The organism is Streptomyces daliensis, from assembly GCF_054782395.1.
Genome location: NZ_BAAGSO010000078.1, coordinates 164,544 through 222,214 on the forward strand (window position 1 = coordinate 164,544; position 57,671 = coordinate 222,214).

Consider the following 57,671-nt stretch of genomic DNA (forward strand, 5'->3'; position numbering starts at 1 on the left):
ATGACGGATAACAGGTGACGGGTATCAGATAACAGATAACCAATATCCAATAACGGCTAACAGCCCACAGCCAACCGGCGTCAGATGACAGGCGGCCGTCCGAGCCGGGTCATGCGCCATACCGTCCGCCAGCGCATCGGCCTGCGCTCCCCGCACGGGGTCTGCACCCCCTCGGCGAAACCGCCCGCCCAGGCCCGCAGCCCCACGAGGGAGCGCGTGCGCAGCAGGGTCAGCAGCGTCCACGTGCCGAGGTAGACGGGGATGAGCGGGAGCGGGAGGTTCCGGCGGGCGAGCCAGACGCGGTTGCGCGCGGTCATCCGGTAGTAGATGGCGTGCCGCGCGGGCGAGGTGCGCGGGTGCTGGAGCAGCAGTTCGGGCGCGTAGCGGACCTTCCAGCCCGCGTCGAGCGCGCGCCAGGCGAGGTCCGTCTCCTCGTGGGCGAAGAAGAACTCGTCGGGCCAGTCGCCGGTCTCCTCCAGCATGCGCGTGCGCAGCGCGTGGCCGCCGCCGAGGAACGTCGTGGTCAGGCCGCCGCGCATCGGGTCGCGCGAGCGCAGGCGCGGGACGTGGCGGCGCTGCGTGTGCCCTGTCTCGTCGGCGATGCGGAAGCTGAGGACGCCGAGTCCCTGGTCGTGCGCCATCAGGTCCTGGATGCGGCCGAAGACGTCGCGGCCGACGAGCAGTCCGTCGTCGTCCAGGTCGATGACGACGTCGACGTCTCCGTGGGCGAGCAGCGCGTCGAGCGCCGCGTTGCGCCCGCCGGTGACGCCGAGGTTCTCGTCCAGCTCGACCTTGGTCACCGGGGGCAGGGTCGCGGGGAACTCGGGCAGGGGCGTGCCGTTGCCGACGACCACGACGCGCGTCGGCCGTACGTCCTGCTCGGCCACAGAGCGCAGCAGCGCCTCCAGCTCGCGGGGCCGGTTGCCCATGGTGATGACGGCGACCCCCAGCCGCGGCCTCCCCTGGGGCTCGGGGCGCTGGACGCGGCTGCGCTGCTCGGGCTGGGGCTGGGCGTACGCGGTCATGGACGGATGCTAGTTGTTCACCGTTCCCGCCACGGCACGGCATGCCGCGTTCAGGCGCGGGTGCCCGGGATGCCATGCGGACGGGCGGCGCGCGGGTACGGACCCGGGCGCGCGCGGGTGTCGCAAGGAGCGCGCGGGGAGCGAGAACGGTGGTGAGGGGGCGCGGGCGGGGCCGGGGGAACGGGCCGGGAAAACCGGATGAGCGTTGTCAGTGGCGGTCCGTACTCTCGTGAAATGTGACCGCCACAGCCGCCAGCAGCCCCTTACCGGACGGAGCGCCGCCCGGTGCGTCCGCGTCCTCGTCCGTGTCCCCGTCCCCGTCCGCGCCCGTCGTTGCCGAGGGGCGGCGCTCGGCCGTGCGTTCGCTGGTGCGGCTGTGGCCGTATGTGCGGCCGGTGCGGGTGCGGCTGATGTCCGCCGCGCTCGTGGGTGTCATCGCCTCGTGCATGGGGCTCGTGATCCCGCTGGTGCTCAAGTGGATCGTGGACGGGCCCGTCGCCGCGCGGGACGCGGGAGGGGTGTGGCTGGGCGGGGCCCTGCTCCTCGCGGTGGGTGTGGCGGAGGCGGTCCTGTTCGGGCTGCGCCGCTGGCTGGTGGCCAGGCCGCTCGCGGGGGTGGAGGCCACGATGCGGGCGGGGCTCTACGAACGGCTGCAACGCCTGCCCGTCTCCTTCCACGACCGCTGGGCCAGCGGGCAGCTCCTGTCGCGCGCGACGACGGATCTCCAGTTGCTGCGCATGTTCTTCGCCTTCCCCCTGACGTTCCTGCTGGTCAACGGCGCCACGATCCTCGTGGGCTGCGTGATTCTGCTGATGCAGCAGTGGGTGCTGGGGCTGGTGCTGCTCGCGCCCGTGATCCCGCTGGTGGTGCTGTGCTCCGTCTTCGAGACGCGGTACGCGGTGGCGGCACGTCGCGCGCAGGACCAGGTCGGGGATCTGACGACGGTGGTCGAGGAGGCCGTTCTCGGGATACGGATCATCAAGGGCTTCGGCCGCCACCGCAGCCAGGCCCGCGCCTTCCGCGTCCTCTCGGAGCGGCTGCTCGGCACGGAGCTGCGCAAGGCGAGGCTGCTGGCGGGCATCTGGGCGCTGGTCATGACGCTGCCAGAGATCGCCATCGGCGCCGCGCTGGTGCTGGGCACGCTCCAGGTGGCGGAGGGGGAGCTGTCGGCCGGGACCCTGGTGGCCTTCCTGTCCACGGCGCTGGCGCTGCGCTGGCCCGTGGAGTCGATCGGGTTCCTGCTGGCGATGAGCAACGAGGCGGCGACGGCCGCTGACCGCTTCTTCGAGGTCATGGACGCGCCCCTGCCGGCGGACGCGCCAGCGCCCGCGCACACGGGTGTGAGCGCGCGCAGGGACGAGGAGGCCGACGGCGGGCTGCGGTTCGACGGGGTGGGCTTCCGCTATCCCGACGCGGCGCCCGGCTCCCCCGCCACGCTCGAAGGCGTCGATCTGCACATACACCCGGGCGAGACCATGGCCCTGGTCGGCGGCACGGGCAGCGGCAAGACGACGCTCGCCGCGCTCGTGCCCCGGCTCCACGAAGCCACCGCCGGACGGATCACGCTCGACGGCGCCGACATCGCGGACATGCCACGGGACGCGCTGCGCGCACGAGTGGCCGTCGCCTTCGAGGAGCCGACCCTCTTCTCGGCCTCCGTGCGCGAGAACGTGCTGATGGGCGCCTCGGACGACGGGAGGAAGACGGACGAGGAACAGGCCGGGGAGAAGGAGGCGTTCGCGCGGGCGCTGCGGGTCACGCGGGCCGATGGTTTCGTCGGTGCGCTCCCCAAGGGCGCCGACACCCAGGTCGGCGAGCAGGGGCTGAGCCTCTCCGGCGGTCAGCGGCAACGGCTGGCGCTCGCGCGCGCCGTGGTCGGGCAGCCCCGGTTCCTCATCCTGGACGACCCGCTCTCCGCGCTGGACGTGCACACGGAGGCGGCGGTCGAGGCCGCGCTGCGCGAGGTGCTGACCGGCACCACCGCGCTCGTCATCGCGCACCGGCCCTCGACGGTCCAACTGGCCGACCGCGTGGCGCTGCTCTCTGGCGGACGCGTCACGGCCGTGGGCACCCACCACGAACTGCTGCGGAGCAACACGGAGTACCGCCATCTGATGTCCGGCGAGGACCACGACGGAGACGAGGACGACAGGGACGAGGGGGAGCGTTGACCAGCACCGTACGCGGCGCGAACGCGCACAGCGGCCAAGAGGACCCCCGCCCCGGCACGGGCACGGATAAGAACACGGGCACGGGCACGGGCACGGGCTCCGACACAGGCACGGGCACCGGCCACGTCACCGCCCGCCGCACCGGCACGGGAACCGGCAACAGCACCAGCACGGGCGCAGGGACCGGCACCGGGACCAGCACCGGGACCAGCATGGACACCGAAACCGGCACCGGCCACGTCAACGCCCGCCGCACCGACACGGGAAACAGCACCGGCACCGGCACGGGAACCGGCACCCGTGCGGGCGCAGGGACCGGCACGGAAACCGGCACTGGCACTGGCACTGGCCACATCACCGCCCGCCGGACTGGCAGGAGCACCAGCGCCTGCACGGGCACCAGCACCCGTGCAGGCGCAGGCTCCGGCACCGGCACCGGCACGGGCTCCCCCACGTCCAGCCCCGGCCCAAGCACAGGCACCGCGCACCCGCCCGAGCCCCACCCCGCCCCCAACCCCGCTCCCGCCGACGACCCCTTCACCCGGGACGTCCTCCCCGCGCCCCCGGGCGCCTCACGGAAGCTGCTCGGGTCGCTCCTGCGCCCGCGCCGCGGGCGCGTGGCCGTCGCGGCGCTGCTGCTGTTCCTCCAGCAGGCCGCCGTCCAGGCGGGCCCGCTGCTCGTCGCGCTCGCCATCGACCGCGCCGTCCCCGCCCTGCGCGAGCACGAGGACTCCGGCCCGCTGCTGGCCGTCGGAGCCGCCTATCTCCTCTGCGCGCTCGCGTCCGGCGCCTTCCAGCACGCCTTCATCCTCGCCGCGGCCCGCGTCAACCAGGGTGTGCTGCTGGAGCTGCGCGGGCGTATATACCGGCACGCGCAGGCCCTCAGCGTCGACTTCCACGACCGCTACACCTCCGGGCGCCTCATATCCCGCGCCACGACGGACGTCGAGTCGCTGCGCGAACTCCTCGACGAGGGGCTGCAGGAACTGCTCGCCGTGCTGCTGTCCACGGTCTACATCCTCGCGATGCTGCTCTACCTGGACGTCGGCCTCGGCGGTGCCGCGCTGTTCTCGTTCGTGCCGCTGTCCCTGCTCGTGCGGAACTTCCACCACCGTTCGCTGCGCGTGTACCGCACGAAGTCGACGGCCATCGCCTCCGTCATCGTGAAGTTCGCCGAGACGATGAACGGCATACACCCCGTGCAGTCCTTCCGCCGCGAGCGCGCGAACGACGCGGCGTTCGCGCGGCTCAACGGCGCGCACCGCGAGGTCAACGGCGCCGCCATCCTGGAGCTGGCGCGCTATGTGGTCTGCTCGCGCCTCGTCGCCAACGTCGCCCTCGCCGCGCTCGTCGTCTGGGGCGCCTACCGCGTCGCCTCGGGCGGTCTCGCGCTCGGCGTGCTCGCCGCGGCGGCGCTGTATCTGCGGCGGCTGTACGACCCCATCGACCGGCTGGGTGTCTTCCTCAACTCGTACCAGTCGGCCGCCGCCTCGCTAGAGAAGATCGCCGGGCTGCTGGCCCAGACGCCGTCCGTGCCCGAGCCCGCCGAGCCCAGGACGCTGCCCCCGCGCGACGCCGCACGCCCCGGCCGCGAGGTGGTCTTCGACGGCGTCCGCTTCGCCTACCGCACGGGCGGCGAGGTGCTGCCCCGCTTCGATCTGACGCTGCCCGCCGGGCAGACCGTCGCCGTCGTCGGCGCGACGGGAGCGGGCAAGTCCACCCTCGCCAAGCTGCTGGCCCGCTTCTACGACCCGTCGTCGGGCCGGGTCCTCCTCGACGGCACCGATCTGCGCGACCTGGACACGCCGACGCTGCGCTCCGGGGTCGTCATGGTCACCCAGGAGGCGTTCCTCTTCTCCGGGACGGTCGCCGAGAACATCGCCATCGGCCGCCCTGACGCCACCCGCGCCGAGATCGAGCACGCCGCGAAGTCCATCGGCGCCCACGACTTCATCGCCGCCCTCCCCGACGGGTACGACACGGACGTCCGCAAGCGTGGCGGGCGCATCTCGGCGGGGCAGCGGCAGCTCGTGGCCTTCGCGCGGGCGCTGCTGGCCGACCCGTCCGTGCTGATCCTCGACGAGGCGACGTCCTCGCTCGACGTCCCCGGCGAGCGCGCGGTGCAGCGCGCGATGGCGACGGTGCTGCGGGGCCGTACGGCCGTGGTCATCGCGCACCGGCTCTCCACCGTGCTGATAGCGGACCGGGTGCTGGTGATGGAGGACGGGCGGATCGTGGAGGACGGCGCGCCGGACGCGCTCATCGCGGGCGGCAAAGGCGGCACAGGCGGCACAGGCGGCGCGAACGGCACGGGCAGCGCGGACGGTTCAGACAGCGCGGGCGAGGGCCGCTTCGCGGGGCTGCACCGGGCCTGGCGGGACAGCTTGTCCAGGTCGTGACGTTCGCGCGACGGCCCGGCGCCACAGCAGCGGAACGGCCGCGGAGCCGTGGCCTCCGCCGCGTCGCAGGTCAGGGAACCGTTGATTCCGCCGCGCGGCGCCACCCGTGACCGTCAGGTTCGCTCAGCGGACACCGTTTTTTCGTCAACGGACGACTTCTGGCCAACTTTGCGTCACTCCCGTGCCACGGACAGCCTTTCGGTGCCACTCTTCCCTCGCTGTGCACGGCGCCTCAACTCCCCCCACGCGCCCCCGGCCCGCAGTGTCGCGCCCGGGGAGCTCCACCAGTTCTGCACCACCCCCCGCAGAAGGAGTTCAGCGTGAGACACAGACCCCGTCAGCGCCTTGCCGCGGCCGGAGCGGTCGTCGCCGCCTCGGCGATGCTCACCCTCGGCCTTCAGGCCCACGCCACAGCGGCGGGCGAAGGCCCGAAGGCCCCGGCCGCCAAGGCCGACCCCGGCGCCCTCCCCGTCAAGCTCTCCCCCTCCCAGCGCGCGGAGCTGATCCGCGAGGCGGACGCGGCCGAACCGGCCACCGCGAAGGCCATCGGCCTCGGCGGCAAGGAAGAGCTGAAGGTACGGGACGTCGTCAAGAACGCCGACGGCTCGACGCACACCCGCTACGAGCGCACGTACGACGGACTCCCCGTCCTCGGCGGCGACCTCGTCGTGCACGAGACGAAGTCCGGTGAGACCACCGGCGTCACCAAGGCCACGAAGGCGGAGATATCCGTCTCCAGCACCGAGGCGTCCGGCGCGCACAAGCCCGCCAAGTCCAAGGCCAAGGGCAGCACCGCGCCCCGCAAGGTCCTGTGGGCGGCCGAGGGGAAGCCCGTACTCGCCTGGGAGAAAGTCGTCGGCGGCACCCAGAAGGACGGCACCCCGAACGAGCTGCACGTCATCACCGACGCGAAGACGGGCGAGAAGCTCTTCGAGTACCAGGCCGTGCACAACGGCACGGGCAACAGCCAGTACAGCGGCCAGGTCACCCTGGGTACCGCGGGTTCCGGCAGCCAGTATTCGCTGACGGACACGGCGCGCGGCAGCCACAAGACGTACAACCTCAACCGGGGCACCTCCGGCACCGGCACCCTCTTCACCGACGCCGACGACGTCTGGGGCGACGGCACCCCGTCCAACACCCAGACCGCGGGCGTGGACGCACACTACGGCGCGGCCCTCACCTGGGACTACTACAAGAACGTGCACGGCCGCAGCGGCATCCGCGGCGACGGCGTGGGCGCCTACAGCCGCGTCCACTACGGCAACAACTACGTCAACGCCTTCTGGCAGGACTCCTGCTTCTGCATGACGTACGGCGACGGCTCGGGCAACAGCAAGCCGCTGACCTCCATCGACGTCGCGGCCCACGAGATGACGCACGGCGTCACCGCCGCCACGGCCAAGCTCGTCTACAGCGGTGAGTCCGGCGGCCTCAACGAGGCGACGTCCGACATCTTCGCGGCGGCGGTCGAGTTCGACGCCAACAACGCGAAGGACGTCGGCGACTACTTCGTCGGCGAGAAGATCGACATCAACGGCAACGGCACGCCGCTGCGCTACATGGACAAGCCGAGCAAGGACGGCGCGTCGAAGGACAACTGGTACTCGGGCATCGGCGGGGTCGACGTCCACTACTCGTCCGGCGTGGCCAACCACTTCTTCTACCTGCTGTCCGAGGGCAGCGGCCAGAAGGTCGTCAACGGGGTCTCGTACGACTCCCCCACGTACGACAACCTGCCGGTCACCGGCATCGGCCGCGCTGCGGCCGAGAAGATCTGGTACAAGGCGCTGACCGAGCGCTTCACCTCCACCACCAACTACGCGGCGGCCCGCACCGGAACCCTCCAGGCAGCGGCGGACCTGTACGGGCAGAGCAGCACCCAGTACAACGCCGTGGCCCACGCCTGGGCGGCCGTCAACGTCGGCAGCCGTCCCGGTGGCGAGGAGCCCCCGCCCGGCGGCAACGAGAACACCACCGACTACCAGATCCCGGACCCGGGCAGCGTCGAGTCCCCCGTCACCATCGACAAGGCGGGCAACGCCTCGGCGACGACCTCCGTGGCCGTCGACATCGTCCACACCTACCGCGGTGACCTGCGCATCGACCTCGTCGCGCCGGACGGCACGGCCTACCGCCTCAAGAACACCAGCGCCTCCGACTCGGCGGACAACGTGAAGACGACGTACACCGTCAACGCGTCCTCGGAGGTCGCGAAGGGCACCTGGAAGCTGAGGGTGACCGACATCTACACCTCCGACTCCGGTTACATCAACTCCTGGAAGCTCACCGCGTAACACAGCACCGAGCACCCCCGCCCGAACCGAAGGCCGCGTCCGCTATGTGGGCGCGGCCTTCGTGTCAACGAACGAAATCCGGTCATCGTCCAAGGAGTACCGACAGAAACCGGTGACATGTACATACCTGCGGTGGCAGTCTGCCCTCCGTGCCGTACACACGTACCACTCGGCACGCACATGTCCCACCCGCATCACCGTTCCACCGTTCTGCCCGGACGACGGCCGCTGACCGTGGTCGCGTCCGGCCCCCCACGGCAGAAGGAGCCACCGCGTGCGACACCTCAACAAGAAGCAGCGCGTCACCCGGCTTTCCGGGGCGCTCGTCGCCACCGCCGCGCTGGTCGCGGCGGGCGTCACGGCGGGCACGGCCAACGCCGGGCCCGGCCCCCAGGAGTCCGCCTTCCAGCAGGGCGCGCTGCCCGCGCAGCTCTCCGCCGGCCAGCACGCCGACCTCGTCAAGACGGCCGACGCACCCGCGGCGAAGGCCGCGGACGCCGAGGCGCTCGGGCTGGGCCCGAAGGAGAAGCTGCACGTCAAGGACGTCATCAAGAACAAGGACGGCGCCACGCACACCCGTTACGAGCGCACGTACGACGGACTCCCCGTCCTCGGCGGCGACCTCGTGGTCCACAAGGCGAAGTCCGGGAAGCGCACGGGCGTCACCAAGGCCACCAAGGCCGAGATCACCGTCGCGAGCACGACGGCCGCGGCCTCCAAGAAGCCCGCGACGCCGAAGGCGAAGGGCAGCGAGGCCCCCCGCAAGGTGGTCTGGGCGAGGGACGGCGAGCCCACCCTGGCGTGGGAGACGGTCGTCGGCGGCACCCAGAAGTCCGGCGCCCCGAACCGGATGCACGTCATCACCGACGCCTCCTCGGGCAAGAAGCTCTTCGAGTTCCAGGGCATCCAGGAGGGCACGGGTGAGAGCCAGTACAGCGGCTCGGTCGAGCTGGGTACCGAGGGTTCCGGCAGCTCCTACACGCTGACCGACACCGCACGCGGCGGCAACACCACCACGGACCTCGCGAACGGCGAGAGCGGCGACGGCGAGCCGCTGACCGACGACGACGACAAGTGGGGCGACGGCACCGCGGCCGACAAGCAGACGGCCGGGGTCGACGCGCACTACGGCGCGGGCGTGACCTGGGACTACTTCAAGGACGTGCACGGCCGCGAGGGCATAGCTGGCGACGGCAAGGGCGCGGCGAGCCGCGTCCACTACGGCGACAACTACGTCAACGCCTTCTGGGACGACTCCTGCTTCTGCATGACATACGGCGACGGCGAGGGCAACAAGAGCCCGCTGACCTCCGTCGACGTCGCGGCCCACGAGATGTCGCACGGCGTCACCTCGACCACGGCGGGACTGGTCTACGCGGGCGAGTCCGGCGGCCTCAACGAGGCGACCTCCGACATCTTCGCCGCCGGCGTCGAGTTCAAGGTCGACAACAAGACCGACGTGCCGGACTACCTCGTCGGCGAACGGATCGACATCAACGGCGACGGCACGCCGCTCCGCTACATGGACGAGCCCAGCAAGGACGGCAACTCCCTCGACTACTGGGACTCCAACGCCGGGGGCGTGGACGTCCACTACTCGTCGGGCATCGCCAACCACTTCTTCTACCTGCTGTCCGAGGGCAGCGGTGAGAAGGAGCTGAACGGGGTCAAGTACAACTCCCCGACGGCCGACGGCTCCAAGGTGGAGGGCATCGGCATCGAGAAGGCCGAGAAGATCTGGTTCAAGGCCCTCACGGAGTTCATGACGTCCAACACGGACTACAAGGGGGCGCGTGAGGCGACGGTGAAGGCCGCGAACGGGCTCTTCGGCGAGGGCAGCGCCGAAACGAAGGCCGTCGAGGCGGCCTGGACGGGCGTCAAGGTGAGCTGACGCCTGCCGCGGCGGGGAGACTTCCCCGCCGCGGCATACCCGCGCCGAGCGGGACGCTTGCCCACAGCAATGGGAGCGGACGTGCTGTCGGCCACGTTCCTGGGAGGGGACGCGGTGGGGTGTCCCCGCAAGTGGTGGCGACGAGTGACGGCGGAAACACGCAGACGAGACCCGCACTTGTCGCCGCCCGAGGAGACGCCCCGGCGCGGCGCCGACCCCACCCACCCACGCACCCCGCGCAGCGCCCGTGCAACGGTACAAAAACCAGCGCGGGACCCTACAGTGCCCACCTCACCGGCGAACCGTCCCGCGCAACACCCCCGACGAAGGGGCAACCCGAAACGCCAAACAGCCAAGCGCAGCGCTACCTCATCAGCACCCCCGCCGCCTCCCCCGAGACGGACGCCGCGTCGTCCTCCGGTGGTGCCGCGACCAGGCCGAGTTCGGCGGGTGAGGCCAGCAGCCGGTGTGCGGGCAGGATGCGGACCGTGTAGCCGAAGGGCCCCGTACGGTCGAGCGCGAGCGGCCCCTCGTACAGCCAGCGCCCCTCCAGATCCGGCCCCGACGTCGGCTTCAGCGGCACCCGTACCGCGTCCGCCCCGGTGATGCGGTCCGACTCGTCCACCCGGCCCGCGACCGCCTGGACCTCCACGTCCCCGGGCTCCAGCCCGCCGAGCGCGACCCGCACCCGCAGCGCGAGCGCCGTCCCCAGTTCCATGGCGTCGCCGGCCACTCCCGGCGTGCCGGTCGCGTCCACGGGCCCGGCAGGGCCCGTGGACTCCACGTGGTCCACCGCGACGTGCGGCCACACGTCGCGGACCCGCGCCTTCCACGCCGCCAGTTCGCGCGCGGCCCCCGCCTCCAGCTCGCGCTGAGCGCGCGCGGCGGGCGCGTAGAGCCGGTGTGTGTAGTCGCGCACCATGCGGTCGGCCTGGAGCTTGGGCCCGAGCCGGGAGAGCGTCTGGCGGACCATCTCGATCCAGCGTTCGGGCAGCCCCGTGCCGCTGGTGCCCCGGTCGTAGAAGGCGGGTGCGACGTGGTCCTCGACGAGTTCGTAGAGCGCGGCGGCCTCGATGTCGTCGCGCCGTTCCTCGTGGGAGGCCGCGGCCCCGTCCGCGCTGGGGACGGCCCAGCCGAAGTCCGGTTCGTACCACTCGTCCCACCAGCCGTCGAGCACGGAGAGGTTGAGGCAGCCGTTGAGCGCGGCCTTCATTCCGCTCGTGCCGCACGCCTCCAGCGGGCGGAGGGGGTTGTTCAGCCAGACGTCGCAGCCCGGGTAGAGCTTCTGGGCCATCGCCATGCCGTAGTCGGGGAGGAACACGATCCGGTGGCGTACGCGCGGATCGTCGGCGAAGCGCACCAGTTCCTGGATGAGGCGCTTGCCGCCGTCGTCGGCCGGGTGCGCCTTGCCCGCCACCACGATCTGGACGGGCCGGGTGGGGTGGAGCAGCAGTTCCATCAGCCGGTCGCGGTCGCGCAGCATGAGGGTGAGCCGCTTGTAGGAGGGGACGCGGCGCGCGAAGCCGATGGTGAGCACGTCGGGGTCGAGCACCCCGTCGACCCACCCCAACTCGGCCTGTGCCGCGCCGCGCTGGCGCCACGAGGCGTGCAGCCTGGCGCGCACCTCGTGGACGAGCTGTTCGCGCAGGGTGCGGCGCAGCTCCCACAGCTCCGCGTCGGGCAGCAGGTACGGCTCGCCGGGGACGTCGGGGGCCACCCAGGTGGCGGCGTGTACGCCGTTGGTGATGGAGGCGATGGGCACCTCCTCGGCGTCGAAGCCCGGCCAGAGCCCGGCGAACATGCCGCGGCTGACGGAGCCGTGCAGGGTGCTGACGCCGTTGGCGCGCTGGGCGAGGCGCAGGCCCATGACGGCCATGTTGAAGAGGTTGGCCTCGCCGCCCGCGTAGCTCTCCATGCCGAGCCGCAGGATGTCCTGGACGTCGAGTCCCGGCAGTTCGCCGTCCTCGCCGAAGTGGCGTGCGACGAGTTCGCGGTCGAAGCGGTCGATGCCCGCGGGGACGGGGGTGTGGGTGGTGAAGACGTTGCCCGCGCGTACGGCCTCGACGGCGGCGTCGAAGTCCAGTCCCCCGCTCCCGGAGCCCTCGGACCCCTCAGCACCCCCGGCACCCTCAGCGCCCTCGCCCAGCTCGCGGATGCGTTCCAGGCCGAGCAGCCCGGCGTGTCCCTCGTTCGTGTGGAAGACCTCCGGCTGCGGGTGGCCCGTCGCCGCGCAGTACGCGCGCACGGCGCGCACGCCGCCGATGCCGAGCAGCATCTCCTGGAGCAGCCGGTGTTCGCTGCCGCCGCCGTAGAGCCGGTCGGTCACATCGCGTTCGGTCGGCGCGTTCTCCTCCACGTCGGAGTCGAGGAGGAGCAGCGGGACGCGGCCGACGCGCGCGTGCCAGACGTGGGCGTGCAGCGAGCGCCCGCCGGGGAGCCGGAGCGCGACGCGCACGGGCCTGCCGTCGGCGTCGCGCAGCGTCTCCAGCGGCAGCTCGTCGGGGTCGAGGAGGGGGTAGTGCTCCTGCTGCCAGCCGTCGCGGGACAGGCTCTGCCGGAAGTAGCCGTGCCGGTAGAGGAGACCGACGCCGATGAGGGGGACGCCGAGGTCGCTGGCGGCCTTGAGGTGGTCCCCGGCGAGGATGCCGAGGCCGCCGCTGTACTGCGGGAGGGCCGCTGTGATGCCGAACTCGGGGGAGAAGTAGGCGACGGCGCGCGGCAGTTCGTTGCTCTCGCCCTGGTACCAGCGCGGCTCGGACAGATAGTCGTGGAGGTCTCCGCTGACGACGGCGAGCCGCCGCAGGAAGCCTTTGTCGGCGGCCAGGCTCTCCAGCCGCTCCGGGGGTACGGACCCCAGCATCCGTACCGGGTCACCGCCAGCGGACTCCCAGGCGGCCGGATCGACGGCCTGGAACAGCTCGCGGGTCTCGGAGTGCCAGGACCAGCGCAGATTGCGCGCCAGCTCGCTGAGCGGCCTCAGGGGTTCGGGAAGGACGGGGCGCACGGAGAATCGACGAATGGCCTTCACATCTCGACGGTAGCGGCGCGATGCCGACGATGCCGACGATTGGGCCCCTTCCTCGCGATTCTCTGGCGATTGTGTACAACTTCCACCCGGTCATCTCCGCCGGTCAGACCGGTCGGTCCCCCGTACGGGGGTGCGCCGGGGCACCCGGATGACGCCCGTGCCCGCCCCCCGCACCGCCCGCGCCCGCCCCGCGCGCACCCCCTCCCCGGCAACCGGCAACCTTTCCCGCACCGGCGGCGACAGCGGTGCGAAACATCCCCGTCCCCGCACCGTCCCCAGGAGGCAACCGTGGACTCCCCCCGCACCGGACCCCCTACCGGCCGCCGTACCGGCCACGCAGGACAGCGCGGGCGAAGAGCCCGCCGCCGCGCCGTGGCGGCGGCCGTAGCGGCGGGCGCCGTCATCGCCGCCGGGCTGACCGCCTTCTCGCACGCGGCCACGACCGGCGCCGAGGACGCCGCCGGAGGCGCCGCCCCACGGGCGGCGGCCGCCGTGCAGGCGGAGGCGCTGGACCGAGGCGTGGTCAGCGTGCGCAGCGGGGACGGCAACCTCGTGAGCTGGCGCTGGCTGGGCACCGACCCCGACAACGTGGCCTTCAACGTCTACCGGGGCAGCACGAAGGTGAACTCCTCGCCCGTCACGGGCAGCACCAACCTGCTCGACAAGGGCGCCGCCGCGGGCTCGGACTACACCGTCGCCGCCGTCGTGAACGGTACGGAGCAGAGCAGGTCGGCCGTCGGGAAGAAGTTCACCAGCGGCTATCTGGACGTGCCGCTCCAGACCCCGGCGGGCGGCAGCGGCTACACGTACGAGGCCAATGACGCCTCCGTGGGCGACCTCGACGGCGACGGCGATCTCGATCTCGTCCTCAAGTGGCAGCCGACGAACGCCAAGGACAACTCCCAGTCGGGCACCACGGCCAACACCCTCGTCGACGGCTACACGCTGGAGGGCCAGCGGCTGTGGCGCATCGACCTGGGGCGCAACATCCGCTCGGGGGCGCACTACACGCAGTTCCAGGTGTACGACTACGACGGGAACGGGCGCGCCGAGGTCGCCATGAAGACGGCGGACGGCACGAAGGACGGCCGGGGCACGGTCATCGGCAGCTCCAGCGCCGACTACCGCAACAGCGGCGGCTATGTGCTGTCGGGCCCCGAGTTCCTGACGGTCTTCGACGGCGCGAACGGCGCGGCGCTGGACACCGTCGACTATGTGACGGCGCGCGGCGACGTCTGCGCGTGGGGCGACTGCTACGGCAACCGCGTGGACCGCTTCCTCGCGGGCACCGCCTATCTGGACGGGCAGACCCCCTCGCTGGTGACGGCGCGCGGCTACTACACACGGTCCACGCTCTCCGCCTGGAAGTTCTCCGGCGGGCAGCTCACCCGCCAGTGGACGTTCGACTCGAACAGCTCCACCAACGTGGGCAAGGGCTACGACGGCCAGGGCAACCACAGCCTGTCGGTCGGCGACGTGGACCAGGACGGCAAGGACGAGATCGTCTACGGCGCGATGGCGGTGAACGACAACGGCGCGGGCCTGTGGACGACGAAGCTCGGGCACGGCGACGCGGGGCACCTGGGCGACCTGGACCCGTCCCGCCCGGGGCTCGAATACTTCAAGGTCTCCGAGGACTCCTCGAAGCCCAGCTCCTGGTTCGCCGACGCGCGCAGCGGCCAGGTGCTGTGGCAGACCTCGCCGGGCGGCGACAACGGCCGGGGTGTGGCGGGCGACATCTGGTCGGGCAGCGACGGCGCCGAGATGTGGTCGGCGGCCGACGGTTCCATCCGCGACGAGGGCGGCGGCGCGAAGGGCCGCAAGCCGTCCAGCATCAACTTCCTGTCCTGGTGGGACGGTGACCCGGTGCGGGAGCTGCTGGACGGCACGCACATCGACAAGTACGGGACCAGCTCGGACACCCGGCTGCTGACGGGCTCCGGTGTGCACTCCAACAACGGCACCAAGGCGACTCCTTCGCTCTCCGGCGACCTCCTCGGCGACTGGCGCGAAGAGGTCGTGTGGCCGACGTCGGACAACTCGGCGCTGCGGATCTACTCGACGCCGCACGAGACCAGCCAGCGGGTGACGACGCTGCTGCACGACCGCATGTACCGGACGGGCCTGGCCTGGCAGAACACCGCCTACAACCAGCCGCCGCACCCCAGTTTCTTCCTCGGCGCGGGCATGCCCACGCCGCCCCGCCCCACGCTGACCACGCCCAAGGGGTGAGACGCGGACCGTATACGGCCCTTGCGGCCGCCGCGCAAGAGGAACCCGCCCCGCTGCCGCACCTGGTCGCGGGGCGGGTTCGCGCCATGCTGTTTCTCCGTACGACCAGGTACTTCCGCCGCCCTCGGCTACGTACTAGTAGTTCATGTTGAGGCGGATTGCCCTCCCATGTCCCTTGGGCAGGATCTCGATAGGTTTCTCCGGCTCCCCCGGCGCCACGCCCCCACCCGAGTGAACGCGTACAGGAGCGGCCATGCCCGCAGCCCGAAAGCCGCCGGCGGAGCAGATAGAAAGAGCGGATACCACCACATCCTCCGCAAGGCACCCAGGTGAGCCCATGATTGGTCGCATTCCCGTTCTCGACGTCCAGCCGTCCGTCGACTGCGGACGCCGCCCCGCGAAGGCCGTGGCCGGTGAGACCTTCCAGGTCTCGGCCACGGTCTTCCGCGAGGGGCACGACGCGGTGGGCGCCAACGTCGTCCTCCGCGATCCGGCGGGCCGCAGCGGCCCGTGGACCCCGCTGCGCGAACTCGCGCCCGGCACCGACCGCTGGGGCGCCGAGGTCACGCCGGACGCGGAGGGCCGGTGGACGTACACCGTCGAGGCGTGGAGCGACCCTGTCGGCACCTGGCGGCACCACGCGAAGATCAAGATCCCGGCGGGGATCGACACGGAGCTGACCCTGGAGGAGGGCGCCGCGCTGCACGAGCGCGCGGCGGCCGGGGTGCCCAAGAACGCGGGCAGGCCCGTCGTCCTGGAGGCCGTGGACGCGCTGCGCGACACCTCGCGGCCGGTCGCCACCCGCCTGGCTGGCGCACTCACGCCCGAGGTCACGGCGGTGCTGGACCGGTACCCGCTGCGCGAGCTGGTCTCGGCGTCGCGCGCGATGGGGCTCCAGGTGGAGCGCCCGAGGGCGCTGTTCGGCTCCTGGTACGAGCTGTTCCCGCGCTCGGAGGGCGCCGTCGTGCGCGAGGGCGAGCCGCCCGTCTCCGGCACGCTGCGGACCGCCGCTCAGCGGCTGGACGCGGTGGCCGCGATGGGCTTCGACGTGGTCTATCTGCCGCCCGTCCACCCCATCGGGGACTCCTACCGCAAGGGCCCGAACAACGCGCTCACCGCGGGCCCGTACGACGTCGGCTGCCCGTGGGCCATCGGCTCGTCCGCTGGCGGGCACGACGCGGTCCACCCGGACCTGGGCACGCTGGAGGACTTCGACCACTTCGTCGCGAAGGCCCGCTCCCTGCGTCTGGAGGTGGCCCTCGACTTCGCGCTCCAGTGCTCGCCGGACCACCCGTGGGTCAAGGAGCACCCCGACTGGTTCCACCACAGGGCCGACGGGAGCATCGCGTACGCCGAGAACCCGCCGAAGAAGTACCAGGACATCTATCCGCTGGCCTTCGACGCGGAGGGCGCCTACCGGGGCATCGTGCGCGAGACGCTGCGGGTGCTGCGGTTCTGGATGGACCACGGGGTGCGGATCTTCCGCGTCGACAACCCGCACACCAAGCCGGTGGTCTTCTGGGAGAAGGTCATCGCCGACATCAACCGCGCCGACCCCGACGTGATCTTCCTGGCCGAGGCGTTCACCAGGCCCGCGATGATGCACACGCTGGCAAAGGTCGGCTTCCAGCAGTCGTACACGTACTTCACATGGCGCAACAGCAAGGAGGAGCTGACCGGCTATCTGAACGAGCTGGCGGGGGAATCCGCCGCGTACATGCGGCCGAACTTCTTCGTGAACACACCCGACATCCTCCACGCCTACCTCCAGGAGGGCGGCCGTCCCGCCTTCGCCGCGCGGGCCGTGCTGGCGGCGACGCTGTCGCCGTCCTGGGGGGTCTACTCCGGTTACGAGCTGTGCGAGAACACCCCGCTGCGGCCGGGCAGCGAGGAGTACCTGGACTCGGAGAAGTACGCGCTGCGCCCGCGCGACTGGGCGGCGGCTGAGCACGCAGGGACCACCCTGACCCCGCTGATCACCGCGCTGAACCGGCTGCGCCGCCGCCATCCGGCCCTCCAGCGGCTGCGTCCGCTGCGCTTCCACCACACGGACAACGACCACGTCATCGCGTACTCCAAGCACTGCGACACGCCCTACGCCGACACGGTGCTCGTGGTGGTCAACCTGGACCCCCACCACACCCACGAAGCGACGGTGTCGTTGGACATCGCGGCACTTGGTCTTACTGCCGCTCAGATGAGCGGGGCCGAGTCCTTCCCGGTGCGCGACGAGCTCACCGGCGAGACCTACCACTGGGGCAGGGTCAACTATGTGCGCCTGGCACCGGGGGGTGACTCCCTGGCAGCGGCGCACATCTTCACCCTGCGACCGTCCTCACAGACCGGAGGGTCACCCGATCATGACCGTCAATGAGCCCGTCCCCGACACCTTCGAGGACACCCCCGCCAGGGACCGCGACCCCGAGTGGTTCAAGCGGGCGGTCTTCTACGAGGTACTCGTCCGCTCCTTCCAGGACAGCAACGGCGACGGCATCGGCGATCTCAAGGGCCTCACCGCGAAGCTCGACTACCTGCAATGGCTGGGCGTCGACTGCCTCTGGCTCCCGCCGTTCTTCAAGTCGCCGCTGCGGGACGGGGGGTACGACGTCTCCGACTACACCGCCGTCCTGCCCGACTTCGGCGACCTCGCCGACTTCGTCGAGTTCGTGGACGCCGCGCACCAGCGGGGCATGCGGGTCATCATCGACTTCGTCATGAACCACACGAGCGACCAGCATCCGTGGTTCCAGGAGTCCAGGCGCGATCCGGACGGGCCGTACGGGGACTACTACGTATGGGCCGACGACGACAAGCAGTACAAGGACGCGCGCGTCATCTTCGTGGACACCGAGGCGTCCAACTGGACGTTCGACCCCGTACGCAAGCAGTACTACTGGCACCGCTTCTTCTCGCACCAGCCGGACCTCAACTACGAGAACCCCGTCGTCCAGGAGGAGATGATCTCCGGCCTGCGGTTCTGGCTGGACCTGGGCATCGACGGGTTCCGGCTCGACGCGGTCCCCTATCTGTACGCGGAGGAGGGGACCAACTGCGAGAACCTGCCCCGCACCCACTCCTTCCTCCAGCGCGTGCGCGCCGAGATCGACGCGCACTACCCCGACACCGTGCTGCTGGCCGAGGCCAACCAGTGGCCGGAGGACGTCGTCGACTACTTCGGCAACTTCGCGCGGGGCGGCGACGAGTGCCACATGGCCTTCCACTTCCCGGTGATGCCGCGGATCTTCATGGCCGTACGGCGCGAATCCCGCTACCCCGTCTCGGAGATCCTCGCCAAGACCCCGCAGATTCCCTCGGGCTGCCAATGGGGCATCTTCCTGCGCAACCACGACGAGCTGACCCTGGAGATGGTCACCGACGAGGAGCGCGACTACATGTACGCGGAGTACGCCAAGGACCCGCGCATGCGCGCCAACATCGGCATCCGGCGGCGGCTGGCCACCCTGCTGGACAACGACCGCAACCAGATCGAGCTGTTCACGGCCCTGCTGCTCTCCCTCCCAGGATCGCCGATCCTCTACTACGGCGACGAGATCGGCATGGGCGACAACATCTGGCTCGGCGACCGCGACGCGGTGCGCACCCCCATGCAGTGGACCCCCGACCGCAACGCGGGCTTCTCCTCCTGCGACCCGGGCCGGCTGTTCCTGCCCACGATCATGGACCCGGTCTACGGCTACCAGGTCACCAACGTCGAAGCGGCCATGAGCAGCCCGTCCTCGCTGCTGCACTGGACCCGGCGCATGATCGAGATCCGTAAGCAGAACCCGGCCTTCGGGCTCGGCACGTACACCGAGCTGCCCTCGTCCAACCCGGCCGTCCTCGCCTTCCTGCGCGAGCACGAGGACGACCTCGTCATGTGCGTGCACAACTTCTCCCGGTTCCCGCAGCCGACGGAACTGGACCTCCAGGCCCTCAACGGGCGGGTCCCCGTCGAGCTGATCGGCGGGGTGCGCTTCCCGCCGATCGGCGAGTGGCCGTACCTGCTGACGCTGGCCGGTCACGGCTTCTACTGGTTCAGGCTGCGCAAGCAGGACTGACCGACGGTACGGGTTGACGGCGCGGATCCGACGGCACCGGTCCGACGGTGCAGTCCGCCAGCCCTGACACCACGGTCCGACGGCGCGGACGCACGGCGTCGCGGCCGGGGACGTACAGCCGTGCGTCCAGGGGAACGGACGCGCGGTTTCCCCCGCGTCCCGTACCCGGCCCCGTAAAGGAGCCCGAGGGCGATTGGCCCCGGGCTCCATGGGCACTCTTCTCCCCATCACTGCGCGCCCGGGGCCCGTGCGGCTCCCGGTTCCGGGGCACGTCGCCCCGCTCCCGGCGGTTCCACGACGTGCTCCGGGGAGACACCCGTAGCCCGTACGGCCGATAGCCCGCACGGTCGATATCACTCGACACGTCCCGCACAGCCGGACAGTTCACGCCGCAATCCGGGACACTCTGCGTACTTTTCGTGTGCCCGGGGAAAGGACGCCATGTCGGAAAGCTCCTTGCCCCTCACCGCGGTCCCGGACAGTGCCGGAGGGGCCGTGCCGGGTCCAGGGCAGGCCCTCCTGCGCTCGCTCACGCCGCTGCTGGCCGAATGGCTGCCGCGGCAACGCTGGTTCGCGGGGAAGGGCCGCCCCATCTCGGGCTTCGGCCTCGTCTCCGTGACCGAACTGCTGCCGTGCGCCGCCGGGGGCGCGGCGCCCGGACTGCTCCATCTGCTGTTGCGGGCGAGGCAGCCCGCGCCGCCCGCAGCGCCGGGCCCCTCGGCCGCGCCCGCGCAGCGGCACGCGCCCGGCTCCTCAGCCGACTGCTACCAACTGCTGCTCGGCGTCCGGGACGTGCTGCCTCCCCCGCTCGCCCAGGCGCTGATCGGCCGCCCCACCGGGGGCCCGCTGAACGGCCGCGCCGTCTACGAGGCACTGGACGACCCACGGCTCGCCGGACTGCTGCTGGAACGATTGCGCGCCCCGGGCAAGCTGGGGCCGCTGCGCTTCACCCGCGAGGAGACGGCCACCATCCCTTCGGGCCTCGCGCCGCGCCCGCTCACCGCCGAGCAGTCCAACTCCTCTGTGGTCTACGGCTCCGCCTACATCCTCAAGCTCTTCCGCCGGGTCGGCCCCGGCGTCAACCCCGACCTGGAACTCCCGCTGGCGCTGGCCCGGCACGGCTCGCCCGGCGCGGAGCGGGTGCCCGCGCCCACCGCCTGGTTCGAGGCCGTCGTACGGGAGGCCAGCGCGGGGGCCGGACCGCTCACCCTGGGCGTGCTCCAGCCCTTCCTGCCGGGGCACCGGGACGGCTGGCAGCTCGCGCTGGCCGCGCTCGCCGGGCGGCGCGGCTTCACGGAGGAGGCGTACGCGCTGGGCCGGGCCACGGCGCAGGTGCACACGGGGCTGGCCGAGGCGCTGCCCACGGTCGTGCTGCGCCGGGGGCAACTGGAGCAGGTCGCGGCCGGGATGGCCGAGCGGCTGAAGGCGGCGACGGCTGCGGTGCCCGCGCTGCGCCCGTACCACTCGGAGCTGCGCAACGCGTTCAGCGCCGTCGCCGACCTGGGGCGGCGCGGCCACGCGGCGGCGGCCCAGCGCGTGCACGGCGATCTGCACCTGGGCCAGGTGCTCGGGGACGGCGAAGGCCACTGGAGCGTCATCGACTTCGAGGGCGAGCCCGCCAGGCCGCTCGCTGAACGGCGCCGTCCGCAGCCCGCCGTGCGCGACGTCGCGGGCATGCTGCGCTCCTTCGACTACGCCGCCAGCCAGCAGCCCTCGGGCCCCGGCGACCCCTGGGCGCGCGGGTGGGCCGCCGCCAACAGGGACGCCTACTGCTCGGGTTACGCCGAGGCGTCCGGCACCGACCCGCGTGACGACGCGGTGCTGCTGCGCGCCTACGAGACGGACAAGGCCGTCTACGAGGTGCTGTACGAGGCGCGGCACCGGCCCGCCTGGCTGCCCATTCCCCTGTCCGCCGTGCGCAGGCTCGCGGCGGCGTCCTCTCCCCACGGGTGAGCCCCTTCTCGCGTTCCCACGCCACCTCGACGAACCCGCACATCACCTGGAGGTTTCCACCGTGACCGCCCCTCAGCCCCACCCCCGCTCAGGGCCTGACGCGCCCCGCGTCCCGGCCACCTTCCAGCCCGGCTCCGAGGGGGACGGCGCCGACGTGGAACGTCCTGCGGGGGGCGGGACGGACGACACGGGTACGAGTACGGGTTCCGGTACGGGTTCGGGTTCCGGTACGGGTTCGGGTTCCGGTACGAGTTCCGGTACCGGTACGAGTTCCGGTACCGGTGCGGGGGCCGGTACCGGTGCGGGGGCCGGTACCGGTGCGGGGGCGGGGGCCGAGCCCCGGACGACCGCGCCCCGGCCCAGGGCCGCCAGGCCCGGCGCCAGGACCCCGGCACAGGCGCGGCCCCGTACCGCGACCGGAACCGGAACCGGGCCCGGAGCTGGAGCCGCACCCGGGGAACCCGTCGCGCCCGGGAAGTCCGCCGAACCCGACGGAACCGACGGACCCGGCGGACCCGGCGGCAGCCAGCACGGCGTGCGGCCCGCGCCGCCGCTGCCCGAGGGCGAGCGGCGTCGGCTGCTCGACGGAGCACATCACGACCCGCACGCGCACCTCGGCGCCCACCCCGTACGCGGCGGCATCGCGTTCCGCACACTCCGCCCGTACGCGCGCGCCGTCACCGTCCTGTCCAGGGGCCTGCGGGCCGAGCTGCGGGACGAGGGCGACGGGTTCTTCGGCGGGGTGCTGCCGATGACCGAGGTGCCGGAGTACGAGCTGCTGGTGCGCTACGGCGCTGAGCCGGGCGAGGACGAGGTCAGGCTGACCGACCCGTACCGCTTCCTGCCCTCGCTCGGCGAACTGGACCTGCACCTGATCACCGAGGGACGTCACGAGGACCTGTGGCGGGTCCTGGGCGCGCACCCCATGACGTACGCGGGCACGGCGGGCACCCGCTTCACCGTGTGGGCGCCGAACGCGCGCGGCGTGCGGCTGGCCGGTGACTTCAACTACTGGGACGGCACGGCGCTGCCGCTGCGCTCGCTCGGCTCCGCCGGGATCTGGGAGCTGTTCGTGCCGGGCGTCGGCGCGGGCGCGCTCTACAAGTTCGAGGTGACGGGGCCCGACGGCGCCCGCGCCCTGCGCGCCGACCCGATGGCCCGTCGCACCGAGTGCCCGCCCGCCAACGCGTCGATCGTGGAAGCCTCCACGTACGAGTGGGACGACGCCGCGTGGCTGGCGGCCCGCGCCGACCGCCCGGCGCACGCCGCGCCGCTGTCGGTGTACGAGGTGCACCTTGCCTCCTGGCGCCCTGGGCTCAGCTACCGCGAGCTGGCCGAGCAGTTGCCCGCCTATGTGAAGGACCTCGGCTTCACGCACGTCGAGCTGATGCCGGTCGCCGAGCACCCCTTCGGCGGCTCGTGGGGCTACCAGGTCACCGGCTTCTACGCGCCCACCGCGCGCCTGGGCACCCCGGACGACTTCCGGTACCTGGTCGACGAGCTGCACCGCGCGGGCATCGGGGTGCTGATGGACTGGGTGCCCGCGCACTTCCCGAAGGACGAGTGGGCGCTGGCGCGCTTCGACGGTACGCCGCTGTACGAGCACGCCGACCCGGCGCGGGCCGAGCACCCCGACTGGGGCACCCTGGAGTTCGACTTCGGGCGCCGCGAGGTGCGCAACTTCCTGGTGGCGAACGCCGTCTACTGGTGCGAGGAGTTCCACATCGACGGGCTGCGCGTGGACGCCGTCGCCTCGATGCTCTACCTCGACTACTCGCGCGAGGACGGCCAGTGGACCCCCAACCAGCACGGCGGCCGGGAGAACCTGGACGCGGTGGCCTTCCTCCAGGAGATGAACGCGACGGTCTACCGGCGCTGCCCCGGCGTCATCACGGCGGCCGAGGAGTCCACCGCGTGGGACGGCGTCACCAGGGCCACGCACCATGTGGGCGAGGGCGGCTTCGGCGGCCTCGGCTTCGGGTTCAAGTGGAACATGGGCTGGATGCACGACTCCCTGACGTACATGACCAAGGAGCCCGTTCACCGGAAGTACCACCACGGCGAGATGACCTTCTCCATGGTCTACGCCTACTCCGAGAACTACATCCTCCCCATCTCCCACGACGAGGTCGTGCACGGCAAGCGCTCCCTCGTGGCCAAGATGCCGGGTGACTGGTGGCAGCAGCGCGCCAACCACCGCGCCTACCTCGGCTTCATGTGGGCCCACCCCGGCAAGCAACTCCTTTTCATGGGGCAGGAGTTCGCGCAGGGCGCCGAATGGGCCGAGGGCCACGGGCCCGACTGGTGGCTGCTCGACTCCGCCTACGCCGCCGAGTGCGACCACCGCGGGGTGCGGGACGTGGTGCGCGCGCTGAACCAGGAGTATGTGCGGACGCCCGCGCTGTGGGAGCGGGACACGGATCCGGGCGGCTTCTCCTGGATCGACGGGGGCGCGAGCGAGGACAACGTCTTCGCGTTCCTGCGCTTCGCCGCCGACGGCAGTCCGCTGGTGGCCGTCTCCAACTTCTCGCCCGTGCCCAGGCCCGGCTACCGGCTCGGTGTGCCGGAGGAGTGGGAGACCTGGCGCGAGGTCCTCAACACCGACGACCTGCGCTACGGAGGCAGCGGCATCCTCAACCCCGAACCCCTGAAGCGCGACCCCCACCCGGCCCACGGCCGCCCCGTCTCCATCGCGCCGGTCCTGCCGCCACTGGCGACGGTGTGGCTGCGGCCTGTGTGACGGCGTCTCAGCCCCCGGCGGACACGGTCGGCTGCGGTGCGGGTGCGAGCCAGCGGTGTGCGCCGGGGGTGTCTCCCAGCCACAGGTACTGCTCCTCGCGGGTACGGGTCATGCCGATGTCGTAGAGGGAGGGAGAGCCGACGGCTTCCCACTGCCGCCATGCGGTGTCGAGTTCGTCGGCCAGGCGGTGGCCCAGCTGCCGGGCACCTCGTCGCGGGAGAGGCCGTGGCCGGTTCCGCGTGCGGGCATGAAGGCGGCCAGACCCTGTACCCACCCGGTGGCGGATACGCCGTCGTCCGCGACGGTCAGGGCCACGTTCCCCAACCGTCCCCACGGGGTGACGACGCGGCAGCGCCTCGGCCATCGCCCCTCTGATCCACGGCGCGCGGGAAGGCCACAGCCCGCCTGCTCCATCTCCCGCGCCAGGCGGGCCCGTTGCCGTGAGTAGCGGGAGCAGGGGGTCACCTCGTCAGTCCTTCTTGTGCTCGCCGCCGCTGGGTGGCGACTTCGGGACCTCGCCGTCGGCGCTGCCCGGGGGAGGCTTGCCCTGGCCGGGGTCCGGGTCCGGGTCCGGGTCCGGGTCCAGCTTACGGTGATCACCCATGGTCGTTCCTACGTCGCTTGCTGTGACGCCTCACCATGGCATAGCCACCGGGGCCCGCCGCGCGCTGGTGAGCACGCCGCCGCAGCGCGGCAGCAGGCCAAGCTGCCCCAGAGGGAGCTGGCGTACGGCTCCGGTGTCTCTTACGGAACGATCCGTGCGGTCGAACGCGGGGCCCTGCTGTCTACCGGGCCCGGTGCGCGGCTACGGCGTCGGTGTACAGCTCGGTCGTCAGGTCCTCGTCGGCGATGCCGAGTTCGGCGAGCACCACGCGCACGTCATCGAGTGCGGCCGTCACGTCCCCGTCCTCGTCCTCGTCCACCAGCGTTTCCACTTCGAGGAACGTCCCGTCGATCTCGGGAACGCGCACGAGAGTGGCCAGCATCCGCCGTCCACGGGCCTCCAGGTCGTAGTTGCGGCACCGCTTCTCGAAGGCGATGACCGGCGCGTAGCCCAGTCCGCGAAGCAGCTTGTGCACGGCGTCCGGATCGTCGACGCCCGTCTCGTGTTCCGGCTTCGAGCCCGACGCCTCATCGACCTTGGCGCCCTTGAAGGTGAGCACGGAGCGAGTCGTGTCGGTGCCGTGCACCGTGCGGACACGCAGTTCCTCGTCCCGGTCACCAAGCCCGCCGGACGGGTCGTCGTAGTACGTGTCCTGGTAGACCTCGGCCCGGCCCGTTCCGCGCGCTTCCAAGCGACGCATGACCTCCTCCGGCGCCCGCACATACGCCTTCAACTCCGCTTCGATCACCGCTACGTCACCTTCCGCTCAGACCGTGCGGTTGCCCTCGTCCGCGATGGCCTCGAACATACGCCGAAAGCCGCGGTAGAGCGGCCCGTGTGGCGTCTCCATCACCTTGTAGATCGCCGACTCGTGGCCTTCCCACCCCGCGTCGAAAGCAGACACGAACATGATCGAGTCCAGGCGGATGATGCGCCAGGTAGGCAGCAGCCGGTAGCGGTAGACGTGTACCTCACCCTCGCTGCTCAGCTCACGCAGCCGAGCCTCCGCGAGCCGTACTCCTCCCGCGAGGGACTCGGCGGACTCCCCGATTTCCGCTGCGCGCTTGGCCAACGCCGGGGCCTCCGGGTCCAGAAGGAGCACCCGTACACGAGGGCTGAACCCGTCTTCGCGGGCGAGGGAGGATCGCAGCAACGAATCGTTCAACCCGATAAGGCCGAGCCCCCGCACGGCGAGGACATCCAGTTCCTTCGCGGCGCGCGTCAGTTGACGGATCTCCTCCGTCGCGGCTGCCTGAGTGGAGTAGACGCGGACCACTTCAGGGAACGCAGCGAGATCGAATACGGCTCCGCCACTGCGTGCTTCCCGTGCTGCCGCGAGACCGAGCAGATGCCGGGCATCGTCGGGCATGGAGAGACCATCCGCGAGGCGCTCGTACACATCGAGCCGCGTCACCTCGCGCCGCTCGTTGATGATCTCGTTCACTCGTGCTTGCGTCATACCCACCGCCGTGGCGATCCGCGCTTGACTGGCGCCCCCGTACTGCTGGACGTAGCGGAAGACCGCGCCGATGTCGCGCACGCGAAGGGACTGCCGGACCTCGGCGCGCTGCCATGCCCAGTCGGGCAACTCGACGGGTACCAAAATGGCCCTCATCATGGCCCCCGATTCACGACGGGATAGAAAGTCATCTCACCGTGAGATTACCGGCGCGATATCGAGAAAACACCGCCTGTCACACGATTCTGCACGGGTGATTCAACAAAAAGAGCCGGTTTTCTCGCGGACCCGCAGGCATAGCGCACCGCTCTCACCACGCGTTCGACGTGGCCCTGGGTTCTCAGAATGAGGGGGCCCGGTGAATAGCGCCGCTCACACCGCTGTCCTCCCACCGCAGCGCGGCATGACTCTGCGGGTCTATCGCCTCAACACGGAAACTGGTGTTCGCACAAAGCTGCCTGCCGTCGACCCCACACCAGGCGGCCCGCTGATCTCCCAGGTGTGGCCACCATGCGAGTGCCGCCGCTGCCGTGCGCGGGCCGGAGGGCCGGTCCGGTGAGGGCCGAGATTCCGCCCGGGCGGATGCGCTGGGAGATGCGGCCTGCTGGGCGCGAGTGGGATGCAGTGCGCATGCCTGCAACGCTGGGCCGACCGGCGCTCGCCCAGCTCGGCGACACCGCAGCGGTCTACTACGACGACGGGGACTTCGTCTTCCTGATCCCCTGCGACACGGACAGGGGGTTCGGGCCGGGCACTGAGTATCTGAGCATCGGCGCCTGGCTGTTCATGCCCGGCCCCCAGCGCACCCAGGGTCCCGGCGTCCACTGGCTCAGCGGCAACGACCACACCCGCACCCCACCGGAAGCGCTGCGGGCCGCACTGGACGCCGTACGCCAACAGACACCGGAGGCGTACCGGTGACCCGCCCCCAGTGCGAGGTGGAGGGCGGCGGCCACGTGGGCCCCGTCATGCGCTACCTGCCCACCGCACGCTACCCCTGGCATGAACCCGTATGGCTCTGCCCCGGACACGGCGCCTACCTCCCCCTCGCCGCCATCCGCGCCGACGTCACCGGGGAGACGGTCGCCCGCGCCATCACCGTCTTCACCGGCGCCGGAAAACGCCGCACCGACGAACCCGAACCCGTCGACCCCGCGCCCACCCTGCGCGTGGTGAACCCGCCGTGAAGGGCCGCACCCCTGCGTGGCTGCTCGCGCCGGTCGCGGTGACCGCGCGCACCGTCCGTGTGGACGATGTCCTCGTCGTCGGCAGCGCGTACCGCACTGTCGGGGACCTGCGCGCCGTGGGCCGCGACCGCCGCCATCTCCTCTTCGTCGACGGCAGCACCTTGGTCATCGGCCCCGAGCCCCTTCTCGTTCTACGACCGCAGACGCTTCACCAGCTCGTGCCCCGCCCCTCCGGGTGGCGGCGGTGACCGGGATCTGCGCCCGGTGAGTCCTCACCTACGCCGTCACTCGCCACTGACCCATGGAGCAGCCCCGTGCCGCGCGACCACACCGTCCTCATTCCCGCCGACCCCGAGGACGTCTTCTACGACCCCCACGGGTGGGCCGCCACATCGGGCTTCCCCGTCGCCGTCCTCGACGGCCAGCAGAAGCACTTCGTGATGCGCCGCGTCCAAGACCGCGCCGTACGTCTCATGTACGAACTCCCGCACGGCACCGTCTTCCTCACCAGCTACCCGCGCCCCATGCCCTCCGGACAGGTCATCGAGATCATGGAAGGCAACCTCGCCACCCTCCTCACCGGCTACGCATGCCACGCCCTCCGCCTCCGCGAAAACGGCGAACGCATCACCGTCAACGGCGAACCCCACGACTGCCTCAGCACCCTCCTCGCACCCCGCCACTGGTGGCACGCCCGCCACACCCGCATCGGCAAGGCACTGCAACACGAGGGCCGCACCGTCATCCTCACCGCACCCCTCGTCGGCGGACGCACACTCCAACTCACCACCGTCACGCCCACAGCATGAGCAGACCCGCACCGGCCACCGGCCGGGAGTCGGCCACGGCCGGGAGGGGACGTGGTGGGGTGTCCCCGCAAGTGGTGGCGACGAGTATGTACAGGCAGCCGAAAAGCCGACCCGCACTTGTCGCCGCCCGAGGAGACACCCCGGCACGGCACCGACCCCCACCAGCAGGCAGCCGAAAAACCGACCCGCACTTGTCGCCGCCCGAGGAGACACCCCGGCACGGCACCGACCCCCACCACACACCAACCCCACAAACCACCGGCACAAGCCAACAACCACGCGGCGCAAGCCGCACCGCACCGCAACCACACACCGCGCCGAAGCCACCGGCCAGACAGCCGAACACGACGCCAAGCCACACGCGCAGCGCCCCCGTGACGCGGCACAAAAACCAGCGCGGGACCCTACAGCACCCACCACACCGGCCAACCGTCCCGCGCAACACCCCCGACGAACAGGGCACCCCCCAAACCCCAAACAGCACAGCGCAGCGCAACGCACCGCCCCGGCACCAGGGGGGAGTGGGTGCCGGGGCGGTGTGGGACGGCTCCGTTCGGGGGAGTACGGGGCCGTCTTGGGACGGGGCTCGCGCGTGGTACGGACGGCGGGCCCCGTGAGCCTGTTTACCTGTTCAGTTGTCCCCTGCCCTCAACCGCCCAGAGGATGCGTCCTCATGAAGCGCTCGATCACGGGAGTGGCGTCCATGACCGCGGGGGTCTCGGAGTCCGGGTTGGGCGTGGTGCTGGGCCAGTCGTGGGCCAGTGACGCGATCCGGTAGTGGACGAGGGCGCCGCGCCCGTCGCAGCCGTGCCACGTGCGGACCGTCACACCGTCGCCCTCGTCCCGGTCCCGCGCCCCGGGCGCGCAGCCCGCGAGCGCGGCCCGCTCGGCGAGCCAGTCGGGCAGCGCGGGCAGGCCCTTGGCGGGCTCGCCCCCGTAAGGGATGGTCGTGTCGGCCTCGCCGTGGAAGGTGAGCACCGGCGCCTCGCGCGTGGGCTCGCACGCGCCCGCCTGCGGGTAGTACGCGCCGGACACGGCCGAGAAGGAGGCGATCCGCTCCGGCATGCGGCAGGCGAGCAGCGCGACGAACCCGCCGCCGTTGGACTTGCCCGCCGCGTGCACCCGGCGCTGGTCCACGCACAGGTCGCGTTCCAGCGCGTCGAGGAGGTCGGCCGTGAAGCGCACGTCGTCCACGCCGGGCGCCGAGTACGGGGCGCCCTGCCAGGACGGCTTGCCGTCCTCCGTGCCGGGCGCGCCCTGCGGGTAGACCGCGATGGTGTTCTTCAGCCCGGAGAAGCCGGTCAGCTCCTCCATGTAGGCGGAGGTGCGGCCCTGGCCGTGGTAGGCGAGCGCGACGGGGTAGGCGCGCCCGTCGCGGTAGCCGTCGGGCAGGTGGACGACGTAGGAGCGCTCCTGTCCGGCCGAGGTGAGGGTGCGGGTCTGGGAGGTGCCGGGCGCCTGGCCCGGGTCCTGGCCGCAGCCCGCCGAGGGGCGCGCCCCGCCCGAGCCCCCGCCCCGGTCCCCGCCCCAGCTCCCACCCCGGTCCGCCGGGGCGCCCGCCTGCGCGGGCGCGGCACCGGCAGGCGCACCGGCGGCCAGGGGGAGGCCGAGGAAGAGCGCGGCGACGGCGCCCGCACGCATGCCCCTGCGAGCACCCATACGGGCCCCCGTACCGGCCCCGCGCCACGCGCCGCCGCCGCGCCGGAGGCGTGTCACGCGCCGACCCCGGTCTTGGTCGTGTCGACGCGGCCCTGGTCCGGGACCCCGGCGGCGTCGCCCTCGCGAACATCCCCCGCTTCATCGGGGCCCGCCGCGTGGTCGTCGACCAGCATCTTCTCGTCGAAGGGCAGCTCGCCCGCGAGCACCTTCCCGACCCGGTCCTTGTCGATCTCCTTCGTCCAGGTGCCGATCAGGATCGTCGCGACGGCGTTGCCCGCGAAGTTGGTCATCGCGCGGGCCTCGCTCATGAAGCGGTCGATGCCGACGATCAGGCCGACGCCGTCGACGAGTTCGGGCCGGTGCGAGCTGAGCCCGCCAGCGAGCGTGGCGAGACCCGCGCCCGTGACACCCGCCGCGCCCTTGGACGCGACGAACATGAACAGCAGCAGCGAGATCTGCTCGCCGAGCGACAGCGGGTCGCCCATGGCCTCGGCGATGAACAGCGAGGCCATGGTCAGGTAGATCATGGTGCCGTCGAGGTTGAAGGAGTAGCCGGTCGGCACGGTGATGCCGACGACGGGCTTGCTGACGCCCACGTGCTCCATCTTCGCGATGAGCCGCGGCAGCGCCGACTCCGAGGAGGAGGTGGAGAGGATCAGCAGGAACTCGCGGCCCAGGTACTTCAGCAGCTTGAAGATGTTGACGCCCGCGAAGACCCGCAGGATCAGCCCCAGCACGATGAAGATGAACAGCGCACAGGTGATGTAGAAGCCGATCATGATGACGGCGAGGGACTTGAGCGCGTCCACGCCCGTCTCGCCGACCACGGCGGCCATCGCGCCGAAGGCGCCCACCGGGGCCGCCCACATGATCATGGCGAGGACCCGGAAGACCAGGGTCTGGATGTGGCCGATGCCGCGCAGGATCGGTTCGCCCTTGCTGCCCAGCGCCTGGAGCGCGAAGCCGACGAGCAGCGCGATCAGCAGGGTCTGGAGGACCTCGCCCTCGGTGAAGGCGGACACCATGGTGGTGGGGATGATGCCGAGGAGGAAGTCGCCCATGCCCTCGCTGGCGCCGTCGGCCTGCGCCGCGCCCGCGTCCCGCGCCGCCTCGTTCAGGTGCAGCCCGTGGCCGGGCTCCAGCACGTTGCCGACGACGAGGCCGATGGCGAGGGCGACGATGGACATGGCCAGGAAGTAGCCGAGCGCGAGCCCGCCCACGGCCCCGACCTTGGCGGCCTTCCGCACCGAACCGACACCCAGCACGATCGTGCAGAAGATGATCGGCGAGATCATCATCTTGATGAGGTTGACGAAGCCCTCACCGATCGGCTTGAGCTGCGTCGCGAAGTCGGGCGCGACCAGCCCCAGCACAATGCCGACGATCACCGCACCGATCACGGCGATGTAGAGGTAGTGGGTGCGGTCCCGTTTCTTTCCCCCAGCGTTCGGCCCCTCGGCCTCGGCCGTCGCCGAAGGTGACGGCGGCGGTGTCTTCTGCGACACGTCGGGCTCCTCGTCATGCGTCATAGCGGCTCTGACTCGTTCCGAGTCCCGGTGACTATGCAATGGCACGTGACGCCCGTCACTGTTACGTGCATTACGTGCACGGAAACTCCACCTGAGGGGAAGGCAGACTGGCCCCATGCGTGCCCCCCGTCCACCCCGCCGCCCGCGCAGCCTCGCAGGTCAGCTCTTCGCGATGCAGGTCGTGCTGGTGGCCGTCGTGGTCGCGGGATGCGCGGTGTTCGCGTACGTCACCGACCGTATGCAGGCCGAGGAGTCCGCGAGCCACCGCGCCATGGCGACGGCCCGCGCGGTCGCGGGCTCCCCCTCCGTGCGCGAGGCCATCCGCACCCCGCGTCCGACGGAACGGCTCCAGCCCTACGCGGAGGAGGTGCGCCGCGGTACCGGGGTCACCTTCATCACCATCATGGACACCGACGGCGTGCGCTGGACGCACCCGGACCCCGCGCGCATAGGCGGACGCTTCGTCGGCCACACGGAGGCGGCGGTGCGGGGCGGCAGCGTCGAGGAGACGTACACGGGCACGCTGGGCCCCTCCGTGCGCGTGGTCACTCCGGTGCGGGAGGACGACGGGCGGGTCGTCGGGCTGGTCAGCGCGGGCATCGCGGTGGACACGATCAGCGAGGAGCTGCGCCAGCAGGTCGTGCTGCTGCTCGCCGTCGCCGCCGCTGCCCTGGTGCTGGGCGGCGTCGGCACGTACGTGATCAACGCGCGGCTGCGGCGCCACACCCACGGCATGAACGCGGCCGAGCTGAGCCGCGTGCACGACTACCACGAGGCGGCGCTGCACGCGGTGCGCGAGGGGCTGCTGATGCTCGACGGGCAGCGGCGCGTAGCGTTGATGAACGACGGCGCCCGGGAACTGCTCGGACTGCTGGGCGAGCCGGAAGTGGTGGGACGCGGCGTGGACGACCTCGGACTGCCGCCCTCCCTGACAGGGGCGCTGCTGTCGGCAGGGCCGCGCGTGGACGAGGTGCATCTGACGGCCGAGCGGGTCGTCGTCGTCAACACCTCGCCCGTCTCGGGCGGCGAGCAGCGGGGCACGGTCGTGACCCTGCGCGACCACACCGAGCTGCAATCCCTCGCGGGCGAACTGGACTCCGTACGCGGCTTCGCCGAGGCCCTGCGCTCCCAGGCCCACGAGGCGGCGAACCGGCTGCACACGGTCGTCTCGCTGATCGAACTGGGGCGCACGGAGGAGGCCGTCGACTTCGCGACGGAGGAACTGGAGCTGGCGCAGGCCCTCACGGACCAGGTGGTCTCGGCGGTCGGCGAGCCCGTGCTGGCCGCGCTGCTGCTGGGCAAGGCGGCGCAGGCGAACGAGCGCGGCGTGGAACTGTCCCTCACCGAGGACAGCCACATCGACGACGGCCTCCTCCCCGACCACCTCACGGCCCGCGACCTGGTCACGGTCCTGGGCAACCTGATCGACAACGCGGTCGACGCGGCGTCCCTGCGGGAGGGGGCGGTGGCGGGGGCGGCGCATGCGGGTGCCGGTACGGATACGGGTGCGGGTGCGGGCCCCGGTGCGGATGCGGGTGGCGGCTCGGATACCGGTACGGACACGTACGCGGGCGCCGGCGCGGACACCGGTGCCGGTGTGGACGCGGGTTCCGGTACAGACACGGGGGCCCGTACAGGCGCGGATGCCCGTACAGGCGCGGATGCCGGTGCGGGCCCGAGTGGCATTGGGCCGTCGCCCCGGGTCACCGTCACCGTCGGTGTGGCCGCGCGGGGCGACGCGGGGCAGGGCGGCGCCGACCTGCTCGTGCGGGTCGCCGACACCGGGCCCGGCGTCTCCCCCGAGGACGTCGGCGCGATCTTCGAGCGGGGCTGGTCGACGAAGCCCGCGCCAGGCGGGGGCCGGGGCCTCGGCCTCGCGCTGGTCCAGCAGACCGCGCGCCGCCACGGCGGCACCGTGGACGTGGCAGAAGGCCCGGGCGGGGGCGCCGAGTTCACCGTCCGCCTCCCCCTCGGCACCGCGCCGCACCCCCGTCGCGAAGCCCCCTCCCCCGCACGTCAGGGAGCCGGAACATGACGGGCCGCGACAGCGACAGCCGCAGCGGCGGCGGCCCGGACACCCCGGGCCCCGGCACGGGCGGCACCGGCCCCGGCACGGGCACGGGCGCGATCCAGGTGCTGGTGGTCGAGGACGACCCCGTCGCCGCCGACGCGCACGCGCTCTACGTCTCACGCGTCCCCGGCTTCGCGGTCGCCGGAATCGCCCACTCCCGCGCCGAGGCCACCCGCGCGCTGGACCGCCTGCCCGCCGTGGACCTGATCCTGCTCGACCTCTACCTCCCCGACGGCCACGGCCTCGCCCTGCTGCGCGCCCTGCGCGGCGCGGGCCGTACCACGGACGTCTTCGCGGTCACCTCGGCGCGCGATCTGACCGTCATCAGGGAGGGCGTGTCGCTCGGCGTGGTGCAGCACGTGCTGAAGCCGTTCACCTTCCCGACGCTGCGCGACCGGCTGCGCCGGTACGCGGAGTTCCGCAGCAGCACGGCGGCCGCGAGCGGCGAGGCGGGCAGCCAGGCCGAGGTGGACAGGGCGCTGTCCGTTCTGCGCGCGCCGCAGCCGACGACGCTGCCCAAGGGGCTGAGCGCGCCCACGATGGACGCGGTGACGGACGTGCTGCGCGCGGTCGGCGAGGCCGGGCTCACCGCGAGCGCGGCGGCGGAGGAGATCGGCGTCAACCGGATCACGGCGCGCCGCTATCTGGAGCACCTGGTGGAGGCGGGCCGCGCCGACCGCCGTCCGCAGTACGGGCACGTCGGGCGCCCGGAGTTCTGCTACCGCTGGCGGTTCTGAACGGCCGCCCACACACGGCCGACGGGCGCTGCGGTGGCCAAGTCCCGCGCGTGCACGGCGGGCTGACGCCCCGACAGATGCCGCGCCCCCGCGCGAGAACCGCACCCCCGCGAACCCGGTCGCGGAGGCGACCGGCCCTTCCCCCCACTCCCGTCGACCCGTCTGCACGCCCATTGACCCGGGCAGCGCGGACAGGTCACCGTACGGGCAGACGCAGCTCCACGTGGCCGGCGGCCCGCAGGTCCGCCCTGGCCGTGGCCCCAGGAGGTCATGCCCGTGCGCCCCACCGCTCCGCTGGTCCTCTCCCTCACCGCCGCTCTCGCCGCCGCCACGCTCAGTGGCTGCGGCGGGGGTTCCGGCAGCGACAAGAACACCGTCAAGATCGCCTTCCGCAAGGACACCGACAAGGCCGTCACCGTCCTGGACGACTACGTGAAGCGGGTGGCCGCCGACTTCGAGAAGCGGAACAAGGGCAAGAAGACCGAACTCGTCCCCATCCAGGCGTCCCAGCAGGACTACTACACCAAGCTCCAGCAGATGATGCGGTCCCCCAAGACCGCGCCCGACGTGGTCTACGAGGACACCTTCCTCATCAACTCGGACATCAAGAGCGGCTATCTGCTCCCGCTGGACGGCTACCTCGCCAAGTGGGACGACTGGAACCAGTTCGAGGAATCCGCGAAGGGCGCGGCCAAGGCGCCCGACGGCAAGACCTACGGCGTGCCCGACGGCACCGACACCCGCGGCCTCTGGTTCAACAAGAACATCTTCAAGAAGGCCGGACTCCCCCAGGACTGGAAGCCGAAGACCTGGGACGACGTGCTCAAGGCCGCGCGCACCATCAAGAAGGAGGTGCCCGGCGTCCACCCGCTCAACGTCTTCACCGGAAAGTCGGCAGGGGAGGCAGCCGCCATGCAGGGCTTCCAGATGCTGCTGTACGGGACGGGCGAGGACCCGCTCTACGATCCCGGCGCCAAGAAGTGGATCAAGGGCAGCGAGGGGTTCAAGGACAGCCTGGAGTTCGTCGAGACCGTCTACAAGGAGAAGCTCGGCCCGGACGTCGACCAGGCGCTCAGCCCCAGCATCCAGACCAAGGTCGCCACCGAGATGCTCCCCGAGGAGAAGCTCGCCATCGCCGTGGACGGCTCCTGGCTCGGCCAGCACTGGCTGAAGGGCAGCGGCACGGACTGGCCCGAGTGGGACGAGACCATGGGCCTGGCCCCGATGCCCACCCAGCACGGGCAGGCGCCCGGCGAGGTCAGCATGTCGGGCGGCTGGACGTGGTCGATCCCCGCGAAGTCCCAGAACCCGGACCTGGCCTGGAAGATGATCGAGACGCTCCAGACCCGGCGCAACGCACTCGACTGGTGCGTGCACGGCGCGCAGATCGCCGTACGCAAGGACGTCGCGGAGGACCCGGAGTACAAGAAGTCCATGCCGGGCACCGACTTCTTCACGCAGCGCGTCGAGCACACCAACTACCGCCCCGCGCTGCCCGTCTACCCGCAGGTGTCCACGGCCATCACCGAGGCCATGGAGTCGGTGACCACGGGCGACGCCTCCGTCGACGAGGCGGCCAGGACCTACGACGAGCAGCTCGACTCCATCGCCGACGGCGCGGTCACGACGAGGTGAGCGCCGCCGACCTCGCCGCAGGCTCGAAGCGGCCCCCGGCAGCGGCGGGAGCGGGGGCGGGAGGCCCTGGCGCGCGGGGCCGGACGACCGGGCGCGGGGGCCGCTGGCGCTGGCTGCCCATCGCCCCCGCGACGCTGCTCCTGCTGCTCTTCCTCGCCGGGCCCATCGGCTACTGCGTCTACATCGCCTTCACCGACATGCAGCTCACGGGCCAGACCTCGGCCTCGTTCGTCGGATTCGACAACTTCCGGCGTGCCTTCGCTGACGCGGGCTTCCGCAACGCCGTCGTCCTCACTCTGGTCTTCACCCTCATCTCCTCGATCCTCGGCCAGAACACCCTGGGGCTCGCGCTGGCGGCGCTGATGCGGCGCGGCTCGAAGACGGTCCGCTCCGTCACCGGGGCCATCGTCATCAGCGCGTGGGTGCTGCCGGAGATCGTGGCGGGCTTCCTCCTGTACACGTTCTTCAGCAAGGAGGGGACGCTCAACGCGCTCCTGGACTGGCTCCACCTCCCCGTCCAGAACTGGCTCTACACGCTGCCCATCCTCGCCGTCTCGTTCGCGAACGTGTGGCGGGGCACGGCGTTCTCGATGCTGGTCTACTCGGCGGCGCTGTCCGAGATCCCGAAGGAGGTCACCGAGTCGGCCGAGGTGGACGGCGCGGGCGGCTGGCAGCGGCTGTGGCGCATCACGCTGCCGATGATCCGCCGCTCGATCGGCACCAATCTGATGCTCAACACCCTCCAGACCCTCTCCGTCTTCGGCCTCATCTGGGCCATGACACGCGGCGGCCCAGGCAACCGCAGCCAGACGCTGCCCGTGTTCATGTACGACCAGGCGTTCAACAAGTCCCTCATCGGCTACGGCACCGCGGTAGCGCTCCTGCTCCTCCTGGTCGGCGCGCTCTTCTCCGTCGTCTATCTGCGCCTGATGCGCGAGGAGGTCTGAGCCCGCCCATGACCGCGCTCCCCCGCACCGTCCCGCGACGCGCCGCGCTGCCGTCGCGCCCGCTGCTGACCCGCCGCACGCGCCAGCGCCTCGCCGCCGACCTCGGGCTCCTCGTCCTCGCGGCGTGCTTCGTGATCCCGCTGCTGTGGCTGCTCTTCGCCTCCGTCGACGACGAGGCCACGCTGCGCGTGAGCCCGCCGGGCTCGCCCACGCTGGACAACTTCTCCGCCGTCCTGACCGACGAGATCACCTTCACGCCGATGCTCAACAGCCTGCTGCTGTGCGGCAGCGCGACGCTGATGACCGTCGGCTGCGCGGCGCTCGCCGCCTATCCGCTCTCCCGCTTCCGGTCCCGCTTCTCGCGCCCGTACCTGCTGACGATCCTCTTCACCACCTGCCTGCCGATCACGGCGGTGATGGTGCCGGTCTACGGGCTCTTCGTACAGGTCGAGCTGATCGACACCCTGTACGGCACCTCGTTCTTCCTGGCCACCTCGCAACTGCCCTTCGCCGTATGGCTGATGAAGAACTTCATGGACGGCGTCCCGGTGGCGCTGGAGGAGGCGGCGTGGACGGACGGGGCGAGCTGGTTCCAGTCACTGACCCGCGTCATCCTGCCCCTGATGGGCCCCGGTATCGCGGTCGTCACCGTCTACAGCTTCATCATGATGTGGGGGAACTTCTTCGTCCCCTTCATGCTCATCCTCAGCCCCGAGCAACTTCCGGCCTCCGTCAGCATCTTCACGTTCTTCGGCAACTACGGGGCCATCGCCTTCGGTGAGCTGGCCGCGTTCTCCCTCCTCTACTCGACGCCCGTCGTGCTGCTCTACGTCCTCATCTCGCGCCGTCTCGGCGGCGGCTTCACGCTGGGCGGCGCGGTGAAGGGGTAACCGCGGGACACCTGTCGAAGATGGTGAACCGACGTTGTTCGCGCAGGTCGAGCGGCTGAATCTGGACGCATGTCGAACCCCACGGACACTCCCCCCTCCGCCGGGGGCGGGGGCCACCCGCCCAAGTCGCCCGCCCCTTTACCCGCCCACGCCCACGCCTCCGCTCCCACACCCGCTCCCGCCACGGCGGGCGGGTGGCCCGCCGTGCTGGCCGTCGCCGCCGCCACGTTCTCCGTCGTCACGGCGGAGATGCTGCCCGTCGGCCTGCTCACACCCATCGGCCACACGCTGCGCGTCTCCGACGGCGCCGCCGGGCTGACCCTGACGGCCACCGGCCTGGTCGCGGCCCTCGCCGCGCCCGTCGTCCCGCTGACGGCGCGGCGCGCCGACCGCAGGCTGGTGCTCGCGGGCCTGCTGGTGCTGCTGGCGGCGGCGAACCTGCTCGCGGCCTGGGCGCCCGTCTTCGGCGTGCTGCTGCTCGCCCGGGTGCTCGTCGGCCTCGGCATGGGCGGGGTGTGGGCCGTCGCGGCGAGCCTGGCCGTACGCCTGGTACCGGCCCGCTCCGTCGCGCCCGCCACCGCCGCCGTGTTCAGCGGCATCGCCGTCGCCTCCGTCGTCGGGGTGCCCGCGGGCACGCTCGTCGGCGAACTCGCGGGCTGGCGCGCCGCGTTCGCCCTCATGGCCGCCGTCTCGCTGGCCGTCGCCGCCGCCCTCGCACTGCTGCTGCCCCCGCTCCCGGCCGACGGGAGGGCACGGCCGCGCGAACTGGCCGCGCTGCTGCGCGCGCCCCGGCTGCGCACCGGGCTGCTGGTCGTCCTGCTGCTGGTCGCTGGGCACTTCGCCGCGTACACCTATGTGCGGCCCGTGCTGGAGGAGCTGTCCGGGATCGGCGCCGGGCTGCTCAGCGTGCTGCTGCTCGCCTACGGCGTCGCGGGCATCGCGGGCAACTTCCTCGCCGGGGCCACCGTCTCCCGACGCGCGGACCGCACCCTGCTCGTGCTGTGCGCGGGCCTGGCCGCGGCCATGCTGGCGACGCCGCTGCTGGGGACGTCGGCCCCCGGCGCCGTCGTGCTGCTGCTGGTGTGGGGGCTGGCGTACGGGGGCGTGTCCGTCGCGGCCCAGACGTGGCTGCTCGCGCGGGCTCCGGGGGCGCCGGGCGCGCGGGAGACGGCCTCGGCGCTCTTCGCGTCCGTCTTCAACATCGCGATCTCGCTGGGCGCGCTGCTCGGCGGCCGGGCCGCCGACGCGCTGGGCGAGCCGGGCGTCATGTGGCTGGGCGGGGCGCTGGCGCTGCTCGCGCTGGGGGTGGCGTGGCCGCGTGGCGGGCGCGGCCGGGGGAATTGAAGCGGGGCGCTGCTGAGCTGCGTCAACGCGCGCGAACGCCCGCCGTCAGTACGGCGGGCGCCTCCCGTGTCCGGGTACTGCTAGCTGACGTACGCGGCGAAGGCCGTCCACGCGGCGGCGGGGACGGTCAGGGTCGGGCCGTCTTCGCCTGCCTTGGAGTCACGTATGTGGACGGCCGGGTCCGGGCACCCGCACGCGGCGACCTCGACGCAGTCGCCGCCATTAGGGCTGCTGTAGCTCGACTTGTGCCAGCCGAAGGCGACCTCTACGCAGTTGCCGCCTCCGCTATCGCTGTGGCTGGACTTGTGCCAGCCGAGGGCGACCTCGACGCACTGGCCACCGCTGTCGTCGCTGTAGCTGGATTTCCGCCAGTCGAAGGCGATCTCGACGCACTCACCTCCGCCGCTGTCGCTGTAGCTGGACTTGAACCACCGCAAAGTGTCGTTCATTGCTCTCCCGCCAACTGCTCGATGAGATCCAGGGATTCACGTGGGCTCAGGGCCTGTGCCCGGATCTTCGCATAGCGTTGGGAGAACGTACTGACCTTGGCCGGATCGCTGATGAGCAAGCTCTCGCCCTGGACCTCCAGATAGACCAGGTGGTCGTGGTCCATGGTTTCCAGCACAGTCAGTGGGCCGCGAGCACCTGCGTACTCGCCCTCCAGGCCGCAGTCTTGGGGGAGTACCTGGAGGGTGACGTTGCGCCGTTGGGCGTCCTGGGCCAGCGAGCGCATCTGGCCCCGCATGATCTCCTGGCTGCCGATCGGCCGTCGTAACACCGACTCCTCCAGGATCAGCTCAATCGTCGGCAGCGGGTCGCGCCCGAACAGCGCTCTGCGGGCCATCCGAGCCTCGACAAGTTCCTCGACCCGTTGCTCCGGGAGCACCGGGTAACCGCCCGTGATCAGCGCTCGGGCGTACTCCTCCGTTTGGAAGAGCCCGTCGACTACCAACGCCTGATACAAGGACAGAACGGTCGCACGCTGCTCTAGCGGCGCGAAGTCGCGGAACTGCGGCGGGTACTTATCCCGACGCAGGTACTTCATGGACGCCTCGAAGACGGGGATCCCGCCCAGCAGGACCCTGTCCATCCCCTTGAGCATCTTCTCGCTGCCGGGCTGCACGCCCGTCTCCATCGCGCTGACCGCAGCGCCCGTATAGCCCAGTTCCTCTCCGACGTTGTCCTGCGTCATCTTCAGGTGCTTGCGGAGAATACGCGCGATCTCACCGACGTATCTGGTCGTGCTCAGGTTCGGCTGATCCTGTTCTTCGTGTTCCGCTTCTTCCATTGACGCGTCACCACCCGGTCCGGGTCGTCCTCAAGTGATCTGAACCGGCCCTCAGGGCGATTTCGCGCAGCTCAACACGGCCCGGCCCTCGCCCTTGAGGTCCAGCTCTGGAAAACGCTAGTCGCGACTACCGAAACTTTTCCCGCGAATACAGAAAGTGACCGTACCGACAGGCGACGGACGGGGTGCGTCGTCACGCACCGTCGAAGAGCCCAGCGCACAGGCGTACGCCCCGGGCGCACCCGGGTAGCCTTCCCGCAGCCACGGGAGGGGGACACGTGCGGGGGCGACGTCTCAGCGAACGGTACGAGCTGCGGGAACCACTCGGCGCGGGCGGCATGGGCGAGGTCTGGCGGGCGCGTGACGAGGAGCTGGACAGGGACGTCGCCGTCAAGATCCTGATCCCGCTGCACAGTTCGGACGAGACGGCGCGGCGCGAACACCTGGGCCGTTTCCTGCGCGAGGCCCGCGCCGCCGCCGCGCTGGACAGCCCGTACATCGTCGCGGTCCACGACCACGGCACCGACGGCGACACCCCGTACCTCGTGATGTCCCTCGTCGAGGGCCGTACGCTGCACGAACTGCTGCTCGCCGAGGGCCGGGCCCCGGTGCGCGACGCGCTGCGCTGGACGGGCCACGTCTGCGAGGCGCTGGGCGCGGCGCACGCGGCGGGCGTCGTCCACCGGGACATCAAGCCAGCCAACATCATGGTGACGGAGGACGGCACGGCCAAGGTCGTGGACTTCGGCATCGCCCGGTTCACCGAACCCCGGGCGAGCGACCCGCAGTTGACGCACACGGGCCAGATGCCGTTCGGCAGCGTGCTCTACCTCGCGCCCGAACGCTTCCGCCAGGAGCCGGGCGACGGCAGGACGGACCTGTACGCGCTGGGGTGCGTGCTCTACGAACTCCTCGTCGGACGCCCGCCGTTCACCGGCAACGCGGCGGGCGTCATGTTCAACCACCTCAACGATGTACCGCTGCTCCCCAGCCGCGCACGCGCCGAGGTGCCCGCCTCCGTCGACCGGCTCGTCCTCGCCCTGATGGCCAAGCACCCCGACGGCCGCCCGGCGGACGCGGAAGCGGCACTGGAGCGCGTCCGGGCGACCCTCGACGCGCTCCCCGAACCGGAACCGGAATCCGAGCCCGTATCCGCATCCGCATCCGCGGCCGAACCCGCGCCCGGACCCGAGGCCACCGCCGTCGGCGAGACCACCCAGCCCAGCGCCCGCCCCGTCGAACCGCTGCTGGAGGCCGCGACCGGCGAGCCCGCGCCCGCCCCGCCCCGGCAGCCGCCGTGGAAGGGGCTGGCGACGCTGGGCGTCCTGGCCGCGGTCCTCGTTCCCGTGGCCCTCGGCGCGGAGACGGACGAAGCCGCGGCCCCCTCCGTCGAGGCCAGGCCCCCCAGCGCCTCCCCCGCACCGAGCCCCAGCAACGGCCCGGCGACCACGGGCTACACCCTCGGCATCGCCTACGAGGGGAGCGAGGACGAAGCCCGGGGACCCGGCTACCAGGAGCGGAAGGCCGTGGTCACCGCCGCGCTGAAGGAGGCGGAGGAGCGGACCGGCCGCGATCTCCCCGTCCTGCCCGTGAACGCGGGCGAGACCGACGACGCCGACGAGGCCGATCTCGACGCGGACGCGGCGGCGACGCTGCTGAAGCGGCACCCGGGCATGCTCGCCGTCCTCGGCGAGACCGACGCGCTGGACGACTCGACGGGGCTGAGCGCGGACCTGGCGATGGTCGACACCTGCGAGGGCGGCGGGGAGGTGATGGGCACGTTCGCGGTGAGCGCGCCACTGTCGGAGGTCGGCGAGCAGGAGGGCCGCTATCTGCGGGCCGAGGGCGTGGACACGGTGCTCGTCGGCTCGGACTACGACGGCGGCGAGGGCGCGCGGGACGACACCGAACTCGGCCGTGCCCTGCGCGCCGGAGGGGTGAAGGCCGTGCCGTCGGAGACCGAGCCCGACCTGATGGACGCCTCGGACGTGCGCAGGGACACGCGCGCCAAGAAGGCGGACGCGGTGACGCTCCCCGAGGGCAGCATGCGCACCTGGATCGACGCGCTGAAAGGGCCGGAGGGGCCGCGGCTGCTCGTGCAGGACGGCTACGCGGCGGGCTGCGTACGCACCGGCTCCCCGGGCGACTCCGAGGAGGAGCAGAAGGGCCTGCCCGAGGGCTCACTGCGCTTCCGCGCCTTCCACGACCCCTCGCAGAAACCCGACTGCGCCTCTTTCCCGAAGCTGTGCCCGGCGCCCGGCTCGTCTCCCGACGACGAGCTGCGCGTGCTGCTCAAGGACCGCAACGCGGCGGAGCTGTACGACGCGACGCTCGCCGTCGGCCAGGCCCTCGCCCGCGTCCTCCCGGAAGGACCGGCGCCCGCGGCGGCCCGCGAGCGGGTCAGGAAGGAGCTGGCGGACGTCGAGGTGAAGGGGCTCCTGGGCACGTACGACTTCGACGGGCACCAGGCGCGCGAGCGCCCGGTCTGGGTGGACCGCCGCACCGGCGGGAAGTGGCAGCAGCTCGGCACGGTCACCGGATTCCTGGGCACCGGCACCGGCACCGGCACCGGCAAGGACTGACCCCGGCCCGCGCCCCGGCCACCCCGGGCCGCCCCGCGCGGTCTAGAAGACGGCCTCCGCCTCGTCCATGCGGTCCTGCGGCACCCGCTTCAGCTCCGTCACCGCGCTGGCCAGCGGCACCATCACGATGTCCGTGCCGCGCAGCGCCGTCATCCGGCCGAAGTCGCCCCGGTGCGCCGCCTCCACCGCGTGCCAGCCGAAGCGGGTCGCGAGGACGCGGTCGTACGCGGTGGGGGTGCCGCCGCGCTGGACGTGGCCGAGGATGACCGGCTTGGCCTCCTTGCCGAGCCGGTGCTCCAGCTCGCTGGCCAGCCGGTTGCCGATGCCGACGAAGCGCTCGTGCCCGTACTGGTCGATGGCGCCCTTCTCGTAGGGCATGGAGCCCTCGGCGGGGTGCGCGCCCTCGGCCACGCAGACGATGGCGAACTTCTTGCCGCGCGCGAAGCGCTCCTCGATCATCTTCGCCAGGTCGTCGATCTCGAAGGGGCGCTCCGGGATGCAGATCCCGTGCGCACCGGCGGCCATGCCCGCCTCCAGGGCGATCCAGCCCGCGTGGCGGCCCATGACCTCGACGACCATGACGCGCTGGTGCGACTCGGCGGTGGTCTTGAGCCGGTCCATGGCCTCGGAGGCCACGCCGACGGCGGTGTCGAAGCCGAAGGTGCGGTCGGTGGCTGAGATGTCGTTGTCGATGGTCTTGGGCACGCCCACCACGGGCAGCCCCACATCGGCGAGCATCCGCGCCGCTGTCAGGGTGCCCTCGCCGCCGATGGGGATCAGCGCGTCGAGCCCGAGGCGCTCCACCAGCTCCTCGGAGTTGTCGCACGCCTCGCGCAGCTTGTCCCGCTCCAGCCGCGCCGAGCCGAGGATCGTGCCGCCGCGGGCGAGGATGCCGGAGACGGAGTTGATGTCGAGCGGGCGGTAGCGGCCTTCGAGCAGGCCCTTGAAGCCGTCCTCGAAGCCGATGACCTCGTCACCGCGGTCGTGCACGGCTCGGTGGACGACGGATCGGATCACGGCGTTGAGACCGGGGCAGTCGCCGCCCGCTGTGAGGACTCCGATGCGCATGGCGTTCGCTTCTCCTGCTCGGTGAGTGGCCCGCGGAGAGACGGACCCTGGTGCTGCTGATCCCTGGGTTCCTTGGGTTTCCACGGGTTCCCTGGGTTCCATGGGTGATGAGCCGGTGCGATTGTTTCATGTCTTGAACGCACACGGCACCGCCCGTCCACTCCTTGGGCCGATCTCTTCGGCATCTCCCGGACGAGCGGCCTAGCCAGCCACGCAGGTATTGTCAAGGGTATAGGTGCACCATTACGGGCGCTTTTCAGGCGAATACCGCCCGGTGTGACCAGGGGCGATTCACACCGCGAACGCGCATACGGCACCTCCGCCACCACGGACGCGACGGAGAGGGAGAGCACGCGTGACGCGCAGCGTGTATGTGACCAGCATCAGCCGGGGGGACGGCCGCCAGGTCGTCGAGCTGGGAGTCATGGAACTACTGACCCGCCAGGTGGACCGCGTCGGCGTCTTCCGCCCCCTGGTGCACGACGGGCCCGACCGGCTCTACGACCTGCTGCGCAGCCGCTACCGGCTCACCCAGCCCGCCGGTTCCGTCTTCGGCATGAGCTACGACGAGGCCGCGGCGCTCCAGGCCGAGCGGGGCACGGACGAGCTGCTCTCCCGGCTCGTCGACCGCTTCCACGAGGTCGCCGCCGAGTACGAGGCCGTGCTCGTCCTCGGCACCGACTACGCCGACACCCAGATCCCCTCCGAGCTGGCCTTCAACGCCCGGCTGGCCAACGAGTGCGGGGCCGCCGTGCTGCCCGTCGTCGCCGGGAACGACCAGAGCGCGGAGTCCGTCGCCGCCGAGGTGCGCAACGCGCACCACGCCTTCACCTCCCTCGGCTGCGACGTCATCGCCATGATCGCCAACCGGGTGCGCGGCGAGGAGGCCCAGGAGGCGGCGCGGGCGCTCGGCTCGCACCTGCCCGAGCCGGTCTACGTGCTCCCCGAGGAGCCCGCGCTCTCCGCGCCCACCGTCGGCCAGGTCAAGGACACGCTGGGCGCCGAAGTGCTGCTCGGCGACCACGCGGGGCTCGCGCGCGACGTGCGCGACTTCGTCTTCGGCGGCGCCCACCTGCCCACGTTCCTGCCCGCGCTGACCGAGGGCTGCATGGTCATCACGCCCGGCGACCGCGCCGATCTGATCGTCGGCTCACTGGCGGCGCACTCGGCCGGCTCCCCCGCGATAGCCGGTGTGGTGCTCACCCTGGACGAGCGCCCCGGCGAGGAGACCATGGCGCTGGCCGAGCGGCTCGCGCCCGGCACACCCCTGCTGTCCGTACCCGGCGGCTCCTTCCCCACGGCGGCCGAGCTGATCGCGCTGGAGGGCAAGCTCACCGCTGCCACCCCGCGCAAGGCCGAGATCGCCCTCGGCCTCTTCGAGACGCACGTGGACACGGCCCAGCTCACGGCCCGCCTCGCGGTGGCCAGCAGCGGGCGGGTCACGCCGATGATGTTCGAGCACCAGCTCGTGGAGCGCTCCCGCTCCGCCCGCCGCCACATCGTGCTACCCGAGGGCTCCGAGGAGCGGGTGCTGCGCGCCGCCGAGGTGCTGCTGCGCCGCAACATCTGCGATCTGACGCTGCTGGGCGAGCCCGGCGCCGTCCGCAAGGCCGCAGCCGACCTCGGCGTAGGGCTCGCGCTGCTCGACGACGGCGAGGTGCCGGAGGGCACCGGCGCGACGGCCCGGATCGTGGACCCCCACACGTCGCCGCTGCGGGACCGCTTCGCGGAGCTGTACGCGAAGCTGCGCTCCCACAAGGGCGTCACCTTCGAGCTGGCCTACGACGTGGTCGCGGACGTCTCCTACTTCGGGACCCTGATGGTGCAGGAGGGCCTGGCCGACGGCATGGTCTCCGGCGCCGTCCACTCCACGGCGGCCACGATCAGGCCCGCGTTCGAGGTGATCAAGACCAAGCCTGGGGGCACCTCCCAGGGCGCAGCCTCTGGGGGAGCGTCGATCGTCTCGTCCGTCTTCTTCATGTGCCTGGCCGACAAGGTCCTCGTCTACGGCGACTGCGCCGTGAACCCGGACCCGAATGCCGAGCAGCTCGCGGACATCGCCATCCAGTCGGCGGCGACGGCGGCCCGCTTCGGCGTCGAGCCGCGGATCGCGATGCTCTCGTACTCGACGGGCACCTCGGGCTCGGGCGCCGACGTGGACAAGGTGCGCGAGGCGACCAAGCTGGTGCGCGAGCGCCGCCCGGATCTGCTGGTGGAGGGCCCGATCCAGTACGACGCGGCGGTGGAGCCGTCCGTCGCGGCGACGAAGCTGCCGGGGTCCAAGGTCGCGGGCCAGGCGACGGTGCTGATCTTCCCCGACCTCAACACGGGGAACAACACCTACAAGGCCGTGCAGCGCTCCGCTGGCGCGGTGGCCGTCGGCCCCGTGCTCCAGGGCCTGCGCAAGCCCGTCAACGACCTCTCGCGCGGCGCGCTGGTCCAGGACATCGTCAACACCGTCGCGATCACCGCAGTGCAGGCGCAGGGCGAGACGCCCGTGCACCCCGGCGCCTGAACACCCACCCGTACCCGTACCCCCACGCAGAAAGCGACCGCGCCCGTGACCGCCTCCCGCGTCCTCGTCCTCAACTCCGGCTCCTCCTCGCTCAAGTACCAGTTGCTCGACATGACCGACGGCTCCCGGCTCGCGCTGGGCCTCGTGGAGCGGATCGGCGAGGAGACCTCCCGTCTGACGCACACCCCGCTGGCCACGGGCGGCGGCGAGCGCGAGCGCACGGACCCGGTGGCCGACCACGAGGCCGCGCTCAAGGCGGTCTCCGAGGAGCTGGACGCCGACGGCTACGGCCTGGACTCCCCCGAGCTGGCCGCCATCGGCCACCGCGTGGTGCACGGCGGCAAGCGGTTCACGGAGCCGACGGTCATCGACGACGCGGTGCTGGCCGAAATCCGCCGCCTCGTGCCCGTCGCGCCGCTGCACAATCCGGCCAACATCACGGGCATCACCACCGCGCAGGCCCTCAACCCGGGCGTGCCGCAGGTCGCCGTCTTCGACACCTCCTTCCACACCTCGATGCCGGAGCACGCCTCGCGCTACGCCATCGACGTCGAGACGGCCGACGCGCACCGCATCCGGCGCTACGGCTTCCACGGCACCTCGCACGCCTACGTCTCCCGGCAGACCGCCGCGCTGCTGGGCAAGGCGCCCTCCGACGTCAACGTCATCGTGCTGCACCTGGGCAACGGCGCCTCGGCCTCCGCCGTGCGGGGCGGGCGCTGCGTGGACACCTCCATGGGGCTCACCCCCTTGGAGGGCCTGGTGATGGGTACCCGCTCGGGGGACATCGACCCGGCCGTGGTCTTCCACCTGGGCAGGGTCGCCGGGATGTCGGTGGACGAGGTGGACGAGCTGCTGAACAAGCGCAGCGGCCTGGTCGGCCTGTGCGGCGACAACGACATGCGCGAGATCAGGCGCCGGATCGAGGAAGGGGACGAGGCGGCGCGGCTGGCCTTCGACATCTATGTGCACCGGCTCAAGAAGTACATCGGCGCGTACTACGCCGTGCTGGGCCGCGTCGACGCCGTGGTGTTCACCGCGGGCGTGGGCGAGAACGCGGCGCCGGTGCGCGAGGCGGCGCTCGCGGGTCTTGAGGAGCTGGGCCTCGCCGTCGACAGCGACCTGAACGCCGTGCGCTCGGGGGAGGCGCGGCTGATCTCGCCCCAGGAAGCGCGGGTCGCGGTGGCCGTCGTCCCGACCGACGAGGAACTGGAGATCGCACAGCAGACCTACGCGCTCGTCAGCGCCGGGCGGGCCGGTCGGGAAGGGCCCGCCGCCTGACCCACGGACCGCCCGCCAAGATCGCGTGACTCAGCTCACCCCCATACGTTCCGCACTTAAACAAAACGATAGGATCGCCCCCATGCGCCGTTCCAAAATCGTCTGCACCCTGGGCCCCGCCGTCGACTCCTACGATCAGCTCAAGACGCTGATCGAGGCCGGTATGAACGTGGCCCGCTTCAACATGAGCCACGGGTCCCACCCGGAGCACGAGGAGCGGTACCACCGCGTCCGCAAGGCTTCCGAGGAGACCGGCCGCGCCGTGGGCGTCCTGGCCGACCTCCAGGGCCCCAAGATTCGCCTGGAGACCTTCGCCGAGGGCCCCGTCGAGCTGGTCCGCGGTGAGGAATTCACCATCACCACCGAGGACGTCGCGGGCGACAAGACCATCTGCGGCACCACCTACAAGGGCCTGCCCGGCGACGTCGCCAAGGGCGACCCGATCCTGATCAACGACGGCAACGTCGCGCTCCAGGTCACCGAGGTCGACGGCCAGCGCGTGCGCACCATCGTCATCGAGGGCGGCGTGATCTCCGACCACAAGGGGATCAACCTGCCCGGCGCGGCCGTGAATGTGCCCGCGCTCTCCGAGAAGGACATCGACGACCTCAAGTTCGCGCTCCGCATGGGCTGCGACATGGTCGCGCTCTCCTTCGTGCGGGACGCCTCCGACGTGCGCGACGTGCACCGGGTCATGGACGAGGTCGGACGGCGCGTGCCGGTCATCGCCAAGGTGGAGAAGCCCCAGGCGGTCGCCAACATGGAGGAGGTCGTCATGGCCTTCGACAGCGTCATGGTGGCCCGCGGCGACCTCGCGGTGGAGTACCCGCTGGAGAAGGTCCCGATGGTGCAGAAGCGGCTCGTCGAGCTGTGCCGCCGCAACGCCAAGCCGGTCATCGTGGCGACCCAGATGATGGAGTCCATGATCACCAACTCGCGTCCGACGCGTGCCGAGGCGAGCGACGTCGCCAACGCGATCCTGGACGGCGCCGACGCGGTCATGCTCTCGGCCGAGTCCTCCGTCGGGCAGTACCCGATCGAGACGGTCAAGACGATGTCGAAGATCGTCGAGGCCGCAGAGGAGGAGCTGCTCGGGCGCGGCCTCCAGCCGCTCGTCCCGGGCAAGAAGCCGCGCACCCAGGGCGGCTCCGTGGCCCGCGCCGCCTGCGAGATGGCGGACTTCCTCGACGCCAAGGCGCTGGTCGCCTTCACCAAGTCCGGCGACACGGCGCGCCGCCTGTCCCGCTACCGCACGGCGCAGCCGATCCTGGCCTTCACCACCGACGCGGCCACCCGCAGCCAGCTCGCGCTGAGCTGGGGCGTCGAGACGTACGTGGTGCCGCACGTGGACCACACGGACGAGATGGTCGAGCTGGTGGACGCGGAGTTGCTGAAGCTCCAGCGCTACGACGCGGGCGACACGATGATCATCACCGCGGGCTCGCCCCCCGGTGTCCCCGGCACCACCAACATGGTCCGGGTGCACCACCTGGGCAACGACCAGGCGTGACCCGGGAACGTCACCAGGCCTGACCCGGAAACACCAGGGGCCCGCTCCTCTCTCCGTTGAGAGGGCGGGCCCCTGGTCGTCGGCTCCCGGTGGGGCTGGGGGCGTACGGCGGCCTGCTTGCTACTTGCCGACGTACTGGTGCAGTCCTGGCACGGTGAGGTTGCCGCCGAACTGACCGGCCTGCTTGACGGTCACCTTGGTGAACATCGCCTCGGGAATGTTGAGGGGCGGCGGGTGCTCGGGGTCGAAGGTGATCGGGATGAGGCCGAAGAGGTTGCCCTTCAGGCTCTCCGTATACATCGTCACCTTGCCGCCGGTGATGGTGGAGTTGGAGCCCTTGGCGGCCTCCACGTGGTACCGGGTCCCGCCGGGGCCCTCCACGATCTGGTGCAGGTCGCCGATGTCTATGCTGTCGGCGGTGAACTTGAGGGCCTGCTTCTGGCTGCCGTTCGCCGTGCTGACGTTGACGACGCCCTCGTAGTTGAGGCCGTGCAGCGACAGCTTGCTCGACTCCAGGGTCCACGGGTCGTTGGGGAGCGTGACCTGGGTCTGCTCGTCCTTCCCGTCGACCTTCTTCTCCTCGACGCAGGGGAACGCCTTCTTGCCGTCCTCGTCCTCCGCCGTCTTGTTGGTCTCCTCGGACGAGGCGGACTTCCCCAGCTTGTCCGTGGCGTCCTTCGCGTCCTTAGCAGCCTTCTCCGCGGACTCCCCCACCTTGTCGGTGGTGTCCTTGACGCCGTCCTCGACCTTGTTGACGGTGTCCTCGGCCGCCTTGCCGACGTCGGACCCGGACTTCTTCTCCGTCGAGGAGGACTCCTCCTCGGTGGACTCCGGGGCCGTGGTCTCCTCGGAGGCGGACTCCTCCTTCTCCTCGTCCGGGGTGAAGGCGTCCTTGATCTTGTCGCCCAGGCCCAGCGGGTCGAGCGGGTTCTTGGCCTTCTCGGACTCGGAGGGCTCGGGCTCGGGCTCCGTCGTGCTGTCGTCCGAACCGGAGGAGGAGTCGGAGCCGGAACCGGAGCCGGTGGAACCGGACTCCTCGGAGCCGGAACCGGAATCGGAGCCGGAGTCGGAGGACCCGGAGGCGCCGTCCTTCTTCGCCTTCTCCTCGTCCGCCTTCTCCTCGGCTGCCTTCTCCTTGGCCGCCTTCGCCTTAGCGGCCTTCTCCTTCGCCGCCTTCGCCGCCTTCTCCTCAGCCTCCTTCTCCTGCTCGGCCTCTTCCTTGTCCTGCTGGGACACGCAGGGGCCGGACTTGAAGGGGTTCTTGGGCAGCGGCTTGGCGTTGGCGAGCTGGGGCGTGAGGCCCATGCCCATCAGGACCGCGGACGGCATGGCCGCGATGGCGATGGCCTTGCCCGCGGGAACGTGCAACCGGGTCAGCAGCGGCTTCTTGGGCGCCGCGTGCCGCGGCCCGGTTCTTACGCGGACGGCGTCCAGCGATGCTCCCGCTGACGCGCCCGCCTCCTCATGCACCTCGTCACCCGGCACGGTGCCTCCCGTTCCCGTGGTTCGCATCGGCTCCGGTCGACGAAGCCGTTCCAAAGACTGAAAGGTCGTCCTGTGCCTTGCCGGAGCCGGGGGCAGCGGCGTCGGGGCCCCTGTCTCCCCTGTCCGCGTCCGAGCCGGACGAGCCGTCGGAGGAGTACGTCGGGCTCGACGGAGCCCTCTCCGGGCCCGGCCCCTCGTCCTTGCCCTCGCCGGAGCCCTTCGCCGCCGTGGGCTTGCCAGGCGCCCAGGAGACGCCGAGCGCGCCGCCGATGAGCCCCAGCAGGAAGCCGATCAGGAAGGCGCCGACGTTCGAGACGACCAGGGAGACCAGGGCCAGCAGAATCGCCGCGACACCCGCGAACACCCGGGACTGGGGCTGGAACCACATGGTCAGCCCGAGGACGACCAGCAGTACGCCGATGATCAGCGAGCCCGCGCCCGCCGTCGTCGACATCCGGATCGTCAGCGAGCCCAGGGTGAAGTTCTGGTACGGGATGTACATGATCGGGATGCCGGCGAGCAACGTCAGCAGGCCGCCCCAGAACGGGCGCTGTCCGCGCCATCCCCGGAACGAACTGCGCTTCCGGCCGAATCCGTCCGTCAGCCTTTGTCGCGTGTCGGCGCTCATGTCGTACAGCTCCTCGGGACTGGCACAAAGCTAGCTTGCTTGGGTGGAGCGGGCCGTACGGGCGCGGAGCACGCTGAGAGCTGAGCCGGCCGCTCCCCGCCCGTACGGATCAGTGCGTCAGTAGCACTCGTTCTTGCCCTTCTTGACGGCCATCTTGAGGCCGCTGAGCTTGAACGTGCCGGCCGTGGTCGCCCACGCCCGCTGCTTGACGTCCTTGAACGTCGCGGTCTCGGCCTGCTGGGCGAAGGACCCCGGAAGGTACTTGTCGCCCTTGGACGGGCCGGGGCCCTTGGTGGTGTCGTCCACCGAGACGCCGATGTCGACGTTCTTGAACGTCGCGTCGGCCGAGATGTCGTCGGCGTCGATGTAGAGCTTCTTGGCCTCTACCTTCGGACCGCCGGCGCCACCCGCGCTCAGCTTCATCGTCACGTCGCCGAAGGCCGGCACCGGGACGACGACGGACTGGCACAGGCTGCGGATCTGGGCCGTGCTGAACCCGACCACCGCGACGGGCTTCTTGCCCGCCTTCGTGCTGTCGATGGCGCCGTACTGGACAAAACCCTGTCCATCCAGACGGTCGGCCGTGACCTTGAACTGCTGGCCGGAGACGCTGAACGACGCCGCCAGCGCGCCCTGCGAGAGCGCGACACCGATCGCTGCCGTTGCCGCGACGCTCGGCACCATGACGACGGCGAACCGCTTCCATCTGGTCCCGCCACGAGCCAGGGACTCCATGACATTCCTCCTTCTCGGACGTACATCTCCGGCCTGAAGGACCCACTCCTCAATGGGTCTCCCTGCCTGGGATGGGAGAAGTGCTACGTCCTCGGGAAGGAGAGCGCCGTCTTCGGAGCCGTAGAGCTACGTGCGTCCGAGCTGTCGGCGATCACCCCCGAGCGACAACCACTGGCCACGCTCCCGCGCAACCTGCTTTGTTCGGACAGGCTCCGTCGTTCGACGAAGACCCCCCTGCCCGGAAGACCGGCGTCGTTCTGTGGTGCTTGCTGGGGTGGTGCGGGTGCCGGTCTGCTCGGTGGGGACCCAGTGCCGCGGAGATCCGAATGGTGGTCGGACCGCGGGCAATGGACCGAGCTTGGCCGATCGTGGTCTATCTGCGGGCTGTGCACAAGGGGTTCCGTTACTTGCGAGTAACGGTGAGATAACCGATCGGCGGCCGAACAGCATAGGGCAGGCACACAGGGTCGCCGCCACCTGGCCCGAGTAGAGAGGACCATACGGACACGGCGGGAGAAAGCACCGCCTACGGCTTACTACGAGTAACAGCGGCTGTGATTACCAAGTTTTGGCAAAGCACAGCCGCTGTTGTCGCTAAATCCATGTGTGGTGACGCGGGGTGACCCTGGTCAGAACAGTACGCGCGCGAGTGCGCTACGCGCCGTGACTACCCGGGGGTCGTCGGCGCCAATCACCTCGAAGAGATCCAGCAGGCGAAGCCGCGCACTCTCCCTGTCGTCTCCAGCGGAGCGTTTCACCGTCTCCACGAGACGCCCGAAAGCGTCCTCCACATGGCCGCCCGCCATGTCCAGATCCGCCGCCTTCAACTGGGCGGGCACGTCACCGGGCCGCTCGGCGGCGTCCTTGCGCACCTGCTGCGCGTCCAGATCCTGCACCCGCGCGAGCAGTTCCGACATGGCGAGACCCACCTTGGCCTCGACGTTGGCCGGGTCGGTGGAGAGCACGTTCTTGTACGCCTGCACGGCACCGTTCAAATCGCCCGCGTCCAGCGCCTGCTGAGCGGCGGCGAGCGCCGGGTCCTCCGGAATGGCGGGCTCCTCGGGGGCCTCGGCCTGCTCCCCCTCGTCCACGACACCCTGGAGGCCCGTGATGCCGAAGCGCTGCTCGGCGACCTCGATCAACTGGTCGAAGGTCTGCCGGATCTGCTGCTCGGGCGCGGCGCCCTGGAACAGCGGCAGTGCCTGCCCTGCGACGACGGCGAACACCGCGGGGATGCCCTGCACGCCGAACTGCTGCATCAGCATCTGGTTCTGGTCCACGTCGATCTTCGCGAGGAGCACGCGCCCGGCGTACTCCCGCGTCACACGCTCCAGAAGGGGCGAGAGCTGCTTGCACGGCTCGCACCACTCGGCCCAGAAATCGATGATGACCGGGACCTCGGCGGAACGCTGGAGTACGTCCGCTTCAAAGCCCGCCTCGTCTACGTCGATCACCAGACCGGCCGGGGCGGCCTGGCCGCCCCCCTCGGCGGAGCGGGCACGCGCCTGCTCCGCCTTCTCCTTGGCCTCTCCGGCCGCCTTCACCGCGGCGAGGTCGACCACTCCGCTCATGGACATATTGCGTGGCTGCATGAGACCAGTCTCCCCCTTTCGCGCGGCGGTGTGCGCTGGGTCCCCACCCAGCGTGTGGTTGTCGCAACGGTGATCCCTATTCCGCTACGGCTCGTAGCGTAACTCGTGCGCCCCCTGCGCCCGCAAGGCCAACAGGGCGCCCCCGCCGTGATCCGGCTCACGGCGTGGCGCGTACCGGCCGGTATGGTCCCCCGTATGGCAGTCCCAGCCCCCTCACCCCGGCGCCTCGGCCGCCCCCGCAGCGCCGAGGCGGACCACGCGATCCTCGACGCGACGCGCGGCGCGCTGGTCGAACTGGGCTGGAGCAAGCTGACGATGGGGCACGTCGCGACACGTGCGGGCGTCGCCAAGACCACGCTCTACCGGCGCTGGGCACACAAGAGCGAACTGGTGGTGGACGCGGTCGCCGTCCTCTTCGACGAACTGGAACTCCCCGACCGCGGCAGCCTCCGCGCCGACATCGAGGGCGTCGTCCTCTCCTTCGCCGCGCTGCTGGAGAGGCCCGAGACGAAGACCTCGCTGATGGCCGTCGTCGCCGAGTCCACGTACGACACGGCGCTGCGCGCGCGGATCGGGGAGGCGATCGTGGAGCGCCAGAAGCGGCTGGTTCTGGAGGGGCGGGAGCGGGCGCAGGCGCGCGGGGAACTGCCGCCGGACTCCGGGAACGGGGAGGAGACCGCGCGCGTCGTGGACCTCATCTTCGACGTGATCGCCGGGGCGGTGGTGCACCGTTCGCTGGTCAGCGGCGAGGCCGTGGACGAGGTGTGGGCACGCAGCTTCACCACGCTCCTCCTGGACGGCCTCGCCGCCACGAGCCGCCCCTGACGGGGCGGGTTCCGCGGCGGGGAGGGGCGCCCTCGTCCCGCGCCGGGCAGGGGGTGCGCCTGGGGCGGCGACGCGGGGTGCGGGCACGTTGTGGCTGGGCGCGCAGTTCCCCGCGCCCCTGACGGGGCTCCGCCCCCTGACGGGCAGGGGGTGCCCCTGGCCCAGCGTCGCGGAGTGCCGGTGCGTCGTGGCTGGGCGCGCAGTTCCCCGCGCCCCTGACGGGCAGGGGGTGCCCCTGGCCCAGCGTCGCGGAGTGCCGGTACGTCGTGGCTTAGCGCGCAGTTCCCCGCGCCCCTGGTGGGGCTCCGCCCCGCGCCCCTGGTGGGGTGTCCTAGAAGACGGGGGGTTCCGTGTAGACGCCCCACTCGTCGCGGAGGGCGTCGCAGATCTCGCCCAGGGTCGCCTCAGCGCGTACCGCGTCCAGCATGGGGGCGATCATGTTCGTGCCGCCCCGTGCCGCGGCCACCAGACCGGACAGTCCGGCGCGCACCGCCTCGTCGTCCCGTGCGGCCTTGCGCTTGGTGAGCGCGGCCACCTGGTCGCGTTCCACCTCGTGGCTGACGCGCAGGATCTCCAGATCGCCGGTGACGGACGACGTGTGGCAGTTGACGCCGACGACCTTCTTCTCGTCCTTCTCCAGCGCCCGCTGGTACTGGAAGGCCGATTCGGCGATCTCGCCCGTGAACCAGCCGTCCTCGATGCCGCGCAGGATGCCCGAGGTCATCGGGCCGATGGGGTGCTGCCCGTCGGGGACGGCCCGGCGCCCCCGCTCCATGATCCGCTCGAAGATCTTCTCCGCGTCGGCCTCGATCCGGTCCGTCAGCGCCTCCACGTACCAGGACCCGCCCAGCGGGTCGGCGACATTGGTGACGCCCGTCTCCTCCATCAGCACCTGCTGGGTGCGCAGCGCGATCTCAGCGGCGCGCTCGCTGGGGAGCGCGAGGGTCTCGTCGAGCGCGTTCGTGTGCAGCGAGTTGGTGCCGCCGAGCACCGCGGCCAGCGCCTCCACGGCGGTCCGCACCACGTTGTTGTACGGCTGCTGCGCGGTGAGCGAGACGCCCGCCGTCTGGGTGTGGAAGCGCAGCCACTGCGCCTTCTCGCTCGTCGCGCCGTACACGTCCCGCATCCAGCGGGCCCAGATGCGCCGGGCCGCGCGGAACTTGGCGATCTCCTCGAAGAAGTCGACGTGCGCGTCGAAGAAGAAGGACAGGCCCGGCGCGAAGGTGTTGACGTCGAGCCCGCGGCTGAGGCCCAGCTCGACGTAGCCGAAGCCGTCCGCGAGCGTGTACGCCAGCTCCTGCGCGGCCGTCGAGCCCGCCTCGCGGATGTGGTAGCCGGAGACGGAGAGCGGCTTGTAGGCGGGGATGTCGCGGGTGCAGTGCTCCATCAGGTCGCCGATGAGGCGCAGATGGGGCTCGGGCTCGAAGAGCCACTCCTTCTGCGCGATGTACTCCTTGAAGATGTCCGTCTGGAGCGTGCCGTTCAGGACCGCCGGGTCCACGCCCTGGCGCTCGGCCGCCACGAGGTACATGCAGAAGACGGGCACGGCGGGCCCGCTGATCGTCATCGACGTGGTGACGTCGCCGAGCGGGATGCCGGAGAAGAGGGTCTCCATGTCGGCGGCGGAGTCGATGGCGACGCCGCAGTGGCCGACCTCGCCGAGCGAGCGGGGGTCGTCGGAGTCCCGGCCCATGAGGGTGGGCATGTCGAAGGCCACGGAGAGGCCGCCGCCCCCGGCCTCCAGGATCATCTTGTACCGCTCGTTCGTCTGCTCGGCGTTCCCGAACCCGGCGAACTGCCGGATGGTCCACGTCCGCCCGCGGTAGCCGGTGGGGTGGAGCCCTCGCGTGTACGGGTACTCGCCGGGCCAGCCGATCCGCTCGAAGCCCTCGACGGTGTCGCCCGGCCCCGGCCCGTAGACCGGCTCGACGGGGTCACCGCTCAGCGTGGTGAAGTCGGCGTCCCGCTTGCGCGCGGCGTCGTAACGGGCCTGCCAGCGGTTGCGGCCCTCTGCGATGGCGTCAGCGTCCATACCCCCGAATTTACTAGGACGTCCAAGTAATTGTCGATGGCCAACCGCCCGGCGCGTCCGTGCCGGGCGGTGGGAGGAGGGGTGCCGAGGGTGCGCTCAGACCTTCGCGGGAGCGGTCTGCGCGTCCTCGACCAGCGGCTCGACCTCACGGACCACCTTGCGCTCGACGAAGAACGCGGCGGTGGGGATCGTTCCGGAAACGAGCACCCAGAGGAGCTTGCCGAAGGGCCAGCGGGCCTTCTGGCCGAGGTCGAAGGCGAAGATCAGGTAGATGATGAAGAGCACGCCATGGGCCTGCGAGACCATGAACGTGAGGTCTTCGCCCATGTCGAAGCCGTACTTGAAGATCATGCAGGTGCACAGCACCAGAAGCATCACGGCGGTGACGTAGGCCATCACCCGGTAACGGGTCAGCACGGACTTCTTCATGGCAACGAGCGTAACCGGCTGTTCCGGCCGATCTTCAGGCGGCCCGCGTCCGCGCGCACACGGGAACCGCGCCCGCTCAGTCCTGCGCGGGGGCGGCCCTGAACTCGTCGGCCCTGAACTCGTCGGCCTGGAAGTCGGCGGCGGCGACCCGCAGCGGCCTGAGCATCGCGAAGATCTCCCCGCACTCCTCCGCGTCGTACGCGCCGAGCCCGAAGTCCATCGCCATGAGATCGCGCGTCGCGGCGTCGCACACCTCGCGGCCCTTGTCGGTGATGGAGGCGAGCGTGCCGCGCCCGTCGTTCGGGTTGGGGCGCTTGTCGACGAGCCCGGAGCGCTGGAGCCGGTCCACGGTGTTGGTGACCGAGGTCGGGTGGACCATCAGCCGCTCACCGATCTTGGACATGGGCAGCTCACCGGCCTGCGAGAAGGTGAGCAGCACCAGCGCCTCGTAGCGGGCGAAGGTCAGTCCGTACGGCTTGACGACGGCGTCGACCTCGGCCAGCAGGATCTGGTGAGCGCGCATGATCGAGGTGATCGCGGCCATGGAGGGCACGGATCCCCAACGCTGCTTCCAGAGTTCGTCGGCGCGGGCGATCGGATCGAACGGCAGGCTGAGCGGCTTCGACACGCCCCCGACCTTACCGGCCAGTCATATGTTGGCCATAGGCGTCTCAGCAGTCGGGCCGCGCCGTTTTCCCCCGCCCTCCCCGCGCACCGCCCCCGCGCCGCCCTCTCCGGCCCTCTCCCCGCCCCCTCCCGTCCTCCGGCGCCTCCCGCGTCACCTCGTCCACGTGCCCCGGGGCGTGCGGGCACTGTCGTACGCCCCCGGGGTGCCTCTACTCTTTCGGCCCTGTCCGCACCAGCGGGCCGCGACGGCCGCGTGCCGTCCGCGTTCCCCGAGGCGGGAGGCCCGGTGCCCCTCCATCTGCGGTTCGGCGCCGACGACCTGCTGCGCTGCCGCTTCGCCGTCTCCCCGCTCTGCGAGACCCACGAGGCGGTGCGCACCCTGCGGCGCACCGAGCGGCACGGCTACCAC

At 71.3% G+C, this 57,671-nt stretch carries 42 protein-coding genes (1 of these 42 only partly in view); 25 read left to right on the forward strand and 17 right to left on the reverse strand.

Annotated elements, in window-relative coordinates; genetic code table 11:
• Positions 1 to 80 precede the first annotated feature (80 nt).
• On the reverse strand, positions 81 to 929 hold the full coding sequence (locus tag ACYVOO_RS17810) for a glycosyltransferase family 2 protein (RefSeq protein WP_453347264.1): 849 nt from the start codon (positions 927 to 929) through the stop codon (positions 81 to 83).
• A 506-nt stretch (positions 930 to 1,435) separates the two neighbouring features.
• Between ACYVOO_RS17810 and ACYVOO_RS17815 the strand changes: the two genes are divergently transcribed.
• From ACYVOO_RS17815 to ACYVOO_RS17830, 4 genes are all read left to right on the forward strand, one after another.
• Positions 1,436 to 3,196 (forward strand): ABC transporter ATP-binding protein, encoded by a 1,761-nt coding sequence (locus ACYVOO_RS17815; RefSeq protein ID WP_461016699.1) that lies wholly within the window; start codon positions 1,436 to 1,438, stop codon positions 3,194 to 3,196.
• Complete coding sequence (locus ACYVOO_RS17820) at positions 3,193 to 5,595, forward strand: ABC transporter ATP-binding protein (RefSeq protein ID WP_461016610.1); 2,403 nt, start codon at positions 3,193 to 3,195, stop codon at positions 5,593 to 5,595. The genes ACYVOO_RS17815 and ACYVOO_RS17820 overlap by 4 nt, the downstream gene beginning before the upstream one ends.
• Before the next feature lie 320 nt (positions 5,596 to 5,915).
• Positions 5,916 to 7,892, forward strand: coding sequence for a M4 family metallopeptidase (locus tag ACYVOO_RS17825; RefSeq protein WP_461016611.1), 1,977 nt, complete (start codon positions 5,916 to 5,918; stop codon positions 7,890 to 7,892).
• 274 nt (positions 7,893 to 8,166) lie between these two features.
• On the forward strand, positions 8,167 to 9,783 hold the full coding sequence (locus tag ACYVOO_RS17830; RefSeq protein ID WP_461016612.1) for a M4 family metallopeptidase: 1,617 nt from the start codon (positions 8,167 to 8,169) through the stop codon (positions 9,781 to 9,783).
• Positions 9,784 to 10,147: 364 nt separating this feature from the next.
• Here ACYVOO_RS17830 and glgP read toward each other — a convergent pair whose 3' ends face one another.
• A complete protein-coding gene (glgP, locus tag ACYVOO_RS17835; RefSeq protein WP_461016613.1) occupies positions 10,148 to 12,811 on the reverse strand; it encodes an alpha-glucan family phosphorylase in 2,664 nt (887 codons plus the stop codon).
• A 372-nt stretch (positions 12,812 to 13,183) separates the two neighbouring features.
• On the opposite strand from glgP, the gene ACYVOO_RS17840 reads away from it, so the two are divergent.
• The 5 genes from ACYVOO_RS17840 (at position 13,184) to glgB (ending at position 23,794) form a co-directional block, all read left to right on the forward strand.
• Entirely contained in the window at positions 13,184 to 15,043 is a 1,860-nt protein-coding gene (locus ACYVOO_RS17840) for a rhamnogalacturonan lyase (RefSeq protein ID WP_461016700.1), read from the forward strand.
• Positions 15,044 to 15,380: 337 nt separating this feature from the next.
• Positions 15,381 to 17,417: an alpha-1,4-glucan--maltose-1-phosphate maltosyltransferase gene (locus ACYVOO_RS17845; protein ID WP_461016614.1), complete on the forward strand. Its 2,037-nt coding sequence runs from the start codon at positions 15,381 to 15,383 to the stop codon at positions 17,415 to 17,417.
• Positions 17,404 to 19,101, forward strand: coding sequence for a maltose alpha-D-glucosyltransferase (gene treS, locus ACYVOO_RS17850; RefSeq protein WP_461016615.1), 1,698 nt, complete (start codon positions 17,404 to 17,406; stop codon positions 19,099 to 19,101). Before ACYVOO_RS17845 ends, treS begins: the two co-directional genes overlap by 14 nt.
• Before the next feature lie 441 nt (positions 19,102 to 19,542).
• A complete protein-coding gene (locus ACYVOO_RS17855; protein ID WP_461016616.1) occupies positions 19,543 to 21,054 on the forward strand; it encodes a maltokinase N-terminal cap-like domain-containing protein in 1,512 nt (503 codons plus the stop codon).
• Between the two features lie 535 nt (positions 21,055 to 21,589).
• Positions 21,590 to 23,794, forward strand: coding sequence for a 1,4-alpha-glucan branching enzyme (glgB, locus tag ACYVOO_RS17860; RefSeq protein WP_461016701.1), 2,205 nt, complete (start codon positions 21,590 to 21,592; stop codon positions 23,792 to 23,794).
• A 469-nt stretch (positions 23,795 to 24,263) separates the two neighbouring features.
• Here glgB and ACYVOO_RS17865 read toward each other — a convergent pair whose 3' ends face one another.
• From ACYVOO_RS17865 to ACYVOO_RS17875, 3 genes are all read right to left on the reverse strand, one after another.
• Positions 24,264 to 24,398 (reverse strand): hypothetical protein, encoded by a 135-nt coding sequence (locus ACYVOO_RS17865; RefSeq protein WP_461016617.1) that lies wholly within the window; start codon positions 24,396 to 24,398, stop codon positions 24,264 to 24,266.
• A 181-nt stretch (positions 24,399 to 24,579) separates the two neighbouring features.
• Positions 24,580 to 25,146 (reverse strand): class IV adenylate cyclase, encoded by a 567-nt coding sequence (gene cyaB / locus ACYVOO_RS17870; protein WP_461016618.1) that lies wholly within the window; start codon positions 25,144 to 25,146, stop codon positions 24,580 to 24,582.
• Positions 25,147 to 25,164: 18 nt separating this feature from the next.
• Positions 25,165 to 26,016 (reverse strand): helix-turn-helix domain-containing protein, encoded by an 852-nt coding sequence (locus tag ACYVOO_RS17875; RefSeq protein WP_461016619.1) that lies wholly within the window; start codon positions 26,014 to 26,016, stop codon positions 25,165 to 25,167.
• A gap of 471 nt (positions 26,017 to 26,487) precedes the next feature.
• Between ACYVOO_RS17875 and ACYVOO_RS17880 the strand changes: the two genes are divergently transcribed.
• From ACYVOO_RS17880 to ACYVOO_RS17895, 4 genes are all read left to right on the forward strand, one after another.
• Positions 26,488 to 26,778 (forward strand): hypothetical protein, encoded by a 291-nt coding sequence (locus ACYVOO_RS17880; RefSeq protein ID WP_461016620.1) that lies wholly within the window; start codon positions 26,488 to 26,490, stop codon positions 26,776 to 26,778.
• A complete protein-coding gene (locus tag ACYVOO_RS17885; RefSeq protein ID WP_461016621.1) occupies positions 26,775 to 27,044 on the forward strand; it encodes a hypothetical protein in 270 nt (89 codons plus the stop codon). The genes ACYVOO_RS17880 and ACYVOO_RS17885 overlap by 4 nt, the downstream gene beginning before the upstream one ends.
• Positions 27,041 to 27,292 carry a hypothetical protein gene (locus ACYVOO_RS17890; protein WP_461016622.1) on the forward strand — a complete coding sequence of 84 codons (252 nt, stop codon included), beginning with the start codon at positions 27,041 to 27,043 and terminating at the stop codon, positions 27,290 to 27,292. The genes ACYVOO_RS17885 and ACYVOO_RS17890 overlap by 4 nt, the downstream gene beginning before the upstream one ends.
• A gap of 66 nt (positions 27,293 to 27,358) precedes the next feature.
• Positions 27,359 to 27,853 carry a hypothetical protein gene (locus ACYVOO_RS17895; RefSeq protein ID WP_461016623.1) on the forward strand — a complete coding sequence of 165 codons (495 nt, stop codon included), beginning with the start codon at positions 27,359 to 27,361 and terminating at the stop codon, positions 27,851 to 27,853.
• 648 nt (positions 27,854 to 28,501) lie between these two features.
• Here ACYVOO_RS17895 and ACYVOO_RS17900 read toward each other — a convergent pair.
• The gene (locus tag ACYVOO_RS17900; protein ID WP_461016624.1) at positions 28,502 to 29,512 is read right to left on the reverse strand and encodes a CE1 family esterase; all 1,011 of its coding nucleotides are present in this window, start codon (positions 29,510 to 29,512) and stop codon (positions 28,502 to 28,504) included.
• A 53-nt stretch (positions 29,513 to 29,565) separates the two neighbouring features.
• On the reverse strand, positions 29,566 to 31,017 hold the full coding sequence (locus tag ACYVOO_RS17905; RefSeq protein ID WP_461016625.1) for a cation:dicarboxylate symporter family transporter: 1,452 nt from the start codon (positions 31,015 to 31,017) through the stop codon (positions 29,566 to 29,568).
• A gap of 139 nt (positions 31,018 to 31,156) precedes the next feature.
• Here ACYVOO_RS17905 and ACYVOO_RS17910 point away from each other — a divergent pair, with 139 nt between their 5' ends.
• The 6 genes from ACYVOO_RS17910 (at position 31,157) to ACYVOO_RS17935 (ending at position 38,665) form a co-directional block, all read left to right on the forward strand.
• The gene (locus ACYVOO_RS17910; protein WP_461016626.1) at positions 31,157 to 33,076 is read left to right on the forward strand and encodes a sensor histidine kinase; all 1,920 of its coding nucleotides are present in this window, start codon (positions 31,157 to 31,159) and stop codon (positions 33,074 to 33,076) included.
• The gene (locus tag ACYVOO_RS17915; RefSeq protein ID WP_461016627.1) at positions 33,073 to 33,849 is read left to right on the forward strand and encodes a response regulator; all 777 of its coding nucleotides are present in this window, start codon (positions 33,073 to 33,075) and stop codon (positions 33,847 to 33,849) included. Before ACYVOO_RS17910 ends, ACYVOO_RS17915 begins: the two co-directional genes overlap by 4 nt.
• 276 nt (positions 33,850 to 34,125) lie before the next feature.
• On the forward strand, positions 34,126 to 35,484 hold the full coding sequence (locus tag ACYVOO_RS17920) for an extracellular solute-binding protein (RefSeq protein ID WP_461016702.1): 1,359 nt from the start codon (positions 34,126 to 34,128) through the stop codon (positions 35,482 to 35,484).
• Positions 35,481 to 36,431: a carbohydrate ABC transporter permease gene (locus ACYVOO_RS17925; protein ID WP_461016628.1), complete on the forward strand. Its 951-nt coding sequence runs from the start codon at positions 35,481 to 35,483 to the stop codon at positions 36,429 to 36,431. Before ACYVOO_RS17920 ends, ACYVOO_RS17925 begins: the two co-directional genes overlap by 4 nt.
• Before the next feature lie 8 nt (positions 36,432 to 36,439).
• Positions 36,440 to 37,321 carry a carbohydrate ABC transporter permease gene (locus ACYVOO_RS17930; RefSeq protein WP_461016629.1) on the forward strand — a complete coding sequence of 294 codons (882 nt, stop codon included), beginning with the start codon at positions 36,440 to 36,442 and terminating at the stop codon, positions 37,319 to 37,321.
• A gap of 69 nt (positions 37,322 to 37,390) precedes the next feature.
• Positions 37,391 to 38,665 carry an MFS transporter gene (locus ACYVOO_RS17935; protein ID WP_461016630.1) on the forward strand — a complete coding sequence of 425 codons (1,275 nt, stop codon included), beginning with the start codon at positions 37,391 to 37,393 and terminating at the stop codon, positions 38,663 to 38,665.
• A gap of 80 nt (positions 38,666 to 38,745) precedes the next feature.
• Here the strand turns inward: ACYVOO_RS17935 and ACYVOO_RS17940 are convergent, their stop codons facing one another.
• Together ACYVOO_RS17940 and ACYVOO_RS17945 are read right to left on the reverse strand one after the other, a co-directional pair.
• Entirely contained in the window at positions 38,746 to 39,114 is a 369-nt protein-coding gene (locus ACYVOO_RS17940) for a DUF397 domain-containing protein (protein ID WP_461016631.1), read from the reverse strand.
• Positions 39,111 to 39,953: a helix-turn-helix domain-containing protein gene (locus tag ACYVOO_RS17945; protein WP_461016632.1), complete on the reverse strand. Its 843-nt coding sequence runs from the start codon at positions 39,951 to 39,953 to the stop codon at positions 39,111 to 39,113. The genes ACYVOO_RS17940 and ACYVOO_RS17945 overlap by 4 nt, the downstream gene beginning before the upstream one ends.
• A gap of 278 nt (positions 39,954 to 40,231) precedes the next feature.
• Here ACYVOO_RS17945 and ACYVOO_RS17950 point away from each other — a divergent pair, with 278 nt between their 5' ends.
• Positions 40,232 to 42,535 carry a protein kinase domain-containing protein gene (locus ACYVOO_RS17950; protein ID WP_461016633.1) on the forward strand — a complete coding sequence of 768 codons (2,304 nt, stop codon included), beginning with the start codon at positions 40,232 to 40,234 and terminating at the stop codon, positions 42,533 to 42,535.
• A gap of 42 nt (positions 42,536 to 42,577) precedes the next feature.
• Here the strand turns inward: ACYVOO_RS17950 and ACYVOO_RS17955 are convergent, their stop codons facing one another.
• Positions 42,578 to 43,603 (reverse strand): ATP-dependent 6-phosphofructokinase, encoded by a 1,026-nt coding sequence (locus ACYVOO_RS17955; protein WP_461016634.1) that lies wholly within the window; start codon positions 43,601 to 43,603, stop codon positions 42,578 to 42,580.
• 355 nt (positions 43,604 to 43,958) lie between these two features.
• Between ACYVOO_RS17955 and pta the strand changes: the two genes are divergently transcribed.
• From pta to pyk, 3 genes are all read left to right on the forward strand, one after another.
• The gene (gene pta / locus ACYVOO_RS17960) at positions 43,959 to 46,118 is read left to right on the forward strand and encodes a phosphate acetyltransferase (RefSeq protein ID WP_461016635.1); all 2,160 of its coding nucleotides are present in this window, start codon (positions 43,959 to 43,961) and stop codon (positions 46,116 to 46,118) included.
• A 45-nt stretch (positions 46,119 to 46,163) separates the two neighbouring features.
• On the forward strand, positions 46,164 to 47,399 hold the full coding sequence (locus ACYVOO_RS17965) for an acetate kinase (protein ID WP_461016636.1): 1,236 nt from the start codon (positions 46,164 to 46,166) through the stop codon (positions 47,397 to 47,399).
• An 82-nt stretch (positions 47,400 to 47,481) separates the two neighbouring features.
• Positions 47,482 to 48,909, forward strand: a complete 1,428-nt coding sequence (gene pyk / locus ACYVOO_RS17970) for a pyruvate kinase (protein ID WP_461016637.1) — start codon at positions 47,482 to 47,484, stop codon at positions 48,907 to 48,909.
• Between the two features lie 120 nt (positions 48,910 to 49,029).
• On the opposite strand, the gene ACYVOO_RS17975 is transcribed toward pyk, so the two are convergent.
• From ACYVOO_RS17975 to ACYVOO_RS17990, 4 genes are all read right to left on the reverse strand, one after another.
• Positions 49,030 to 50,394 (reverse strand): hypothetical protein, encoded by a 1,365-nt coding sequence (locus ACYVOO_RS17975; RefSeq protein ID WP_461016638.1) that lies wholly within the window; start codon positions 50,392 to 50,394, stop codon positions 49,030 to 49,032.
• The gene (locus ACYVOO_RS17980) at positions 50,384 to 51,022 is read right to left on the reverse strand and encodes a DUF6114 domain-containing protein (RefSeq protein ID WP_461016639.1); all 639 of its coding nucleotides are present in this window, start codon (positions 51,020 to 51,022) and stop codon (positions 50,384 to 50,386) included. Before ACYVOO_RS17980 ends, ACYVOO_RS17975 begins: the two co-directional genes overlap by 11 nt.
• Before the next feature lie 117 nt (positions 51,023 to 51,139).
• A complete protein-coding gene (locus tag ACYVOO_RS17985) occupies positions 51,140 to 51,757 on the reverse strand; it encodes a DUF6230 family protein (RefSeq protein ID WP_461016640.1) in 618 nt (205 codons plus the stop codon).
• 629 nt (positions 51,758 to 52,386) lie between these two features.
• Positions 52,387 to 53,349 (reverse strand): tetratricopeptide repeat protein, encoded by a 963-nt coding sequence (locus ACYVOO_RS17990; protein WP_461016641.1) that lies wholly within the window; start codon positions 53,347 to 53,349, stop codon positions 52,387 to 52,389.
• Between the two features lie 195 nt (positions 53,350 to 53,544).
• Between ACYVOO_RS17990 and ACYVOO_RS17995 the strand changes: the two genes are divergently transcribed.
• Complete coding sequence (locus tag ACYVOO_RS17995) at positions 53,545 to 54,174, forward strand: TetR/AcrR family transcriptional regulator (protein WP_461016642.1); 630 nt, start codon at positions 53,545 to 53,547, stop codon at positions 54,172 to 54,174.
• A gap of 331 nt (positions 54,175 to 54,505) precedes the next feature.
• On the opposite strand, the gene ACYVOO_RS18000 is transcribed toward ACYVOO_RS17995, so the two are convergent.
• The 3 genes from ACYVOO_RS18000 to ACYVOO_RS18010 form a co-directional block, all read right to left on the reverse strand.
• The gene (locus ACYVOO_RS18000; protein ID WP_461016643.1) at positions 54,506 to 56,206 is read right to left on the reverse strand and encodes an acyl-CoA mutase large subunit family protein; all 1,701 of its coding nucleotides are present in this window, start codon (positions 56,204 to 56,206) and stop codon (positions 54,506 to 54,508) included.
• Positions 56,207 to 56,302: 96 nt separating this feature from the next.
• On the reverse strand, positions 56,303 to 56,635 hold the full coding sequence (locus ACYVOO_RS18005; RefSeq protein WP_461016644.1) for a DUF3817 domain-containing protein: 333 nt from the start codon (positions 56,633 to 56,635) through the stop codon (positions 56,303 to 56,305).
• A 76-nt stretch (positions 56,636 to 56,711) separates the two neighbouring features.
• Positions 56,712 to 57,263 carry a MarR family winged helix-turn-helix transcriptional regulator gene (locus ACYVOO_RS18010; RefSeq protein WP_461016645.1) on the reverse strand — a complete coding sequence of 184 codons (552 nt, stop codon included), beginning with the start codon at positions 57,261 to 57,263 and terminating at the stop codon, positions 56,712 to 56,714.
• 285 nt (positions 57,264 to 57,548) lie between these two features.
• Between ACYVOO_RS18010 and ACYVOO_RS18015 the strand changes: the two genes are divergently transcribed.
• Positions 57,549 to 57,671: the start of an ArsR/SmtB family transcription factor gene (locus ACYVOO_RS18015; RefSeq protein ID WP_461016646.1), read on the forward strand. The gene runs 900 nt beyond the window's last position; 123 of the gene's 1,023 nt are visible here — the first part of the coding sequence; its start codon is at positions 57,549 to 57,551; the stop codon falls past the right edge of the window.

Bases quoted from the DNA above. Each gene is read 5' to 3' on its own strand.
- pyk (WP_461016637.1), top strand. From the start codon at position 47,482: ATGCGCCGTTCCAAAATCGTCTGCACCCTGGGCCCCGCCGTCGACTCC.
- ACYVOO_RS17810 (WP_453347264.1), bottom strand. From the start codon at position 929: ATGGGCAACCGGCCCCGCGAGCTGGAGGCGCTGCTGCGCTCTGTGGCC.
- ACYVOO_RS17980 (WP_461016639.1), bottom strand. From the start codon at position 51,022: ATGAGCGCCGACACGCGACAAAGGCTGACGGACGGATTCGGCCGGAAG.
- ACYVOO_RS18000 (WP_461016643.1), bottom strand. From the start codon at position 56,206: ATGGACGCTGACGCCATCGCAGAGGGCCGCAACCGCTGGCAGGCCCGT.
- ACYVOO_RS17930 (WP_461016629.1), top strand. From the start codon at position 36,440: ATGACCGCGCTCCCCCGCACCGTCCCGCGACGCGCCGCGCTGCCGTCG.
- ACYVOO_RS17945 (WP_461016632.1), bottom strand. From the start codon at position 39,953: ATGGAAGAAGCGGAACACGAAGAACAGGATCAGCCGAACCTGAGCACG.
- ACYVOO_RS17865 (WP_461016617.1), bottom strand. From the start codon at position 24,398: ATGGGTGATCACCGTAAGCTGGACCCGGACCCGGACCCGGACCCGGAC.
- ACYVOO_RS17985 (WP_461016640.1), bottom strand. From the start codon at position 51,757: ATGGAGTCCCTGGCTCGTGGCGGGACCAGATGGAAGCGGTTCGCCGTC.
- ACYVOO_RS17955 (WP_461016634.1), bottom strand. From the start codon at position 43,603: ATGCGCATCGGAGTCCTCACAGCGGGCGGCGACTGCCCCGGTCTCAAC.
- ACYVOO_RS17940 (WP_461016631.1), bottom strand. From the start codon at position 39,114: ATGAACGACACTTTGCGGTGGTTCAAGTCCAGCTACAGCGACAGCGGC.
- ACYVOO_RS17935 (WP_461016630.1), top strand. From the start codon at position 37,391: ATGTCGAACCCCACGGACACTCCCCCCTCCGCCGGGGGCGGGGGCCAC.
- ACYVOO_RS17900 (WP_461016624.1), bottom strand. From the start codon at position 29,512: ATGGGTGCTCGCAGGGGCATGCGTGCGGGCGCCGTCGCCGCGCTCTTC.
- ACYVOO_RS18005 (WP_461016644.1), bottom strand. From the start codon at position 56,635: ATGAAGAAGTCCGTGCTGACCCGTTACCGGGTGATGGCCTACGTCACC.
- ACYVOO_RS17845 (WP_461016614.1), top strand. From the start codon at position 15,381: ATGATTGGTCGCATTCCCGTTCTCGACGTCCAGCCGTCCGTCGACTGC.
- ACYVOO_RS17910 (WP_461016626.1), top strand. From the start codon at position 31,157: ATGCGTGCCCCCCGTCCACCCCGCCGCCCGCGCAGCCTCGCAGGTCAG.
- ACYVOO_RS17875 (WP_461016619.1), bottom strand. From the start codon at position 26,016: ATGATGAGGGCCATTTTGGTACCCGTCGAGTTGCCCGACTGGGCATGG.
- ACYVOO_RS17815 (WP_461016699.1), top strand. From the start codon at position 1,436: ATGTCCGCCGCGCTCGTGGGTGTCATCGCCTCGTGCATGGGGCTCGTG.
- treS (WP_461016615.1), top strand. From the start codon at position 17,404: ATGACCGTCAATGAGCCCGTCCCCGACACCTTCGAGGACACCCCCGCC.
- ACYVOO_RS17990 (WP_461016641.1), bottom strand. From the start codon at position 53,349: ATGCAGCCACGCAATATGTCCATGAGCGGAGTGGTCGACCTCGCCGCG.
- ACYVOO_RS17855 (WP_461016616.1), top strand. From the start codon at position 19,543: ATGTCGGAAAGCTCCTTGCCCCTCACCGCGGTCCCGGACAGTGCCGGA.
- ACYVOO_RS17880 (WP_461016620.1), top strand. From the start codon at position 26,488: ATGCCTGCAACGCTGGGCCGACCGGCGCTCGCCCAGCTCGGCGACACC.
- ACYVOO_RS17915 (WP_461016627.1), top strand. From the start codon at position 33,073: ATGACGGGCCGCGACAGCGACAGCCGCAGCGGCGGCGGCCCGGACACC.
- ACYVOO_RS17995 (WP_461016642.1), top strand. From the start codon at position 53,545: ATGGCAGTCCCAGCCCCCTCACCCCGGCGCCTCGGCCGCCCCCGCAGC.